This window comes from Lacticaseibacillus suibinensis (assembly GCF_003946175.1).
GTDB classification, from domain to species: domain Bacteria; phylum Bacillota; class Bacilli; order Lactobacillales; family Lactobacillaceae; genus Lacticaseibacillus; species Lacticaseibacillus suibinensis.
On sequence record NZ_RHOK01000006.1, the window covers coordinates 57,672 to 115,342 of the forward strand.

Sequence of the window (57,671 nt, forward strand, 5' to 3'; positions counted from 1 at the left end):
ACTGCAACTTCACGATGGCTTGTTCGTTTTGGACATCACTTTCCAGAATACCCAGCTTTTCAAATTCCTTGACGTTACGGTAAATCGTATCATGCGAGAGTCCTGGATACTGTTGGCGCATGTATTTATCCAGCGTGGTGACTGGCACAAACTGCTCAGAAGCCGCTAAATAAGCGACCAAATCCCGCCGCTGCTTAGTGACACGCATCCCGCTTTGTTTCATCTTATCAATAGCGATTGTTGTCTGTGACATCATAGCCCTCCACCGTTAATCAGAACAATTACGATTAGTCAATACAGTCTAGCATAGGCAAGAAAGAAGTTCAATGAGGCTGCGGAGCCGAGCGCAACTACAAAGGCTGCGAAGTGAGACCGGGCTTAGCCGGATGGGTAGCCTAGCTCAAGGCATTGCCGTCGGTTCTTGACGGCGAGGCCTTGAGCGTAGCTAGCCACTCCGGCGTTGGTCTCACGGAGCGCAACTACAAAGGCTGCGCAGTGAGACCGGGCTTAGCCGGATGCGTAGCCTAGCTGCTCGCGGGGCCCAGCGTAGCGCAACTAGGCTACGAGGTTGAGCCACCTATTGATATCCTTAGCGCCCCTGCTCAGCTTCCTGCTTCACCTGCAGCTGCTGAAAGAACTGATCAATCGCCCGCTTGGCGTCTGGCCACTTATCATTGGTGACCACGGTGGCCACGCCAGCCAGCGCCGGTGGCAAGGTCAAGTCGCGGCGATACTCATCGCTTTGCAGGCGCTGCGTAATCATGGCCGGTTCGTCCCCGCGGTTCAGCAACCGCTGCTTCAGCACATGCGGCTGCTCGAGGGTAAGAAACAGCACTGCGGGCTTGGGATCAAGTTGCTGCACGTAGCTGATGGCACCGGCGGTATCAAGCACGATGCTGGCGTAATCCGACTGCGCAAAAGCCCGGTCCAAGGCTTCATACGAACTGCCGTAACTGTAGCCCGCATAGGTGACATGCTCGATGTAATGATTTTGAGCAAAACTAGTGGGTGTTTCAAAATAATAGTCCACGCCATCCGCCTCGCCAGCGCGCATCGGCCTCGTCGTATGGGTAATGACCCGCGCCACCTGGTAATGCGTGTGTAAATACGTGCTGACGGTGGTTTTACCGGTCCCGCTGGCGCCGGTGATAACAATCAGTTGATGTGCCATGAGCGTCCTCCTAGTTCCTTCTATTGTAACAGAAACCTCACGGAAAAATTGGGCAACAAAAAACCCGCACACGGCGGGTTTTTTCATTGTGAGTGTTTAGTGGTGAAGCCTAGAAACGACGAGCGTAGTTAGGTGTCCAGCTAGAAATAGATTGCGTTGTCACGGGTTCGCCTTCGTAAGTCGCGTGAACGTACTGACCGCCGCCGATGTAGATCGCAACGTGGTGCGCTGGTGAACCCCAGAAAAGCAGGTCGCCAGGCTGCAGGCTGGACAGTGATACGGAGTGGCCGATGTTAGCCAACTGACTTGCCTGGTGAGGCAAGGAGCCGAGACCAGCCATCTTAGCAGCGTAAACAACTAAGCCAGAGCAGTCAAAGTGGTCAGGACCAGCAGCGGCGTAAACATAAGTCTTGCCCCGCTGAGCCAGCGCGATGGAAACAAAGGAGCTCTTGCTACCATTACCTGCGACGTAGCTACCAGAATTACTGATGGCATTGCCGGTTTGGTTATTCAGCTTGGTGGTCGTTGCTTGGGACTGCGCGGTCTGAGTAGCAGCCGCTTGGGTCTTAGCAACTAAAGCAGCAGCGGCAGCAGCCGTGGCCTTGTTAACGTCATTTTGCAAGCTGGTCAACTGAGCTTTGTTGTCGTTGATCTGCTTGGTTAAATCAGCAGCATCCTTGCTGGCCTGAGTCTTCAAGGTGTCAAGCTGGGCCTTGTCAGCAACCAACTTCGCCTTGGTGTTAACCAATTCGGTCTTCTTCGCTTCTTGGGCTTGCTTCAAGGTGACCTGCTTAGCTTGCGCTTCCTTAACCGCGGTCAAGGCTTCTTGGCTAGCTTGGTTCAACTTGTTAACGGTGAAGCTACGGGAAACCAGATCAGAGAAGCTCTTCGCATTCAACAGGAAGTCAAAGTAAACATTCCCAGTTGCGGATTCGCCAACCTGCTTTTGCAGGGAGATGAGTTGCTTCTTCAAAACAGCTTTACGGCTCTTCACTTCAGCAGCAGCCTTTTCAATTTGGGCTGTGTAGCTGGTGATGGTCGCTTGTGTTTCATCGATCTTGCTTTGCGTTGCATCGATGGCAACAGCCTTAGTCGAAATCTGGTCGCTGATCTTCATCACATTGGCTTGGGCAGCCTGTAACTTGGCCACCAAAGCATTCGTGCTACTTTGATTTTTGGTAACAGCGCTCTTAGCGTCGCTGACGTCATCAGCGGATACATTAGCTGCGGTACTAAATGCCCCCGACCCGATCAATGTCGCCGCGGCGACGATGGTTAATGTCTTTGCAAACTTCATTCAACACTCACTCCTCAATGAATTAACTGTAGATGAGTGTATCAGCTGAACATTACAGCACTGTTACAGTACCGTTAACAAACTAAGTCGCTCAGGACACGGAATGTTGCATTATGACAAATGAAACATCGCCCCATTATTCCGGCTGTGTACAAATACAGTTTTGCGAGTACAAACGTGTGGAGCGGTGGGATTCCCAGTCCGTTACTATTTCACAAAGATTGGCTAAAATAACAACCCGCAAAAACCGAACTTTACCAAAATATGATCAAAGAAATGCAAGAAAACGAAAACGAGCCGCCAATGCGACTCGTTTAAAGTAGAACTGTTATAATTAGCGCCCTGATTTGCCTTTTTTAACCGGGACGACTTCCAAATGCATCTGGAATTTCTCCGTCGCATCCATCACGGCAATGGCAAAATGATCATCAGCGAACCAGCTGACGGTTAACGTTTCACCGGTGGCATCATCCAAGCCATGCATGTCAACGGGCTGTTTGAGGGCAAAGGCCAAAACCTGCTCCGATAGTTCATGGAGGTCCGGCAACGTACTGGCAGCCAACTCCGCGTTCAACAGCTTCAGCGCCTCTTTACCTGCTTCTTCGTAACTTAATAACGGCTGTGTATCTAAGCCAGCGTAGAAAACCGCTAACGACTGCGCTTGATAAGTCGCTCCGACCACTGTGTAAGCCATAGGCATGCCCTCCTTAACGATTACATCAAGTATAGCATCCTGCCTGCACGCCGCGCCGCTGAATTCACCCGGTGTCGCCGAAAAAAGTTAGCCGGCAATCTTGACCAAGAAGTACTTCTTCTTCCCCCGCCGCACAATGACAAAGCGCCCGTCAAAATGGCTGCTGGGATCGATGACCGTATCCAAATCGCGCACCTTCGTCCCATTAATAGTAATGGCGCCATTTTGCACGTCTTCCCGGGCCTGGCGCCGCGAGGCTTCGATGCCAGTAGTATCCACCAACCAGGTCACGATGTTCTCGCTGGCGGCTGGCGCATTTTTGGTTGGGAACTGTTTGAAGCCTTGCGTGATTTCTTCAGCGGTCAGATCCTTCACATCGCCAGAGAACAGCGCGGCAGAAATGGCCTCGGCTTGCTCAACGGCTTTTTGACCGTGCACAAACTTCGTCACTTCTTGGGCAAGGCGGCGCTGCGCTTCCCGCTTTTCCGGATGGGTTTTGGTGGCCTCAACCAGGTCAGCAATTTCTTCCTTATCGAGGAAGGTGAAGAACTTCAGGAACTTCTCCACATCCGCATCATCTTGGTTGAACCAGAACTGGTAGAACTCGTAAGGGCTGGTCTTTTCCGGATCCAACCACACCGCGCCACCAGCGGATTTGCCAAACTTAGTGCCGTCAGACTTCAGCATCAGTGGGTTGGTTAAGCCGTAAACCTTAGCCTCGGCGCCTTCAGTTTTGTGAATCAAGTCGATACCAGCCGTAATGTTACCCCACTGATCGGCGCCGCCGAGCTGGACTTGGACATCTTCTGTCTTGTACAGTTCCAGGAAGTCGATGGATTGCAAAATCTGGTAGGTAAATTCGGTGTAGGAAATCCCGTTTTCCAGCCGGCTGGCCACGACCTCCTTATTCAGCATCTGGTTGACTGGGAATAGCTTGCCGTAGTCACGCAGAAAGTCGAGCATCGACAGCTTGGACAGCCAGGTGTAGTTATCCACAATGCGGAAGTTATCGGTGCCGAATAACCGCTCCATTTGAGCCGTGAGCTTCTTTTTGTTTTCATTAATGGTGGCCATGGTCTGCAACACCCGTTCGGAGTTGCGGCCAGAGGGATCGCCAATCGAACCGGTGCCGCCGCCAATCAGGATGACTGGCTTGTGCCCCATCAGCTGGAACCGCTTGAGCATCATGAATGGAATCAAGTGCCCAACATGCAGCGAATCCCCGGTTGGATCCGTGCCGACATAAATGCCGACATGTTTTTCCGCGGTCAGCTTCCGCAAGCCTTCCTCATCAGTTAATTGATTCAGCGCCCCGCGCCATGCTAATTCATCCAAGATATTTTCTGCCATGATATCCTCCTGTTTTATGACCAAAAAAAGTCCCTGCTTGCATTTGCAAACAGGGACGAAAAGTTTCCGCGGTACCACCCACATTATGGCCAAGGCCATCACTCTTGATGGATAACGGCCATCAGCCAAGACCACAAAGGTAGGTGTAATTCGCTAACCAGAGAAGATCGACTCGCACCGGCCGCCGACTCGCTGAGGCATCCCCTGATTTGCTACTGAAACTACTGGTCAAATATTGCAGTCAGTATCCCATAACCACGGGTAAAAGTCAATCACTGCCGCGGCTTTGCGAGGCGGCGTGACGGGGCTTTGCAAACTAAAGTGGCCTAATTGGCCGCCCGTTTCTCCAGCAGTGTCGTCAACCGTTCCAGCCGCGCGATGGTGTCATCAAGCGTCAGGTAATAATAGACAATGTTGCCGACTTGGCGACTATTGACCATGCCTAGCTCATGTAATTGCTTCAGGTGATGAGACGTTGCCGGCTGCGACAAGTCAATCATTCGGGCCAAATCATTGACCTTCATGCCATGAACCGTCGGATTTTGCCCGAGGATCATCAGCAATTTTTGCCGACTGGCATTAGCAAGGGCAGCGAGATGCCCACTATCTTGGTTCAATTCTTTCAAAGCGGCCGTTTGGACCGGGGACAAATCGTTCACGCTAATCCCCTCCTCGTTATGAATATAATCACTATAGCGTTTATAATAACTCAATTTAAAACCGGGCGAACATTAAATTAAGGATAATTTTCTTTGCCTTTGTTTATGAAAACGGTTACGCTTGAATTGATGACTTACCACGTACTGACGGGCAAATTCGTCCGAGGAGGAACGACAAATGACAACTTCAATTGAGTTCGACGGGCTGGGCGCTAAAAACACCCTCACCATCTATGAAGGCGGCGAAACCGGCACCTTTGATAAGAGCATCGCTTTAGTGTCTGCTTATGCCAAACTGCTTTCGTTTTACGATGAACACTCGCTGCTGACGCAAATCAACCAACAAGCCGGGATTGCCCCAGTGCACATTCCGGTGCGGCCAATTTTCAATCTTATTGCGCGGGCGGTGGCTTGGAGCAAACGCGGGCTGGGTTACAATGCTTTGATTGGGCCGTTAGTGGGGTTATGGCATATCGGCTTTGATGATGCCAGCGTGCCTAGCAGTGATCGCATCAAAGAGCGACTTGCTTTGACTGATCCAGATAAAGTGATTTTGGACTCGGAAGCCCAAACTGTTTTTCTCAGTGAACCTGGCATGTCCCTGGATCTCGGCGGGATTGCCAAAGGTTTCATCATTGATGAAATGGGCAAGCTCTGGCAGCAGCGCGGAGTCACCGGCGGCCTAATCGATTTGGCTGGCAACCAACTGCTGTTCGGCAACAGTGAGCAGGGCGTGCCGCTGTGGCAGGTGCCGATCACAGATCCCCGCGAACCTGGCAATCCGCCAATTGCCACCTTAACCACCGGTCCCAAAGCCGTCGTTACGACTGGCATTTACTTCCGCCACTTTGACCGGCGCGGCCATGTTTACCACCACCTGCTCGATCCACAAACCGGCAGTCCAGTTGATTCCGACATGGCCAGCATCACTGTCGTCGCCGACTCCGCCGAAAAAGCCGACGTGCTTTCTTCCGTGGGCTTTTACGCCGGCATTCCGGCTGGCTTTGACGTGATTGAGGATGAAGCCGCAGAAGCGATTTTCATCACGAAGGCCACTCAGATCACCCAAACCAGCGGCCTGCGGGAAACGTTGATGCCCACCATGGGGCACTAACACTCAGTTAAAACTAAGCGCGCTGCGTCAACTTTAAAGGTTGATGCAGCGCGCTTTTTGGCTGGCTGCCAAACTAGGACTGAGTGAAGGTTTGCAGCACTTGATCATGCGCCTGGACTAACACAGTGGGCAACAGTGCTTGTAGCGCCGGCGGCAGCCCTGCTGTCGGCGCAGGTGGGCTAAACAAAAGCGCCTCGGTGGTGGGATTAAAGTAGGCCACCACCACCTGGGCGGCGCTTTGCCGCACAATGACCAATCCCGTTCCCATGGCGAAGGTCCAAAATGCCGCGGCACCATGCAGCGCCGGCAATTGACGCCAGTGCGTTGCTTCGGCATACAGAGTCATGCTAGTGGCGTCTTCATGCCCCCAAGGATAGTACTTGCGATTTTGCGGATCGCGGCCCCCGGTCAGCCCGGCCTCATCCCCGTAGTAGATGACACGGTTGCCCGGCAGCACCGTCCACAGAAGCACCGCCTGCCGCAACTGGGCGGCCTCTGGTAGCAGCGTTTTGAGGCGCTGCGTATCATGCGTGCCCAAGCTGGTGAAATTATACGCGAACACTGCTGGTGGGTAATTCGCCTGCAGCGTCAACAGGCGCTGTGCCACTGCAGCGGCCGACATTTGGCCGGCCGCAAACTGCACCATCAGCTCCCGCTGTGGATAATTCATCACGGCCTGTAGTGACTCACCAAGGAGGTAAGGCTTGCGCTGGCCATAAGCCACCTTGTTGGAGGCATCCTCCCACACCTCACCAATCAGCACTCGGTCCGGATACTGATCCAGCAACTGACGAATTTGCGCCACAAAGGCGGTATCGAGCTCGTCCACCACATCCAGCCGCCAGCCATCCACCCCCAGGCCGGTCCAATAGCCGATGACCGAATCCGGTCCCCCAGCGATAAAGTCGTGGAACGACTGGCTGGTTTTATTGATAGCCGGCAAATCCGCCACGCCCCACCAACTGGCATAATCGTCGGGATAATGCTTGAACGTGAACCAATCATAGTATGGACTCGTTGGCGATTGGGCGGCCCCGACCGTGGGATAGTGACCTAGCGCATTAAAGTAGCGCGAATCGCGGCCCACATGATTGAACACCCCATCCAAAATCAGTCGCATCCCGCGCTGATGCAGGCCCGCCACTAACGCCTTGAACGCCGCCAGGTCGCCTAACATGGGGTCGATTTTAAAATAATCCGCCGTGTCATAGCGATGATTGCTGGCGGCTTCAAAAATCGGGCTTAAATATAGCGCCGTGTACCCCCGCTGCTGCAGCCAATCGAGCTTAGCGGTAATGCCGGCCAGATTGCCGCCATAAAAATCCCACCGCACCACTTCGCCAGCAGCATCTTTGACGTAATACGGATCATCAGTCAGTTGGCCGTACAAAAAACTATTGGCTTTCGGCGCCAGCACCCGGCCATCCGGGGTGCCGTTATTGAAGCGGTCGACGAAGATGTGGTAAATCTGCGCATCCTGATACCAGGTGGGCATAGCGTCAAAACTGGCAGCCACGGTCAGCTGATACGGCTGCACCTGCTTGAGTTCTGCCACAATCTGAGCAGGGCCACCGAACCCGGCCGTGCTGGCACTCAGAAAACGACCATCACCCAAAGCAAAGGCATAAAACCACAAACCCGGGGTCGGCGGCGTTATCTCCGCCGTGAAGCCTCCGGCGACGCGGGTCATGGCGATCGCATCATAATCCGCGCCATCTTTGGCCAGCAACAAACTCACCGTCGCTTGGTCATCGCCATGCAAGGTCAAGGTCACAGCGGTTTTCACCGTGACGGCGGTGCTGGGCTTGCGATCGCGAAAGGAATCATATTCCATGACCTTCACCTAGCTTTCAATTGGCTGGCTGGGCAGCACCTGCCAGATATCCCGACCATAGCGCTCAACGGTAAAATCAGCCGAGAATTGGCCACTGGCAGCAATGTTAGCCAGCGCCAACTTGGCCCAAGCCTTGGGGTCGGCCCACAGCTGATCCAGCTTGCGACTGGCAGCCACATAACTGGCAAAATCCGCCAACACAAAATAGCTATCATTATAATCCAGCAATTCAGTGCGAATCATCCGTCCCTCGGATTCAACTCCAGGAATCGAGCCGTCCGTCAGCATGTCCACAATGCGATGCAGTGTCGGATCCGCTTCATACTGGGCGGCCGCCCGGTACGATTGGTTTTGCTGGGCAAAGGCCACCTGCTCACTGGTTAAGCCAAAAGTGGCCATCGCCCGTTCGCCGGCCGCTTGGCGGATTTCGATATTGGCCCCATCCAGCGTCGCCAGCGTAATTGCGCCGGTGGCCATCAGCTTCATGTTCGAGGTGCCCGAAGCCTCGGTGCCGGCCAGCGAAATCTGCTCGGAAATGTCCGCTGCCGGCACAATTTGCTCGGCGAGGGTGACCCCGTAATTCGGTAAAAAGGCCACTTGCAAGCTTTGGTTGACGGCAGGATCATGATTCACCGTGTCCGCCACAGCGTTCATCAGCTTGATCACGGCTTTAGCATATTGATAACTTGGGGCGGCCTTGGCGCCGAAGACATGCACCCGCGGCGGCCGCTTTTCTCCTTTTTTCAGGGCTAAGTACGCTTCTAAAATGCCAAACACATGTAGCAGCTGCCGCTTGTACGCGTGCAGGCGTTTGATTTGAACGTCGAACATCGCCTCTGAATTGACTTTAAGGCCCAACTGGTGCTCAATCACTTGCGCCAACCGCTGCTTATTGGCCAACTTGGCGGCGTTCAGTGCCGTCAAAAACGCCTCGTTATTTTCATACTGGCTGAGCCGACGCAGCAACATGGGGTCGCGCCGCCACGGTTGGCCAATTTTGCGATCGATCAACTGCGCCAGTGGCTCATCTGCTAACTGCACCCACCGCCGGGGGGTGATGCCGTTGGTTTGGTTGCTGAAGCGCTCAGGGAAAATCGTATACAAGTCTTTGAGCACCCGGGTTTTGAGCAGCTGGCTGTGCAACTTCGCCACCCCATTGACGGCATGGCTGCCAATGACTGCCAGATAAGCCATCCGCAGCTGGCCATCCCCCAATGGTGCCACCCTGTTGACCAACAGTTCGCCATATTGCTGACGGTAGCGGGCGCGGAACCGGCGATCGATTTCACCAGCAATCTGATACAGGCGCGGCAGGAGCCCAGCAAACATCGATTCCGGCCAAGTTTCCAAGGCCTCAGCCATCAGGGTGTGGTTGGTGTAGCTTAGCGTGGCCACCGTCAGCCGCCACGCCTCGTCCCAATCGAGTTCCTCTTCATCGAGCAAAATGCGCATCAACTCCAGTACCGCCATCGCCGGATGGGTGTCGTTGATATGAATTGCCACGAATTTAGGCAACAGCTTCAGTTCCTGATGGAATCGTTTGAAGTGCGTCATAATGCTTTGAATGCCTGCCGACACGAAGAAGTACTCCTGCCGCAGCCGCAATTCGCGCCCGGCGCTGTCAGAGTCGTCGGGATACAGAATTTGGGTAATGGCATCCACCCGCGCTTTATCGGCCAAATTATGGGCCCGCCCAGGCACACTTTCAGCTTGCCACAACCGCATCGTGTTCACCACGCCGGTGCGATAGCCTACCATCGGCGTGTCATAAGGCACCGCCAGCACATCATCGGTGTTGTGATAAATGGCCTGCAAGCTGCCATTGGCCCGCGGTCTAAGCTCAACTTGGCCGCCATATTTGATGATCACCGCGCGATTTTCTTTGCGGGTTTCCCACATATTCGGCTCGCGCAACCAGTCATCTGGCAGCTCCACTTGATAGCCATCAACGAAGCGCTGCTGAAACAGGCCATATTGGTAACGAATCCCATTGCCGTTACCTGCCATCCCCACTGAGGCCATGCTGTCCAAAAACGCACTCGCCAGCCGGCCCAAGCCGCCATTACCGAGCCCGGGATCCACTTCTGCCGCATAAATGGCGGCCGGGTCTAACCCGAGCTCGCGCAGCCCGGCCTCCACCGTGTCCTTGATGCCAAGGTTCAGTAGATTGGAGGCCATCAGCCGTCCGGGCATGAATTCAATGGAAAAATAATACACTTGCTTGGTTTGCTTCGCGTCGGCTTGCGCCTTAGTGGCAGCCCATTGTTTGCCATAATAGCCTTTGATGGTGACGGCTACCGCTTGATATTGTTGTTGCGTGGACAGATGTGTGAGTTCATCCGCGAACAACCCTAGTGCATTGTCGTGAAGGGTCCGCATAAATGCCTTTGTTGTGAGCAAAAAAATCCCTCCTTACCTCGCCAGTCAGAATGAAGCGCCGCGGTGCTAGTCCTTGAGTCAAGGCGTGGCGCTTAGCCTTGCAGCCGTTCATACCCAGCCAAATATTGTTTGGCGGCTTTGGGCCAAGCAAAATCCGCCGCCATGGCTTGCTGCTGCAACTGCTGATACGCTGCCGGCTCATCCCGGTACACCTGGGCGGCGCGCACCAGCGTGTCAATCAAGACCTGCGGCGTGAAATCATAGTAAGAAAACCCAGTACCAGCGCCGGTCGTGGCGTCGTACGGTGTTACCGAATCACGCAGGCCACCGGTTTCATGCACAATGGGCAAGGTGCCATAACGCATGGCCATCATCTGGGCCAGCCCGCTGGGTTCAAAGGCACTTGGCATCACGAAGAAATCGGCCCCGGCATAAATTTGCTGGGCTAGGGCCTCATCAAACTTGACCAAGCTCGCCACCTTGCCGGCAAACCGATCGCGCAAGGTATTGAACCCGACTTCCAGCTCGGAATCGCCAGTGCCAAGCATCACCACTTGAATGTCCTCGCCTGGTAGCAGCACATTCAGCGCCGTCAACAATTGATCCATCCCTTTTTGCCGGGTCAGCCGCGACACAATGCCAAATAACGGCACTTTGCGTTGCGGCAAGCCCACACTGCGTTGCAAGGCGCGCTTATCCTTGGCTTTGCCGCTTAAATCACCGGCCGTGTAATGTGCAGGCAGATGTTTGTCCGTGGCTGGATCATAAAGCTGAGTATCAATGCCGTTCAAGATCCCAACCAATTTACCTGCCTGCTTGCGCAAAGTACCATCAAGATGCTCGCCAAACTGCGGAGTTTGAATTTCCCGGGCATAGCTGGGGCTCACCGTCGATACCAAATCAGCAAAGTTGATGCCGCCTTTAAGGAAATTCACTGCACCGTTTTGCGCATATCCATCATCGTGAAAGAACTGACGGCCAATGCCAAACACATCGGTGAGGACTGCCGGTGGAAACCAGCCTTGGAATTGCAGATTGTGAATGGTCAGCTGGGTTTTGATGCCTTGATAAGGCGTAATCCAACTGTATTTGTCCTTCAGCAGCACCGGAATGAACGCGGTGTGCCAGTCATTGAGATGCAAGACGTCGGGAATAAAGTCGATGACCTGTAGCATCTCGATAATCGCCATTTGGAAAAAGCCAAACCGCCCGCCGTCATCCCAGTACCCATACAGCCCTTCGCGCCCAAAGAATTCCTCGTTGTCGATGAAATAATACGGCACGGTCCCTAATTGTAATTGCTTGATGCCCACATACTTCTGCTCACCGCCAACCATGACGGTAAACTGGGCGACGTCTGACACCTGCGCGCGATATTGCGCGGGAAATAATTGTCCGTAGTACGGCAACACCACCCGAATATCGACCCCCGCCTGGCGCAAGGTCTTGGGCAACGCGTAGGCGACATCACCGAGCCCGCCGGTTTTATAAAACGGAACGCCTTCCGCTGCGGCAAATAATACTTTCATTGTTGCTGCCTCCTTACCGCTGCTCAATCAGCAGCGCGCCCATTGCTGGCAGAACCACTTCCACGCTATCAGGTTGATCACCCGCCGGCACCCCACGCGTGCGCAGCGTCCGCTGCAGCCGGCGCCAGGTGCCGCCAAAATGATAGCTTTCTGTATTCAGCACCACCGTATACGTCCCACTGCGCGGCACCGGCACGATGAAGTGCTGGCGTTCTTCAGGCATCAAATTCAGGGCTACCACAATGAAGTCTTGTCCCTTGTCCCACCGAATGTAGCTTAGGTACTGATTGCTGTCCCCGATGGTGATTTGAATGCCAGCTGGCGAATGATCGCGGGCCCACAGACTTGGCGTGCGCCGGTACAGTTTGTTGAGCGTCGCGGTAAACTGCTGCATCGCCGCGTTCAGCGGATCAGCCAGATCGCGCCATTCCAGCTGGCTCCAATCCCGCCATTCCAAGAATTGCCCCCATTCACTGCCCATGAACAGCAACTTCTTGCCGGGGAAAGTCATCTGCCACACCATCATCGTCCGCAGGTTTGCAAACTGGTTATACCGGTCGCCAGGCATTTTGTGCATCAGGGACTTTTTGCCGTGCACCACCTCATCATGGGAAAACGGCAGGATGAACTGTTCGTTGTGCATATACACCCAGGAAAACGTCAGCAGGTCCGGATGCGCCAGCCGCACGCTGGGATCGAGGCTGAAATACCGCAGCGTATCGTTCATCCACCCCATGTTCCATTTGTAGTTAAAGCCCAGCCCACCCGCATCAACCGGGGCAGAAACTTGGGGGAAATCAGAGCTTTCCTCGGCAATCATCAACACATCAGGATGGGCGGCAAACACTTCCGTATTGAGTCGCTGCAAAAACGCAATGCCTTCGAGGTTCTCGCGGCCGCCAGTTTGATTGCGATCGTGCTCCTTGCCAGCGTCATAATCCATGTACAACATGTTGGAGACCGCATCCACGCGCAACCCGTCGAGATGATAAACTTGCAGCCAAAACATCGCACTGGAAATCAAGAAACTCTGCACTTGGGTTTTGCCGAGGTCAAAATTCCAAGTGCCCCACCGCACGTTATCCGCACGATGCGGGTCTTGATACTCGAAGGTCGGCGTCCCATCAAACTGGGCCAAAGTATCGGTGTTGCGAATGAAATGACCTGGCACCCAGTCCATGATTACCCCCAGCCCGAGCCGGTGCGCCGCATCGACAAATGCCTGAAATTCGGCCGGGGCGCCAAACCGGCTGGTGGGGGCATAATAGCCCATTAATTGATAACCCCAGCTGGCATCAAGCAAATGTTCCATCAGCGGCATTAATTCGATGTGGGTGTACCCCATTTTTTTCACATAAGGCAAGACTTCATCAATCGCTTCTAAGTAAGTCAGGTAACTGCCGTCGTCATGGCGTTTGAACGAGCCTAAGTGCAGCTCGTAAATATTCAGCGGCTGGTCATAGGCCCGGCTTTGCTGGCGGTGCGCGAGCCACTTGCGGTCGCGCCACTGAAAGTCTAGTTCCGCCACCAATCGCGCCGCGGTGCCCGGCTTACGCTCAAACGCAAAGGCAAACGGATCGATTTTCTCTACCGTCTCGCCACTAGCAGTTGTGATTTGCACCTTGTAAAGCTGGCCCACTGCCGCTTCAAACGTCCCCTGCCACACCCCGGTTTCCTCAACCACGGTCAGCGGCAGCGGCTTCCACGCCGAAAAATCTCCGACAATCGCGACTGCCTGCGCATGGGGCGCCCACACCACAAACCGCCATTGCCCTGGCGCCACTTGATGGGCCCCAAACCGGTGATACGCCTGCGTATCCTCCCCGCGATTGAACAGATACAGCCACGGCAAAAGCTCCTCCGCCATTGCCATCCCCTCGCTTTCTGTTAGCGTTTCCACTGGGAGTATAGCACGCGTTGCCGTTTTCTCCTCGCGATAAGCCTTACCCTCGTGGCACACAAAAAGGCCTACCACTTTGGCTGTGGTAGGCCTGAACTGCCGCGGGAAAGGGTGGCGTGGCGCCGGGACGGGGTGGTCCTGCCGTGAAAAGAAAAATACGGCAAGGCTGCGTTTTAGCAGGCTTACCGTATTTTTCGGGGACAATCCGGAGACTCGGATGCGAGCGCAGCGAGCCGAGGTGCCGGATTGAGGGCCGAGACCTTGGCTCGACCCGGCTCCACAGCAGAACCGCTTTTGGCCCCGGCGCCTGCCGTACCTACCCCGCGGCCCAGTTAGTCGAGCTGAGCGCCGTTAGAGGCGATGACTTGTTTGAACCAGGCGTAGGACTTCTTTGGAATGCGCTTGAGGTCACGCAAGTCAGTGTTGGTGCGGTTGACGTAGACCATGCCATAGCGCTTGTCCATGTTGCCGCTAGAACTAGGAATATCAATCAAGCCCCAGCCGAGGTAGCCAATGACATCCACGCCGTCTTGATACACGGCATCCTTCAGCGCCTGAATGTGGACGCGGTGGTAGTCAATCCGGTAATCATCCTGAATTTCTTTGCCGGTATAGGTTTCGCGAATGCCAATCCCATTTTCGATGGGGAACATTGGCAAGTGGTACTGGTTGTAGACCTTGGTCAAAATATCGCGGAAGCCAAGGGGATCGATGTTCCAGCCCCATTCGTTCACGCGCAGGCCTGGCACTGGCTCGCCGCCGTAGTCCAGGTACTGGTTAGGAATGGTGTTGACTGGCACCTTGTCGGAGTTGATTTGGTCGCTGCGATAATAACTGAAAGCGAAGAAATCACTCTTTAGCGCCGCAAAGCTGGCCTTGTCTTCCTCGGTGAAGTCCATGTCGATGTCATGGGTTTTGACGAAATTCATCACTTCGGTGGAGTAGTGACCAGACGTGAAGACGTCAATCAAATTCTTGTTCAAAAATTCATCCAGCTGGCGGGCATACATGATGTCCAGCGGCTTGGAGCTGGCAGGATACACTTCGCTGTAGGCCAACATGCCGCCGATTTTGGCATCGGAATGAGCATGCAGGTAGTTAGCCACGCCGGCGTGGGCGGCCATCACATGGTGGCTGATAGTGTAAAGCGCATTGGTGCTGCGTTCACCGTTTAAATCACCGGCAATGCGATAAGCGTCAGACATGAAGTACAGATTTTGTTCGTTGAAGGTAATCCAATATGGCACCCGGTCAGCGAACTCATCGACCATTTTGGCCCCGAAGCGAATGAAGGCCTCGACCACATGGCGACTGGCGAAGCCGTTATACTTTTCAGCCAGCGCCAGCGGCATATCGAAGTGATAGAGGCAAATCATCGGCGTGATGCCAGCTTTGATCAACTTGTCGATCAAATCGGAATAGAACTTGATGCCTTCTTCGTTGAACTCGCCATCCCCGGTTGGGCACACGCGACTCCACGAAATCTGGAACCGATAGCAATTCATGCCTTGATTGGCCATCAGCGCAATATCTTCGTCGTAGCGGTGGTAGTCATCAACGGCGACGTGCCAGTCAGAAGCGTCCTTAGTGGCTGGCCGAACGTCATAAACTGATTTGCCTTTGCCGCCTTCATCCCAGGCGCCTTCGGTTTGCATACTGGAGGTCGAATTCCCCCACAAAAATCCTTTTGGCAATGCTTGACTCATGAGCTACATCCTCCTATCTTGTATTCGCTACCATTGTGCCATGTCTTTCTGGAAAATAAAAGCCTTTTCGTTTAAAAAGTATATACATATTTTTCTCGTGGATTGTTTTGCCGGTTAAGTACGGTACAATAGAAACGACAAGTCGGCTCAGGCTCAAGGAGGGGTTCCGATGTACAAATATCAACAAATTGCTAATCAACTACGCCAAGCCTTCACCACTGGGGCTTACGCGCCTGGCGCAATGCTCCCCGATCAAGAGGCGCTGGCCAAAACGTATAACACCACGCGCATCACCATTCGCAAAGCCTTGCAGCTGCTGATTGTGGAAGGCGTCGTTTATTCCAAGCGCGGTTCGGGCACTTTTTTGCGGAAAGACTTCAAGCCTGATGACGGCGCGGCCCGCACCACCATTGATGATCCGCTGGGCACCACCGCCACGCAACGCGGCCACCAGGTCACAAGCAAGGTGCTGGAATTTGCCGCCCGCATGCCAGCTCCGGATGAACAAGAAGCCCTGCTCATTGGCGCCAGCGACCCAGTGTATGTTATTCGCCGCGTGCGCTATGTCGATGGCAAGATTTTTTCCTATGAGCACACCATCATGCCCACAAAAGTCATCGTGCTGACTGAGGCCATGCTGGAAGGTTCGATTTACCGCCAGCTCCACGAAGCTGGCATCCGCGTCGCCGGCTCCCACCGCCGGGTCTATGCGATCAAAGCGACCGCCGATGACGTTGAAGCCCTTGGTGCCACGCTAAACGACCCAGTGCTCGTCATCAAGCAAACGAGCTACACCGACGAAGGCGAGCCCTTCGAATACTCCGAAAGCCACTTCCCGTACGCAACCAGTAGCGTCATCGCCGATGTCGAAATCGACCCTTTGAACCAGGGCTAACACTCACGCGGTCGCGGCTACGGCCGGACAAGGCGCCGGGGCCAAAAGTGCTGTTGCAGTGGGGCCGGGCCGAGCCAAGGTCTCGGCCCTCAATCCGGAGCCTCCCCTCGCGATGCTCGGCTTCGAGTCTCCGGATTGTCCCCGAAAAAAACGGTAAGTCTGCCAAAAGCGCAGTCTTACCGTTTTTTTCGTTTCACCGCAACAACACTTTTACCCCTCTACCTTGTCCGACCGCAACCGCTGAATAACGGTATTCCTGGTCCGCGAATAAACTGACCTCAACTAGGGCGCATTCAAGCGACACATTGCAAAAACTGGACAGCACGTTTAATCCCAGTCACCCGCTATCTAGCGGGGTGCGGTGGCAGTGGGCGGAGCTTGGCTGGGGTCTGGCAGTGAATCGATTAGCGACAGGCAGACCAGCGCGGGTTTTGCGCAGGGATGCCCAGAGCTAATCGCGGCAAAGTTGGAGACAGCATCGAGCGAAGCGAGGCTGGCTTCAACTTTAGGTTCGAGACCGGTTTTCGGCTCGGACCGGCCGCACTGCCAGCGCCCCCGCCAAGCGGAGCCCACCGCCGCCGCACCCCGCGGCCCGAATCAAAACAGCCCCGGTCAAATGGCCGAGGCTGTTTGAATCCACTAGGCTTTGGTCGCCGCTGCTTGCGGAATGTCAGCAGCAGAAAGAATGGTTTGGTTCTTGCCGATGACTAGCGGCTGGTCAGGCGTGCCGGCTAAGGTTAGGTTCGGCCCGATGACGACGCCTTTGTCCAAAATCACATTGCTCAGCTTGGAACCGTTGGCGATTTTACCGCCTTGCATGATCACGCTATTGTCCACGGTGACGCCTTGGTGCACCACCACGCTGCGGAAAATGACGCTGTGGTTGATCTGTCCTTCGATGTACGACCCCGTGCCAAGCAAGCTGTTTTCGACTTTAGCGGTGCGCGCGAAGAAAGTTGGCACCTCGTTTTTGCTCTTGGTCAGCACTGGCACCGCCGAGAACAACAACGCCTGATAATTGGCTTCATCCAGCATCCCCAGCGAATAGTCGAAATACCGCTGCAAGGTGGTGATGCGAGCTAAGTACCCCGTGTACTCAAAGGCGTTGGCGTTGTTGGCCACCACGTAATCCCGCAGCAATGCTGGCAGCGGCCGGAAGGTTTCATTTTCCGCGGCGGCATCCAAAATATCAATCAAATCCGGCGTCGCCAGCAAATAGGTATCCATAAAACTCGGGACCTTGCCATCGGCGTCAGCTGGTTCGCGTCGGGCTTCCGTCGGCACTACCGCGCTGGCGGTGCCTTGCTCCGATAAAGTCAGCGTCCAATCGCTCGGCGCCATTTCCGCTTCGGCCAGCTTCTTATACACGACGGTCACTGGGGCATCGCCGGCTTGGTGATAAGCCAGCACCGCGGCCAAATCGACGGATGCCACATTGCGACTGCCAATGATCACGGTGTAAGGCGCCCCGCTGCGGCGCAAGAAGGTCGTGTAGTCGTCAAAATAGCGATGCCGCAGCTGTGAATCGGAGTAATCGCGGGTGGCCATGTACGGAAACATGAACACGCCGCCTTGAATCAGGTCCAAATTCCAAGATGAACCGTCCCAGACATGATCTTGTACCGAGCGAGCAGAACGCGGCATAAACAACGCCACGCTGTGCACCCCGGCATGCGCCACCGCACTCAACGGAAAATCGAGCAACCGGTAACGCCCAGCAAACGGTAAGGTGCCGACTGGCCGGTAAGCAGTCAGTGGGCGCAAGGCATCATCTTCCTCATTCAGGTCGATGATGGCTGCCATTTCTCCTTGAGTCATGCTTTCTCCTTTCTGCCGACAACTTCGCCGTAGCCAACCACGGCGATGTTTTCGGCATCGCCCAGCACATCACCGTTATCGCCCACCACGGCATTTTCGCCGATGATGGCATGGTCGATGTGCACATTTTTGCCAATCACGGCATTCGGCATAATCATCGAGTCCACGATTTGAGCGCCTTCACCGACTTTAACGTTTTGGCTCAGCACACTGTGGGTCACGGTGCCGGCGATGTAGGAGCCATCTGTCACCATCGATTGTGTGACGTGGGCCGCTTTGGTTAAAAACATCGGCGGCAGCGCCTCAGCCTGGGAGAAAATCCGCCAGTTGCGGTCGGCAATGTGCAGGCTGTTGTTCGGCGACAGAAATTCCATGTTCGCTTGCCACAGTGACGCAATCGTGCCGACGTCTTTCCAATAGCCATGGAAGGCATAGGCGTAGGTCGGTTCGTTATGCGCCAGGTAAGCCGGGATTACATCATGACCAAAGTCTTCCAAGGTGCCATCAGTGGCGTAGCTTTCCGATAAGTACCGACGCAAAGTGGGCCAGTCAAAAATATAAATGCCCATCGAAGCCAGATTCGACTTAGGCGCCTCAGGTTTTTCCTCAAAGGCGATGATGCGGTCAGTGTCGTCAGTGTTCATGATGCCAAACCGCGGTGCCTCAGCCATGGGCACTGGCATTACCGCCACGGTCAAGGCGGCATGTTTGGCCTTATGAGCGCGCAGCATTTTGGCGTAATCCATTTTGTAGATATGATCACCAGACAACACTAATAGGTACTGCGGATCATAAGCATCGATGTAAGCAATGTTTTGGTAGATCGCATGGGCGGTGCCTTCAAAAAACTTCGCCCCTTCGCTGGAAGCGTAGGGCTGCAAAATGGTGACACCGGCGCCGGTTTCGTTCAAGCCCCAAGCCCCGCCGTTTTGAATGTGGCGGTTGAGTTCCAGTGGCTCGTACTGGGTGATGACGCCCACCGTATTAATGCCGGAATTGCTCAAGTTGCTCAACGTAAAATCAATAATGCGATAACGCCCGCCGAAAGGTACCGAGGGCTTGGCCGTCGTTTTGGTTAGCTTGCCTAAGCGCGTTCCCTGCCCCCCGGCAAGAATCATCCCCAACATTTCCGTGCTCATTTTGCTCCTCCTCGGCCGCAGTAGCGGCTCCCTCCTAACTTGCCCGTCAATAAAGCGCTCTCAATTTTCTTCGTCAAGCCACCACCCCGTTTTCTCACCGAGAGCGTAGCACGGAATAAGGCAAAAACCTATCAATAAGCCTTGGCGCACACCAAAAAAGCCGTCCCATAATTGGACGACTTCAACAGGTTTAATTGAGTGAGCCGCCATGCACCTCGGTGGCTTCAACCGCCAAGATAAACGCAGCGGCATCGAGCTGGTGAATCTGGTCGATCAAAGCGCGGAAGTTGGTTTGCTCCACCACCACCATCAGCATTTCCTGGGGCTGGCCGGAAAAACCGCCTAGCACTTGATGAATGGTCAGACCGTAATCGCCAGTTGCGGTCAGCGCCTGCTTCAGGGCTGGTAGCTGACTGCTCATGACATACACGGCCTTCTTGCGATCAAGCCCGGTTTCGACGTAATTCATCACGAGACTGCTGAGGCCCACCGCGAACACCGCCAAGATAAAGGCTTCCAGCCCGGCCACCGGAATGTTGAGCAAGCAAATCACAAAATCAATGGCGAACAGCCCGACTGCCGGTTTGACGTTGAAATATTTTTTGAAAATCAACGGTGGCACCGTGGTCCCGCCGCTGGAAGCGTCGATGCGGTAATTTAGCGCCACCCCGACGGCAAAAATCACACTCCCGACCATCACCGCCAGCAGCCGATCTTCAACAATCATGCGCTGCGGCGTCAGGGCGAGCAACACTGGTAGCAAGATACTGCCCGCCAGAATACGGCGGAACGTCCCGCGGCCCAGCAGCCACCAGGCCAGCGCCAGCATCACCGCGTTGACCGCTAAAGTCGTGGCACTCAACGGGATGCCAACCAGTTCTTGCACAATGATGGCCAAACCAGTCGCGCCGCCAGCGGCCACGCCATGCGGGGCATAGAACAGATTGATACTGATGGCGATCAGTTCCAGCGCCACCAGCATGATCAGGCCGCGCTTAAGGGTTGGGTTAAGTTTGGGCATGGCGTTCCTCCTTTGGTCAGGTCGTTAACTGTTAGCTTATATAACTACTCTACCAAAGATTATCATTACCCGCTAGTTAACCGTTGCAGGCGCGCTTTGAGCAGGCAGATTTGCACTTGCAACTGATGGCCAATATCGGTTTCCGCTACAGTTCGCCGCCGCGCTTCGGTTTCCACCACCCGCCTGGTCGACACAATGTCGGTCAGATGCGCAATCGCATCTTGGCGCGACACAAACGGCTGATGTGCCACCAGTTGCATGCCGTAGGAATTATCTAGCAAGGTGTAGCCGCCAATGCCGGTGGTTTTCTGATAAGGCCGTGAAAAGCCGCCATCGATCACGAGCATTTGGCGATTGGCCATGATCGGCGAATTGCCTTTTTTCACTGGGGTGTGGCCGTTAATGATATGCCCGCGCTCACCATCCAGACCAAACGCCCTCAGCAATTTTTGGACAAATGCCTGCTCATGACGCAATCGATAGTAAGGATTGGGCTGTTCATCATGCGCCGCTTTATCTGCGATGAAATAGCGTTCAAAGGTGGTCATTTTTTGTTTGCCAAACAGCGGTGAATACGGGCCGGTCCACAGATACCACAGTAGGTCGTTGGCCAAACTGCCAGGCTCCGGATTTTGGTAGGCCTTAACCAGATTAGTGCCGAGCAGATCAAACAACGCCGCCCCACGATAAGTCTTGCCGGCCAGCGTTAACCCGACCAACTCACCGGCCTCATCGACTGGCACACAGCCATGAATGAGCAGGTTGCCATTGGTTTTGCGGTACATGCTACCATTTTCGACCAAGAAGTCCATGTGCCGATGCAATTTTTCCGAATGAATGAAGGCCTGTACTAGTTGATCAATGACCGACTGTTCCATTGCGGTCAGCCGGTAAGGATCCGCCGGGTCGACCAGGTCAAAGCAACCATTAGTGAGTGCATAGGTCTGGCCGTCAATCGTGATGCTCTGACGGTCCGGGCTGAGCTGGTCCAAAAGCAAGCGATTCGCCATGCCAAATTCTGGCCGCCGCCTGATGACCGGGCCTTCCAGTTTCAGTTGAATAATCAAAATGGCCTGGTGAATCTGGGTAATGGCGCGCCGCTCACCATCGCTGAGCGTGGTGCCAGCGGGGACTTTCGGTTGAAACGCAGAATTGTCCCCATCATAGCGCTCCCCCAGCTGGGCGAGGTGGCGCAGGTTGATGCCATAAGTGTCTTCCAAAATATCCAAGTTCGCATAGCGGGCGCAGATCCGCACCAAATTCGCGATATTCAGCGCCGAACCAGCGGCCCCACCAAGCCATAAAATATCATGATTGCCCCACTGGAAATCGACATGACCCAGGCGCATCAACGCCTCGACCACCCGGTGCGGCGCCGGCCCTCGATCGTAAATATCACCGATAATGTGAATTTGATCCACCGTTAGTTGCTGAATGGTGTGCGCGGTGGCCTCAATCCAAGCCGTCACCTGTCCCAGGCCAATCAGATTTTGAATGATGGCCCAGTAATACGCCCGCTTATCTGCCGCTTGCGGGTCGTTGAACAAAAGCTCTTCGGTAATATACACGAACTCTGGCGCCAAGGCTTTGCGCAACTTCGAGCGGGTGTATTTCGTCGCGGTGTACGCCAGCAGCTGTGCCAGCCGCAGCGCCTGGTCGCGGTACCACTGTTCAAGCTCAGCCGGCGCCAGCGCGGCCTGGGCACGGGCCACCATTTCGCTGGGATAATAGACCAAAAAGGCAAACTGCTGGCGGGTTTGCTCGGTCATTTGGCCGCCAAAACATTCACTAATTTTCGTTTTGACATTGCCACTGCCATTGCGCAAGACATGGGAAAACGCATCGTACTCCCCGTGAATGTCACTCATGAACGCTTCGGTTGGTTTCGGCAAATTCAAAATGGCACTTAAGTTGATCAACTCGGTGGTGATAGCTGGCACCGTCTGAAACGGCGCCGTGGGATCCTGGCTCATGCTCTGCCTCCTCTGTCATTTCGACTATGCGTTTGACTGTAGCACAGAACCAGCCGTAATTAAAACGTTGTCATTCGGCTTGAGCACTTCTTAATCGTTGTATTACTTTTTTGAATTATCTGTTGTAATCGGTTTCAATTCGTGATACATTGTGAACGTGATAGTTGTAGACAACTAAATAACACCACATACAAGGAAGTGCTCATCATGACAAACACCACGCCAGCCAGCGTCGCCATGCTTAAAGTGATTGAAGCTTGGGGCGTTAAACATATTTTCGGTTACCCCGGCGGTTCTTTTAATTCCACGATGTCTGCGTTGGAACAGGAAAAAGAACGCCTTCAATACATCCAGGTCCGCCATGAACAAGTGGGCGCGTTAGCCGCCGCGGCTGACGCCAAACTGACCGGCAAAATCGCCGTCACCTTTGGCTCCGCCGGCCCTGGCGCCACCAATTTGCTCACTGGGCTGTACGACGCCCGCGAAGACCACGCGCCGGTGCTGGCGCTGATTGGCCAAGTACCACATGACAAAATGAACTACAACTTCTTCCAAGAATTCGACGAAAACCCGATTTTTGCTGATGTTTCCTGCTACTGCCGCACTGTCATGACGCCAGAAAGCCTGCCATATGTCGTGGACAAAGCCATTCGTGAGGCCTACAAGCACCGCGGCGTGGCCGTGGTTATCATCCCTAACGACTTCGGCTACGTGCAAATCCCGGATGTACCATACAAGAGCACTTCCCCGACTGATCACAAGCCGCAGCCGGAACCAGCTGCCACTGACGAGGAAGTTGATCAGGTGCTGGCCATGATCAAGGCCGCCAAGCGCCCGGTGATTCACGTCGGCCGTGGCATTAAAAACGGCGGGGACCAGCTGATTGAATTATCCAAAAAATTGCAAATTCCGCTGATTATGACCGGTTTGACCAAAGGCCTACTCTCAGAAGATTACGAAGGCAACCTCGGTCCGGTTAACCGCGCTGGTTCTAAAGCCGCCAACGAAATCATGGACATTGCCGATTTAGTGATTGCCTTGGGCACGGACTTCCCGTTTGCTAATAATGTCTATACCCGCCATGACTTCAAGTTCATTCAGGTCGATCATGACGAGGCGCAATTTGGCCGCCATCACTACCTCGACCTGGGTGTTTGGGCCGACGCCACTCAGTTTGTGAACAAGATGCTCGAACGCAGTCAGGCGCAGCCAGCTTCCGCCTTTTTCCAAGCCGCCGTGGCTGACCAAAAGAATTGGCAGGCTTACCTCAAGAAGCTCGCCACGCGCCACACGGACCCGCTTGAATTCGAGCCGGTTTACAACGAACTCAATCGCATCGCCAACGACCGCACCGTGGTGTCCTTAGATGTCGGCGACAACACCATCAACTTGCTGCGGTACATGAACGTGAAGCCAACCAACAAGTGGGTTGTTTCTGCTTTATTCGCCTCGATGGGCGCTGGCATCCCTGGCGCTATTGCTGGGGCGCTGAGCTTCCCCGACCGGCAAGTGGTGTCCATTTCTGGGGACGGGGCGTTCTCCATGGTCATGCAAGATCTGATTACCGAAAAGAAGTACCACCTGCCGATTTTGAACATCGTCACCTCCAACACCACTTTAGGCTTTATCCGCGACGAACAAGCTGACATTCCGGGCATGCACGATTACAGCGGCATTGACCTAGAAGACCAAGACTTTGTCAAAATTGCTGAAGGCATGGGCGTCGAAGGCGTGACCGTGACCAAGAACGACGATTTGAAAGCCGCCTTTGATCAGGCGGCAACCGTGCTCGCTGCTGGCCGGCCATTTGTTATCAACGCCAAAATCACCTTGAAGCGCGGATTCCCAGTTGAAGCGCTGAAAGTTGCAATCAAAGATGGCCGCGTGGTGGAAACCGTCGATCCGGCGTTCAACGCCAATGACGTTGAGCACCATGTCGACGACCTCCAAGGCCTGTTCGATTACTACGACGGTGAAGAACTCAAGCCGCTGCAGCATTTCCTCGATGAGGCGCAAGTCACCCTCTAGCCGCATTCCTTATCACAGTTACCTTCTACTTTTGCCGAAGCAGAAATCGCGCCGCCTGGCCAATTGCCAGACGGCGTTTTTGAATCCAGGCTGCGAACAAAGGCGGGCTAGCCATATGGCCAGGATAGTCGCGCTGCGCGAGGCCAACGCCGGAGTGGATTGATCAGTCTGTCGCGCAATGCGCGTACAGACTGACATGCGGCATCAGCTACGCCTGAGGCCTCACCGCCTAAAAGCGGCGGCAAGGCTTCAGGCTAGGCTACCCATCCGGCTAAAACCGGCCTCACTCCGCAGCCTGAATCGCAGCCTGCCTTACAACATTGTTATTTGCCGCCGCCTAATTCTTCCACTAGACTGGAAGTAATTTCAGAAAAGAGGCGCAGGTCAATGACAAAAGGATGGTGGGTCATTTTACTCGCGCTCATCAGCTTCACGCTGGCGCCGCAAACGGTGCACGCCAGCGTTCAGCGGCAGGTGCCGACGCTATATTTGCATGGGCATCATGGTGGCCCCAATTCAATGGTGCCGCTGATGACCGCCGCACAGCGCACGGATCATGCCACCGCGGTCGTGACCGCGACGGTTGACGGTGATGGCCACGTCCATCTCGAAGGCGACTGGCCAGTCGCCACCCATCGGCCGCTGATCAAAATCGTCTTCAAAAATAATCGCACGTTGAATTACCATCGCATTGCCGACTGGCTCCGCAACGTGATTGAAACGCTGCAAAGCCGTTACCAAATCACCAAGTTTAATATCGTGGCTCACAGCTTGGGCAACGCCGCCGTCCTGTTTTATGAGCTTCGGTATGGCGACGTCCCCGGGCTGCCGAAGCTGCAGCGCTATGTGGCCATCGCTGCTAACTTCAATGGCGTGCCAGGGGTGCACCACTTGCGCCGGCAACATCACCTTGGCCCTGACGGTCGGCCGCCGTGGTTTGCCCCGGATTTTCGCCGGGCGCTACGGATGCGGCGGCATTTTCCGGTAAATCAGGTCGATGTGTTGAACATCTATGGCAACATCGGCGACGGCACCTACTGGGATGGCAAAGTGCTCAATGTCTCCTCCCGTTCGCTGAAGTACCTGCTCGGCCGGCGCTTGCGCACCTATCGCACGTTGCCGATCTATGGTCCCCAAGCCCAACACAGCCTGCTGCGGTATAACCTGGAAGTCGCAGGCGCGACGAATCATTTTCTGTGGCCATAACAAAAACGGCATCTCTCATTTTTTTGAGAGATGCCGCTTTGTTTTACGCTGCTTGAATAACAATCTTGTCGTCGACCAGCGTGGCCTTTAGGGCCTTGTCATCTGGATGGTCCAGGTAATGGTCGGTGACTTGGTCGCGGATGTTTTGCTCAATCACCCGCCGCAATGGCCGCGCGCCCATCGCTTCATCATAACCTTGGTTGATCAGCCAGTCCTTGGCTTCAGGGGTCACGGTCAAAGTGAGCCCTTTCTTCGCCAGCGTGCTGTCAACATCGCTGAGCATCAGATCCACGATTTTACCCAAGTCATCCTTGGACAGGTGGCTGAACTCGACAATGCCATTGAACCGGTTGAGAAATTCTGGCCGGAAGTAAGGTGCCAGCCGCTTCATCAAATCCTGATCTGCATCCTTTTGGCCAGTTAAAGCTTCATTACCAAAACCAGCGTTCGAGGTCGCGATAATCACAGTATTCTTGAAATCGACCACGTTACCTTGGCCATCGGTCAGGCGGCCGTCATCCATCACCTGCAGCAGCAGGGTCAGCACTTGCGGATCCGCCTTTTCGATTTCATCCAGCAGCACAATCGCATACGGGTTGCGCCGTACTTGTTCGGTCAAGGTATTGCCGTTATCTTCGTAGCCGACATACCCGGCAGAAGTCCCAATCAGCTTGGAAACCGCCGTCCGGTCGCTGTATTCGGACATATCAAGGCGAATAATCGCCTCTTTGCTGCCAAACAGATCCAGCGCCAACTGCTTGGCCAGCTCCGTCTTGCCGACCCCGGTCGGTCCGACAAACAAGAAACTGCCAATTGGCCGGTTGCCTTCGTCAAAGCCAGCGCGGTTGCGGCGAATGGCCCGGGCCACCATATCCACGGCTTCGTCTTGGCCAATGACTTTACCCTTCAGGCGCTTGCCGATGTTCTTCAAGCGTTCAATGTCACTGGCGCCCATTTGCGCCACGGGAATGCCAGTTAGGCGTTCGACTGCCTGCGCCACATCATCTGGCGTGGCAACGACGGGCTTTTCTTCGCTGGTGTCATTCTTTTTAGCTTCCAAATCAGCAATTTGCTGCTTCAACTTAGCGGCCTGTTCGAAGTCCTCGGCTTTAGCCGCTGCGTCTTTCTGAGTGTTCAAGTCCTTGAGCTGCTTGTCCAAGCTGACTTTATCCACCACTGGGTGCTTGGCGGCCAAATGCGCCGCGGTCATATCAATGAGGTCAATGGCCTTATCTGGCAACGACCGCTGCGGAATATACTGCATGGAATAATCCACCGCCGCCTTCAACACATTATCTGGCAGTTCAACATTGTGGTGCTTTTCGTACAGGCCCTTGACGCCTTGCAAAATCTGCAGCGTCGTTTCAGGGCTCGGTTCATTGATGGTGACATCATTGAACCGGCGTGCCAACGCCGCATCCTTCATGATGGTGTTGCGATATTCATCTTGCGTGGTCGCTCCGATCACGGTAATCTCACCGCGGGAAAGCGCCGGCTTGATGATATCGGCCAAGCCTTTGCTGCCATCTTCGCCGCCAGTAGTGCCGGCGCCGAGAATCTGATGAATTTCATCAAAGAACAAGATGACATTGCCTTGCTTCTTAACCGCCTTGATCAAATCCTGAATATTCTGTTCAAAAGAACCGCGATACTGGGTCCCAGCTTCCAGGCTCGACAAGTCGATGGAAACAATCCGCTTGTCGCGAATGGCTTCGGGCACATTGCCTTTCACAATGGCCTGCGCCAAACCTTCAACGACGGCTGTTTTACCAACACCGGCGTCCCCGACCAAAATCGGGTTGTTCTTGGTCCGCCGACTCAGAATTTCAGCGGTTTCCTGAATTTCTTTGTCGCGACCAATCACTGGATCCAAGGTGCCAGCCTTAGCTTCCGCCGTTAAGTCACGGCCCAATTTGCCTAAAATATCTTGCTTTTGCGGTTTTTGCGCTTGCTGAGTGACCGGAATATCCTGCCCCTGCCCTGCTTGCGCTTGATACTGCGCGACTTCTTCCGGGGTCAATTCATGGCCATTAACGACATAGCGTGCCCGCCCATCGCCCATCTGGCGCATGACTTGGTTGAAAAAGTCATCCATATCATGATCAAAAAACGAATCTGAAAAATTAGCCATTATTATCCTTCCTCTCTGACGCATCGCCTGAGCCATGCGGACACGTTACTTCATCTCAGTAAACAAGGCGCAAAAACACCGCCAACGCGGCGGTGTTTGCTTCTCTATTCGACCGCACCGTTCGTCCGGCTCTTGTTTACATAATATATAATACCACCGTTTTAGCACTCGTGCAAGTAGAGTGCTAATTTTTTTACTTTGGCGATCGTAGTTTTCAAAGGCCGCGGGTTGCGGCGGAGGAGGCTACGCTTGGGGCGCGAGGCTTGCTGTGCGGCCGGTTGGAGCCACAGTACGGTCTCCAACCTAGTTTTGAAGCCGCAGTCGCTCACGCTCCAATGCGTCTTCAAAACTGCCGCGATAACGACTGGTCAACCTGCAAAGCCCGCAGTTTGACTAGTCGTTATCGATTCACGGCTAGCCTCACGCCCCAAGCTCCACCCCCGCCACCGCAACCCGCTCGATCACAGTCAAGGCGACAAGGTCGTCCCCTGACCACTTTCACCCTATCATCTTGAAGAATTCCCAGTCTATCAAAAGGGTTTATCGCACATCCATTAGCGTCCTTAAAGGAGCAAATGTTGACTCGGTATGGCCTGTTATCTAGCGGGTCCGGCAGAGGTGGCAGAGGGGCGTGGTGGTCCAGCCGCGAAACAAGCAGCACACGAGGAGACTGCGCCCTTTGCAGGCTGCTCCTGTGCTGCTTGGGGGCAACGGCGAGACAGCGTTGAGCGGCAGCGATGCTGGCTCGCCGTTGAGGCTGGAGACCGCTTTTCGGCTCCGGCCGTCCCCCGCAGCTGGACTGCCACGCCCCGGCGCCGCCTCAGCCGGACCCGCGGCCGCCAACCAAAAAATCCCCACTCAATTGAGTAGGGATTGGTGGCACTAACCAAGCAAAACGGCGTCATCGCTGAGTTCGTTGCCGCTTTGGGCTTTGAACAAGTCAAGCAGGTCGGGAATGGTCAAACCGTGCTTCTTTTCAGCCGGCAAATCGACGACGATGCGGCCATGGTCGAGCATGATCAATCGAGTGCCGTACTTCAAGGCATCCTGCATGTTGTGCGTAATCATCAAGGTGGTGATGTGTTGCGCGGAGACGATTTGCTGGGTCAGCGCCATGACCGTCGCCGATGTCTGCGGATCCAGCGCCGCGGTGTGCTCATCGAGCAGCAGCAGCTCCGGCAAATTCAGCGTCGCCATTAGCAAGGTAATCGCTTGGCGCTGGCCGCCTGAGAGCAAGCCAATTTCGGCATCGAGGCGATCTTCCAAACCTAAGTTCAGGCTGGCAAGTTTTTCCTTCATCAAAGCTAAATCGTCGTGCTTCACGCCGCGGCGCCAGAAGTTGCGCCAGGTGCCGCGCTTGAGCGCCAGCGCCATGTTTTCCTTCACGGTGAGCAGCGGTGCGGTGCCGGAGCGCGGATCTTGGAAGACCCGTGAAATCAGCTGGGCACGCTTAGCCACGCTTTGATACGTGACGTCTTGCCCGGCAATTTTCACTTGGCCCTGGCTGATGGGCAAGGAGCCAGCCACGCTGTTGAGCAAGGTCGACTTGCCGGCCCCGTTCCCACCGATAATGGTGACGAATTCGCCTGGTTGCAAGGTCAACTCGATGTTCTTCAAAGCGTGATTCTCGTTGGGCGTGCCTTGTTCAAAATACTGATTCAAACGATGGATTTCTAAAGCTGGCTCTGTCATCAGTTATTCATCTCCCGTTTATTGGCGCGCCGTGCGCGACTTTGCTTGATTTCCTTTTGCGCCAGCGGTAAGGCCAAGAATACCACTAGCATCAGTGCATAGAAGAGGCGTAAGTAATTCGGATCCACGCCGAGCTGCAAGACGCCGGCGATAATCAGGCGGTAGATAATCGCGCCGACAATGATCATCACCAGGCGTTTGCCAAAGCTGACATTGCGAATCAGGATTTCGGCGATGATAATCGCTGACAAGGCAATGACCAAGGTGCCAATGCCCATTGAGACATCCGCGAAGCCGTTAGTTTGAGCCATTAAACTCCCAGACAAGGCAATCAAGCCGTTGGATAGCATGTAGACAATGATCTTCATGTTGTCATTGTTGACCCCGTTAGCGGCGGCCATCGCTTGGTTGTCCCCCACGGCGCGTGCCGCCAAACCCATTTCGGTGTTGAAGAAGAACACCAGCAGGCCGATGACAATGGCTAAAATCACCACCCCGATGACAATCGTGGTGACGGTGCTATCGCCGATGGTGGCCATCGTGAACACCGTTTTGATATCGGAAAGCAGAGACACATTCGCGGCCTTCATGATGAACAAGTTCACCGAGTACAAACCGGTCATGGTCAAAATCCCGGTTAAAAGATCCGGAATTTTCAGCTTGGTGTGCAGCACGCCGGAAACAAAGCCCGCCGCTGCGCCGCCGCAAAACCCGAGCAAGGTGGCTAAAATCGGGCCGGTGCCTGAAACCAGCTGATGCGCGGTGATGGCAGCGCCTAAGGGAAAGCTGCCTTCAGCGGTCATATCAGCAATGTCGAGAATCCGGAACGTTAGATAAACCCCGATTGCCATGATGGCCCATAAAAAGCCGACTGAGATATTCGATACCAGGATGTCCATGTTAACCTCCATTAACTAAGTGCTAAGAATGAGAACTATTTCACGTCTGCGTCGGTCAGGTTGAAGGCCTTCATCATTTTTTCGTTCTTGATGACCATGGTCTTGGCTGGGGCTTCAACTGGCAGATTTTTGACTTTTTTGCCTTTCAAAATCTTGATGGCGAGTTTGGCCGTTTGACGGCCCAGTTCTTTGTAGCTGATGCCACGGGTGGCGACCCCGCCGTCCTCCACCATTGTCGAAGCGGCGCAAACGGCCGGGACATGCTTCTTCAGTGACAACTTGGCGACGGTTGGCATCGCTGCGGCCACGGTATTGTCGGTGACCAAGTACATCGCGTCACATTTGCCAGCCAACGTTTCGGTGGCAGCCTGCACATCATTGGTCGAAGCAACCGTGGTGGTGGCGACTTTCAGGCCCAATTGCTTGGCGACCTTGGTGGCGGACTTAATTTGCACCACCGAGTTTTGTTCGGCGGCGTTATAGAGCAGGCCCACGGTTTTGGTCTTAGGGAAGAGCTTGAGTAAGTATTTCATTTGGGCCTTAATGTCCACCATATCGGTAACACCGGTGGCATTTTGGTCCGGCTGGCTGGCGTTAGTGACCAGGCCTGCCGCTTTGGGATCGGTGACGGCGGTGAAGACCATTGGCGTTTCCTTATCCGCCTTAGCTAAGGCCTGCGCAGCAGGGGTGGCGATGGCTAAATTAACATCGTTTTTGTCCTGCTTCAGGCGCTGGCTCATGCTTTGCAAATTGGATTGATCGCCTTGGGCATTGACGTAATCGATTTTGATTTTATCGCCAGTATAGCCTTCCTTGGCGAGCTCTTGTTCAAAGCCTTTCCGCGCATCATCCAGCGCGGTTTGGTTGATCAGCTGCAAGATGCCGACCTTGACGGTTTTGGTCTCCTGCGCATTGGTTTTACTTGAGCAGCCCGCTAAGGCCAGTGCGAGAACGGCGGCAAGGCCGATCAATGTGTGTTTCATTTTCATGTTGTTTTCCCCCTGGACGTCGACCTTCGGCTGGGACCGCGGCCAGCCCAGAATAGAAAAGGGCCAGCCATTTGGAAATCATCCAAGTGACTGGCCCTTTTTTCCCGGGAAAAAGAAAAAGCCACATGGATGATTGCTACGATCCATGTGGCGGTTAATTGCACGTTAAGATGTGCCGGCCATCATGGATACAAACCCTGCGGTTTGCATCCATGATGCAAACCGCTATCCGAAAAAGCCGGCGAAAAATGTGTGATTAAGCTGTGTTGTCATTACTCGGTTCATGTTCAACACGTCCTTTACCCCAAAGATTAACCTTTGGTATGTAAATGAGAATACCGCTCATTCAACTAGGCGTCAAGGACAATTCGCTTATTTCACTGCTTGCCGGCGGGAAAACCTGGTGCCAAGCCTTATTCGACGGCTTTGGCGGCCTTTTCGACTTGCGCTTGGGTCAGGCCGAACAGCTTCATGCGCTTGGCATCGGTAACCAAAGTGGACTTGGCCGGCGCTTCAATCGCCAGATCAGACACTTTTTTGCCTTTCAAAATCTTCACGGCCAGTTTGGCCGTTTGCTTGCCCAAATCTTCGTAGTTGATGCCGACTGTGGCGACGGCTGCGGGTTTCACCATAGTGGCGTCGGCGGTGATCACAGGCACCTTTTTCGCTTCAGAAACTTTGCCGATGGTTGGCATCGCGGCCGCGGCCGTGTTGTCGGTTGGGATGTAAATCACATCCGCCTGGCTAGCCAAGGTTTCGGCCGCTTGCTGGACATCGTTGGTGGTGGCAGCGGTTTTAACCACGGCTTTTAGCCCCAACTTCGCGATTTCTTGCTTGGCGATTTTGATCTGGATCACCGAATTTTCTTCAGCGGCGTTGTACAACAGGCCAATGGTTTTCGCTTTCGGGAAGAGTTGGTGGGCGAAGTCGATTTGGCCTTTGACATCCACCATGTCGGTCACCCCGGTGGCGTTCTTATCAGGCGCCTTGGTGGATGAGGTCAAGCCGGCGGATTTTGGATCAGTGATGGCGGTGAACACCATCGGGGTCTGGTTATCCGCTTTGGCCAAGGCCTGAGCGGCTGGCGTCGCAATGGCCAGGTTCAGGTCGTTTTTATCGCTTTTCAGCCGCGCCGACATGGAGCTCAGATTACCCTGGTCACCTTGGGCATTCAGACTATCAAATTTGATCTTATCGCCTTTGTAGCCTTCCTTGGCCAACTCCTCTTTAAACCCTTTGTTGGCGGCATTCAAGGCGCTTTGATCGATCAACTGCAAGATCCCGACCTTGACGGTTTGCTTGTTACTACTTTTGCTGCCACAAGCGGCTAAGCTCAACGTCAGACTCAATGCGGCAACACCCATTAACATATGCTTGATTTTCATTTTGATTTCCTCCCAGAAATTATTCGTGTAGCGAAGGCAAAAACAGCCGGCCGCGAGGAATCTCCCACACGGCCGGCCATCTTCTTTCCGGAAAGAAAAAGCCACATGGAAGAGTCTTCTCATCCATGTGGCGGTTAATGTCATCAAAATACGACGCCTATCATGGATGCAAACCTGCTGCGCGGTTTGCACCCTAGAAGCGCAAGCCGCTATCCGTAATAGCCGTAATAATACGAGCGATTAAGTTGTGTTGGATTAAGTTCTGTCATGATCAACACTCCTTCGCGCCAGTTCAACTGGCATGTGTAGACCTTACGATAATTAGAAAATGGTGTCAAGGCTTATCGTAAAATTATTTTTCAATCAGTGGCGGGCGGTCGCGATAAATCAGCTCAAAATGCTTGCCGTCGCTAGTGTTGAGCTTGGTCACTGTCGTGTTTTGTAAGATGGGCAACGACCGTAGCAATGCCAGCGGGCGCCCCAGCAGCGCATTGACCAACACTTGAAAAACCAGGCCATGGGCCACCACCAGAATTTTGCCGCTGGGGTGCGCGGCCGCCGCGGTGGTGATGACGGGCACGACCCGCCGTTCCACTTCAGCATAGCGCTCGGCGCCAATCACTGGCGCATAATCGGCGTCAAACTCCAGCGGGCGATGAAAGTAGATCTCCCGGCCTAAGCCATCCTCAATTTGGTCTGGCCGTTTGCCATCCCAAGCTCCGAGGCGCATTTCCCACAAGCCATTGGCCGCCTGCAGCGGCGTATACGGGTCAGCATTAGCTGCTACTATCATTTGCGCCGTGGTCATCGCCCGCGGCAGCGGCGAACTTAACACTTGGACAAAACGCTGCTGCGCCAAAGCGCGCCCCACTGTTTTAGCCCCAGCACGGCCTTTCGCGGTTAATGGCGAGTCCAGTAACCCGCCATTGATTTCGCCGCGCTGGTTGATTTCAGTTTCGCCGTGCCGCACCAGATAAAATTCAGTCATTGTCTTGCCTCCGTGACGATTATACCAAACCTACTGCGGCAAACGAGCCGCAAAAAAACGACCACGTCGCTCGCCGTGATCGCCTTTGAGTAGATTGCTGCCGAGATTACCGTATCAAGCCCCCGGTGGCGCCGCTGCTGGCAATAAAGGCATTGACTTGCGCCAAGGTGGCCAAGGGGCTGTCGCCAATTTGAGCATGCGCCAAGGCCGTGTTGGCCACGGCAAAGGTCAAACTGCGCTCCACGCTCCAGTGTTGCGTCAGGCCATAAATGATCCCCGCGGCATAGGCATCCCCGCCGCCAATCCGATCCAAAATCATCAGCTCCTGCGGCTCAGACCAATGCAAGCCCGCTTCATCGCAGACGAAGCCTTGGATGAAGTCGCGGCCGTCTTTTTGCAACCGCTTGGTGCCAGCAAATATGCACAGATCATAATCAGCCAAGAACTGCTTAAATAACGGTTCATCCGTCGTATCCCGCGGATAACCCATGAGGTCGGTTAAATCACGCCGACTGCCAAACACCACCTGACTGGAGTTCAGCATCCGCTGATAATACTGGCGCATTTGGTCATGTGTATTGTGCTGATTCAGCACCACCCGGTAGTTGAAGTCGAAGCATACCGTCGTCTTTTGCTTGGCCGCAGCTTCAGCAAAAGCAAACGCCGCCTCGCGGGTGCCTTCAGTCAGGCTCAAGGAAATGCCGCAAATATGCAGCACATCGACGTCCTTTAGCGCCGCCGTCACGGGATAATCTGCCACGGTGCTGGTGCCAAAAGCGCTCGCCAGCCGATTTTGATAGGTGACACTTTCCGGCCGGTTGCCATAGCCGAGCTCAACAAAGAAACTGCCGAGATGATCGCCACGTTGCTGGACAAACCGGTCACCGACCCCGATGCGGCGCAGCGCGCCTTGCGCTGTGTCGCCCAACCGGTTCGCTGGCACTGCCGAAATCAGCCGCGTGTCCTGCCCAAAATGCGCCAAACTGGCGAGAATATTCACACCGGTGCCGGTAAAACTCATTTGCAGCTGATCGGTTTGTTCCAAAAGCAAGTGGTCAGGCACCGTCAGCCGCAGCATCACTTCACCAAACGCTGCGATGGTCATGATCAGGCCTCCTAGTCGACGAGCCGCTTGACGATAGCCAGCAGTGCTGCCACGTCTTCAGGCTTGGTGTCGCCGGTGGCCTTGTCAATGATGGAGGAGTAAACATGCGGAATCACGCGCTTCACGCCGGCGTCCAAAGCAATCTGCAGAATTTCCTCAAAGTTGGCCAAGTCGATGCCGCCAGTCGGTTCCAAGTCGAAGTCGTGCTCTGCGCAAGCCTTCGCCACCGCACGGAATTCTGCTTCGTGGGCCAGACCCTTCATCGGGAAGTACTTAATTGAGGTGCCGCCCATGTCTTTCAGCAAGGCAATGGCGGTTTCAATCGGCACTTCTGCCGCTGGGGCCTGACTGCTTAACGGCCCAGTGGCGATGTTGACGGTGCCGACATGGCCTGTTGGTGACACGAGGCCATTGATCACTGTGTCATGCTGACCCAGTAGCGCCCGGCTAGTCCCCACCCCAGTGAAGACCTGATTGACATGCTGCGGCGCAATCGCGGCGCTGACGCGGCTGACCATTTGGCTTTGGTTGGGATCCCCGGCCCCAAGCCCGACCGAAACCGCATTGTTAATCGCTGCTTGATACAACTTCATGTCGGCGATGGCGGCTTCATCGGTCGGGTAATTCTTGGTCAAAACGCCTAGCACCACATGCCCTTCGGCGGCGTCATAGCACGCTTTCGCATTATCAACCGAGTTGGCCAAGACGTTTAACGCCACGCGGCCTTGGTAGTAGTTTGGTTTCAAGTCAGTCATTATTTTGCCTCCATGATGGTCTTCAACCGGGCCACAATTTGGTCCATTTCATCCTGATCAACTGCGCGAATATCGAATTCGATAATCCCCTCATTGGCCCGATATTCACGGGTGTAAATCGCCGGATTACCGGCTTTCAACGCTGCCGTGACTTGCTTGGCGGTCAGCGGGGCGTCAGACTTGACAGTGACGCTGGCGCGATAGATTTCGCGGCCAGCACCGTCTTGCTGCTGCTTTGCCGCCAGCCCTGGTACTTCATTCAACGCGGTCAAAAATGGGACCAGCCGCGCTTTCATGTGGTCGCCAGCTTCAGGGCCATTCGTCAGATACTGTTCGATGGCGGCGGTTAACCCTAAAATGTTATCCTTGCCGATTTTCATCGCCCGGCCAATCCCGGTGCTTTGCAGTTCAATCCAGTCGATGTATTGTTTCTTACCAAAGACCAGGCCAGACGCTGGGCCTTCCAGGGCTTTGGCGCCACTGAAGACCACCAAATCAACGCCCATTTTGACGTATTTGATCAAGTCTTCTTCCGCCGCCGCATCCAAAATCAGCGGCAAATTGTGAGCGTGGGCTACCTTAAGGGCTTCTTCCACGGTCAGCATGCTCTTTTGCACGGTGTGATGGGACTTCACATACAGCACTGCCACGGTTTGGTCGGTGATCATCATTTCAATGTGTTCCGGCGTGCACATGTTGGCGTAACCGGCTTCGACCAACTGCCCGCCGCCCAGGCCAATCATGACTTCTTCTGGGGCACCATAGTCGACATTGTGACCCTTCGGCATGATCACTTCCCGCTTGGTAAAGCGGGGGTCGTTGTAGTGATAGGCGTGATACTGACTGCCGCGGCCAATCAAGGCGGCCACGGCCAAGGCTAACCCGGCCGAGGCGGAATTGACGATGATCGCCCCTTCTGCGCCTAGCAACTTCGCAATATGAGCACCAGTTTTCTCGGTGAGGTCCTTCATTTCGAAGAAGTGCGTGCCGCCAAATTGCTGGGCAGCCAGCACCTGCTGAGACACTTTCGAAACGCCGAGGATGGTCATTTTCCCACTGGCGTTGATCACTTGTTTCAACCCATATTGGGCATAAACATCTTCACTCATGATTAGTCCTCCAATTCGTAAACCTGGCCGGCGACAATCGTAGTGGTTGGTACCACCAGCGTATCCGTGTCGCGGGTGTTGTGATTTGAATCCGTCAAAGTCTTGTGCCCTTTGCGGACTTGGAAAATCGTGACGTCGGCATCTTTACCCACTGCCAGTGCCCCTTTTTGCTCGAGATGGAAGTTCTTGGCCGGCGCTTTGGTCACCATGTCAATCAGACTCGGCAAATCATAGCCAAGCAGCAGCATTTTCTCGATGCAGGTGGCTAAATCAATGACGGGGCCATTTTCGCGGTTGGTGTGGTAAATATCACTGCTCAGGGAATACGGATCCAGCCCCGCCGCATGCGCCAGTTCCATGGTGTGGAAGTTAAAACTATCAGTACCATGACCCACATCAAAAATCACGCCGCGGTGGTAGGCATCCCACACGAAGTCTTCAATCTTGCCATCTTGGTCGATGATGCCGTTGGGTTTGCCGTTGTAGGCATGGGTCAAAATATCGCCTTTTTGCAGCAAGGCCAGCACATCTTTGAGTTCAGGCGGATTGGCGCCCACATGCACCATCAGCGGCATGTCGCCCATTTCGTGCTGAATGCGTTTGCCGGCAATCAACGGTTTAACATCATTATCAATGACCACCGAGTGGCTCTCCCGAACCTTCAGCCCGACGATGAAGTCTGGGTATTTCTTCAAAGCCTCCAGCACCAAGTCGTCCTGAATGCGGCTCATATCGCCCAGTTCATCCTGAGCCAAGATCCCCGTTTTGGACACGTTGATCATCGCGTAGACGTTGGTTTTCTTGTTGCGGGTGATGTCATAAAAGTCGCCAATGTTGTCGGCGCCAGTTGAACCCGCGTCGATCACGGTCGTCACCCCAGTCGGCACGCCGTCCAAATCTGGATCATCGTAGTACAGCGTCAACTTTTGATAGCAGTGGGTGTGATCATCGATCCAGCCTGCTGACACATAGCTCTCGCCATGCAAGTCAATCGTTTTAGCGGCTTCTAGGTTTAACTGAGGGCCAACCGCGGAAATCTTCCCTGCGGTAATCCCGACTTCGATTGGTTCACCGGCCGCAGTGCGACCATTTTTGATGTAGATGTCTGTCATGCTACTTACGCTCCTCAAACTTGAATTTTGTCCACGGCCCCACGAAGTCTAACAAAGGCAGCTCAGCTTGACTGATATGACCAATCAGATTTTTGCGGGAATCTGTGTGTGGTTCAAGCACCACTTGCAATTCATTTTTATATTTACCAAAATCATCGTTGCCAACCACCACATCACCACGCTCAAACCGCTGCGTATTGTCATGCGGGGCATTGGCCTTAGCCGCAAACTGCTTGCGCACCTCAGTTGAGCGCACCACCCTCTCAGTAATATCACCACGGCGAACGTGCTGACAACCAAAAGCAATTGTGCGTTCAACGGGATTGCTCGTTGGCAACAACTCCAGGTTAAAGGTGAGCTGATAGCGATCCAAGGCGCCTAATGCCGCGAGTTCTTCATCGCTGGCATAGGCGTTACCGATAATCACATCATCGATCACACCGGTGGCAAACAGGTGCTTCGCCTGGACCGTAATCGGCAAGTGGCGATGCGCCTCCAAGGTCGGCAGGCCGTCGTTCACTGACCATGGTCCAATGGTGGCAACTTGCGAGCTGATAAAGGCGGCGGTGCGCAGGTTGTTGCGCTTAAACCGGTTGGTGCATGACATGAAGAAATCCTCTGGCAAGCCGGTGCCTTCTTGCGGGTAAAAGTTGTGGCAGCCATACAGGAAAGGCTTATTCGCCTGGTAACTCAAGATATTGTCCAGGTAGGCGACGTCATTGCTCATGTTGAGTTCAATGATCAGGTGCTGGGGGTTATAGGTCATTAAGGCTTCTTTTTGACCATCGAAGCCCTGATCGAGACGAATGCCGTCTGCGCCGAGATCCGCGAAGAAACTGAGATCATCGTAAGAAATACTTAACTGCGCGAAGATATTCGGCGCCACATCTAAGATGACCTCGTAATCTAAGCTTTTCGCGAGTTGAATCAGCCGGCGATATTTCGCCACCACCCGGTCTTTGTCCTCAGTAATCTCCAGCATGCTCATAAAAAGTCGAGAAAAGCCATTGGCTGCGGCCTGGTGGAGGTAACGCTCGTTTTGAGCCTCATCACTGTGATCGGGATAAATGGAAATGCCTAAGCGTCTTGGAATCAACGTTTCTTGCTCCCTTCCGGATGAAGACTCTTGATGCGGCTGAACTTGTGTAGCATCACCAGCGACATAAAGACCGTCACCGCTGGTACCACGAAGTACTTGATGGCCCAGGGCCAGGTCACCAGAATGCTCAGCGCGATGACGCCGACACTAAGCAAAATCGTTTTGAACCCTGACAGGTTGATGACAAAAGCAGGCAACCATTCTCGTTCCACCACGACCGCGCTAATCATAAACACAATGACCAATGCAATTATCATGTCTTCATCCCTTTCATTGCGGTGCAATCATAACATTATAATCTTTCAATGTAAACCCTTTAGCGATTTGTTTTCGGGCGGGCTTTCATTAGACCTCATAATCGATTTGATACGGCCGTACGCTGGTGTTATACGTTGCTAACGAGTACTCCACCACTTCATCAAATTGATCATATCCCAGCCGCAAGCGGCGCATCGCGTATGGGAACGGTAGCTTAAGCATCTTGGTGACGTTATCATCAATCTTGCGGGTGGCAAAGGTATCCTCGAACCGCTTAACAGTGATATTCGCCAGCTTGAGCGCTTGATAAAGCGAATGTTCCTCCAAAGACCCCGCCGAAATCTGCTCAATCGGAATGCGCAAGTAGTGAACGAAGAAGATAAACGGTTCGCCGTCTAATAAGTAAAGGCGCTCAATTTTCGTGATGTCTTGATGCGTGTCACCGCCAAACACTTCAGGTACCTCAGTGTAGCGGCAGGAGGCAATACTGAGCACTTTTTTCTCCATCTGCCGCCCTTCAGCTTCCAAAATCGTGGAGAAAGAATCCGCCTTGGAGAGGCGGTTAAACGGGCGATTGCTAATGACAAACGTCCCCTTACCGCTTTGCTTTTTGAGGTAGCCTTCCTTCGACAGGATTTCCACCGCATTGCGGACGGTGATCTTGCTGACGTTGTATTCGGCCATTAATTCGTTTTCGGTAGGAATCGCGTGATTAAGGGCATACTGATCCTTAAAGATCTTTTTCTTGATGTCCTCAGCAATGTCCTTATATAAGATACCGGTTCTTTTCATCCGCTCAAACCTAGCTTTCTCAGATAATATACCGCCAGTGTACCATACGATTTTTGGAAAGTATACGTTTACACTATAACGTTATAATGTTACACTCCCCTTGTGCACAGAACTCATTCAACTATTTTTGCAAAGGAGCAATGATCATGAAGAAACTGATGGACTTCCTTGAGAAGTATTTCATGCCGGTCGCCGACAAAATCGGTAACCAGCGTCATTTGCTCGCGATTCGTAACGGCTTGATTTCAATCATGCCACTGACCATCGTGGGCTCCATTTTTGTCATTTTTCTGAATCTGCCAATCGACGGTTACGACCAGATGATTGCCGGCTTCCGCCCAATTCTTGATATTCCGTTCCGGTTTACCGTTGGGATTATGGGCCTATATGCGGCCTTTTCCGTGGCGCATTACTTAGGTAGCTCATACAAACTCGACCCCCTGAGCTCAGGGCTGCTTGCCGTGGTGGGTTACCTCATTTCAGTGGTGACCCCAGTGCGGGTCACCGAAGACGTGAAGAACGTCATCTCCGCTGGTAATTACCTGTCCATCGCTGACATCAGTTCCACTAGTTTATTCGGCGCAATCGTCGCCGCCGTGGTGTCAGTGGAAATTTATCACTTCTTCGTTGAGCACAAGATTACCATTAAGCTACCAGCCACGGTCCCACCGGCTGTACTGAAGTCCTTTGAAGCGTTAATTCCAGCGTTTGTGATCATGATGCTGTTCTGGGGCCTGCGTTACGGCTTGAAGTTTGATATGAACAGTTTCATCACCTTGCTGGTATCACCACTGAAGCACTTCATGGTGGGGAACAGCCTGTTCGGCGGTTTGCTGACCGTCTTCCTGATTCAATTGTTCTGGAGTTTCGGGATCCACGGCGAAAACGTCTTGGGTCCAATTATCCGACCAATGTGGGACGCCGCGATTTTGGAAAACATGGATGTTTTTGCCAAGACTGGTAACGCCCACGCTTTGCCAAATATCTTTACCGAACAGTTTCTGCAGTGGTTTGTTCAAATCGGGGGCTCTGGGACCACGATTGCCCTGGCCATTCTTTTCCTCACTTCGCGCTCGAAGTTTGCCAAGCAAATGGGTAAAATGACCATTGTGCCTGGGCTGTTCAACATCTCTGAACCACTGGTCTTTGGGACTCCAATCGTGATGAACCTAATCTTGGTCATTCCGTTCATTCTCTCACCAATCGTTTTGACGATTGTTTCTTACATTGCCACGATTACCGGCTTAGTTCCGATGATGATGGCGAAGCTACCATTTACCATGATCGGCCCGATTGGCGCCTTGATGAGTACCAATTGGAGTATCCCGGCCGCCATCTTGAACGTGGTCAACATCTTGATCGCCATTGCAATCTACTATCCATTCTTCAAGATTTTCGAACGCGAACAACTCACCATTGAAGCCAAGGCTGACGCCGAAGCATAACCGGCAAATAGAAAGGACCTGATTTTTTGGGTGTTGACGTTAAACTGGACCCAATCAAGGACGAAGCTCGTTTTTACCATCTGACGCTATATGCGTTTAACCGCCAAGATACGCCGCAGCGACAGGCCTTTTTCGGCCAGCTTTACCGTCATAGCCTCGCTTACGGGGCCATTGAGGATGGCGAATTGAGTTCAGGCTTTCTCGCCATTCCCTTTGAGACACAGTTCCATCATGACCGCATCCCGATGCGCGGTATCAGCTATGTCTCCAGTTATCCCGAAGATTCTGGTCATGGCAATATCACCAAACTGATGCACCGGTTCTTCGAAGATTGTCAAACCGATCAGGTCCCGCTGGCTTACCTCGCCCCCTTCTCATTCCCTTTTTACCGCCGGTTTGGATTCGAGCAGGTTTTTGACCGCGTCCACTACCACGTTCAAACTCGTGATGTGGGCAAACTGCCCATCCCCGCTTTCGCTAAAACCGCCGACGTCAGCATCAAACGGCATTCCTTTGCCCAAGCTGGCGCCGAAATCGCCGCCTTCCACGAGGCCCATCTCTTTAACCGAGGCGGCGGCACAATTCGCAGCGCCTGGTGGCAAGGCTATCTGACCTTAAAACACGCCACTTGGGAAGTGGCGACCTGTCTGGTGGCAGGCAAGCTGGAGGGCTACGTAATCTACAGTCGCGATGGCAACCAGCAACTCAGCATCCAAGAATTCTTCTGGGCCAGCAAAACCGCGTACTGGCAGTTGCTCAATTTCATCGCTCGCCATAAAGGTACCTATGCTGCCTTCGATTACATCTCTGGTGACCCACGGCCGCGCATTGATGCTTTCTCAGATCCGCATGTGAAGAAATCCATGACGGCCACCAACGAAGCCTACATGATGGCGCGCATTGTCGATTTACCAATGTTCTTCAAGTTCTACCATGTGCCAACCGATCGGCACATTAGCCTGACAGTGACGGTCACTGACGACTTCTTGCCAGCTAATAACCGCACTTGGCGGTTAACAGCGCAAAATGGGACCATCGCCTGCCAGCCTACTGATGACGCTGCAGAACTCATCATCGATATCCGCGAGCTGACTCAAATTTTACTGGGTTACCGGCGAGCGGAAGACCTGATGCAACTAGACTTAAGCGCTAAACAGGCCAACGCGCTGAACCAGCTCACCCAACCTGACTTGGTGCCTATGCTGTGGGATTACTTCTAACCTAGATCATTCTGACCTGTGCCGCTTGCGGTGCAGGTTTTTTGTTGCACTCTAGCACCATTTCGCTATGCTTTGATGCCGCTTGCCTGCCGGTACGCACTGTCAGGCAAGCGGCTTCCTTTAGAAGACCGACCGCTGTCCTTTGGCTCGCCCACTTGCACCCACGCAGCATCATCCAGCCTCGGTGTGCGGGTAAACCATTCCCGCTTACGACGGTTATATCGTCTCGGTTTGTCCTAACCATGCCCGTGGCGTAAAAAAGAAGACACCCGGAGGCATCTTCTCAGGCTGGTGCTAGGTCAGGCTATGAGGCAGACTGCTCTGATTTGATCAGATCCGATACTGACTCCCCTTTTTCTTGAGCGATTTGTGTCTTTTCAAAGGCCTTAAAGAACGGGTAGTAGATAATCAGGGAAACGAAGAAGCAGACAAATACCATCAGGCAGGCAAACCAGTTCCAGTTGGTAGTAATCAAAGCCCCTAGTGGTGCCGGAATGGAAAATGGCGGTTTCACCATCATGCGTGGCATAAAGCCTAAAATCGTGACAACGTAAATGATGATGGTATTTACAATAGGCACAATGATAAATGGAATTGCCAGTAATGGGTTCATGACGATTGGTGCCCCAAAAATCACCGGTTCGTTGATGTTAAAGATCCCTGGCAAAATGGACAGCCGACCGAGTTGTTTTAGATACTTGGACTTCGAGAACAGGAACAAGACCACCAATGCGAGCGTAGCGCCGGTCCCACCCATTTGGGCGTACCACTGGAAGAACTGTTCTGTGAAGATGTTAGGCAACTTGAACGCGCTCATCCCGTTTTGGAACAATTCGGCGTTTTCGATAATGGCTTGGTCCCAGAACGGACGAATAATTGGGCCCATAACTGCGTGGCCGTGAATCCCCATGGTCCAGAACAAGCAAATGAAGAATTGGGTCACAATTCCGCCGAGCAGGTTATTCCCAGTCAAGAAGCCCTTTAGTGGTGAAATCAAAATCGACAACAGTTCGTTGATATTGATCCCCAGGAAATGCCGCGGAATCCAGAAGATAAGAACGACCAGCAATGTCGGCAGCAATGCAGCAAAGGATTCACCAACAACCGGCGGCACGCCATCTGGCATCTTGATCTCAAGCTTATGAACCTTACAGAAGCGATAGATTTCTACCGCAATCAAAGCGGCCAGAATAGCACCGAACAGCCCTTGGGAGCCTAGTGGGGTCAACGGAATGTAACGATCGGCCGCCACCGCTTTGCCGGCGGTGGTCACACCTTTGGCAATTTGAACCGGCATCACCATCAGCAAAGTGCCCAACATTGATAAGATCCCGCCAGTGGTTTTATCGAGCTTATAGGAATCTGACAGGTACGAACCAATAGTGAAGCTAGCATAAAGTGCCATCAAACCGACTGTGAAGCGGAATGGCACATCTAGGATGGCCACGTAAGGTGCTATAAAATCCGAGTAGCCGTTGATGGGCAAATTCAGCAAAATCGTAAAGAACGAGCCGACAATCGTCAGCGGTAAAATCGAGATTAACCCGTTACGAATGGCTTGCAGGTGGCGCTGATCCCCAATCTTATTCGCAATGGGGAGTAAGCGGACCGACAGCGCGTCAAAATAATGTGACACAATGACTCCTCCTATTCTTTGACATCGTAGTCGATTGCATTTGTCGCCACAACCTGTTTAAACCACAGGCCCGACTTCTTAACCGTCTTCTCACCAGTTGCTAGATCCAGCCGGTAAAACCCATAACGATTCTTATATGCATTCATCCACGACCAGCAATCCACGAAGGTCCACATGTGATAGCCTAAGCAGTGGCTGCCTTCTTGAATCGCTTTGTGTAAGTAATAAAGATGTTCCTTCAAAAACTCAATCCGATAGTCATCTTGAACCATACCGTCCTTGATGAACTGTTCCTCATCCTGAATACCAATCCCGTTTTCCGAGACGAACCATGGCACATCAGGGTAATCACGGTCCAGCTTTTTGGCGATGTCATACAGCGCTTCCGGGTAGATTTCAATCCCGCGCGAAGTATTCATCCGCCGTCCTGGCATGTCGTACGGATCAAAGAACCATTCTGGGGAAAAGACACCCTCGCGGTTCGGCTCAGATTCACGGGCTTTCACGCGCCGCGGCCGGTAGTAATTAATCCCAAGCAGATCAATCTTCGTATCGGCAATCAGAGCCAATTCGTCAGCTGTGACCTCCCCAGGCATCTGGTCGTACTTTTGCAACACTGCGACCAACGCTTCAGGATAATGGCCCTTCAAAATCGCGTCATTCAAGCTCCGCGTGTAAAACAGATCTGCCATCTCGGCAGCTTTCAGATCTGCTGGATTTTGACTGCGCGGATAAACCGGAATGACATCCATGATAATGCCGATCGTTGACGTTAATCGCGTCCGCCGGAAAGCGGCAACGCCTTGGCAATGGGCCACGATAATATTATGCAAGACTTGGGCTGCCCGCTTGAAGTCGACAACAAAAGGATAATGTCGGTCATGCAGATAACCGGCTTCTGCAGGGATCATCGGTTCATTAAAGGTGAACCAATGATCGACCAAGTCTCCGAACTGTTCGAAACACACCGCCGCGTAATGAGCGTAGGCAGTGATAGTGGCTTTGTTTTCCCACCCTCCTTCATTTTGCAGATACATCGGCAGATCAAAGTGGAAGAGGTTGACGAAGGGGCTGATGCCAACTGCTTTCATCTGGCTGAAGACCGCCCGGTAAAACCGCACCGCTTCCGGATTGACCTGACCGCTGGCATCGGGGATTAAGCGCGACCAGGAAATCGAGGTGCGCAGCGAGTTCATCCCGATGGCAGCCATCCGCTCAACATCAGCCTCGTGGTCAACGTAAAACCGCGATGTTTGCGCTGTGGTTACCCCATTAAAGAAGCGATTACGATAATGCGTCGAGGCGTAATCCCAAATGTTCTCTCCTTTGCCATCACCTGGCACTGTCCCCTCTGATTGCGTCGCACTGGTTGCGGCGCCCCACCAGAAGTCTTTTGGAAACTGTAATTTAGTCAAAACAGCCATGTCCTCCTTCAATTGACCTTAGAACACTATAACCTTATAATAATTTCATATGAGGTGAAAGCGTTTCACCGGGTTCCGTTACTTGTTACGGTGAGTCGTTTTTTGTCACCAACTGGACACATAGCGTTACATTGTGGAGGCAACGATGCTATTTTTGACCCATACACCCAAGCTCAACGACTTGGACTTACAGATTTTCAACTATATCAATGAGAACATGGCCTTGGTCCCCTACTTGCCCATCCGCACTTTGGCCAAAAAAACGCATTCCAGTACCGCTTCCATTTTGCGCTTTTGCCATAAGTTCGAATGCGAAGGCTACGGCGAATTCAAGGTGCGGCTCAAGTTGTACCTGGCCAATACTTCGCATTACGCCCCCAAAGAATCGCATGTTCAAGAATACATCGCGTTTTTGAAGTCAACCCAAAACGAGGCCTTCAAGGACCGGCTCGCCTCGGCGGTTGAACTGCTGAAAGGCAAGGACCTGGTGCTCTTTCTAGGCGCAGGCACCTCGGAAGCAATCGGCGGGTATGGCGCCTTGTACTTCTCCAATTTATCCATCCCAGCACTCAAAATTTCCGATCCGTCGAATTACCCCTCTTCAATGTTCTCAAGTATTTTTTTGAAACAAACGGTCTTCATCGTTACCTCAGTCAGCGGTGAAACCAAAGAGGTCATCGAATACATGGAACATCTTAAAGCGGCACACGCCACTATCATCTCGATCTGCAGCGCAGACCGTTCCACCATTGCCCAGCTGGCCAATGTGAACATTCCGTATCAGATTACACGGGAAACGGTGCAGAAAAACTTCCGCGATCCCGAAAAGGAAACCGAAATTACAACCCAGCTACCAGCCTTATACATTCTCGAAAAGCTCGCCCAAAGCGTACACAGTCTCGCCGATATACCGACCTGAAAGTAAACGCGGCCTGCCGGAAACCTCCGACAGGCCGCGTTTTGATGTCATTAAATCAGGCGTTGATCGCCCAGACTGAAGTACTGATGGCTCGGCAAAAGCTGCTGTCCAAGCAGCTCGCTCACCGTTTTGAACTGGTAACCTTGCTGCTTCAGATCGCTAATCACCGTTGGCAACGCCGCCACAGTGGCAGGCTGAATGTCATGCATCAAAATAATGCTACCGGAGCGCGCCGCCGCTTTGATGCGGGCAATAATCATCTCTCGGTTGCGCGACTTCCAGTCTTGCGAGTCAATGTTCCACTGAATGGCTGGCAGCTCGATTTGCGCCGCATTGGCCTTGGAAATTGCCCCGTATGGCGGCCGCAAAAACGGCGGCAGGCGATCAAAGGCGGCATAGTAGGTCGCAATATTTTTGCCATAAGTTTCATCCAGCGCCGCGGCTGGCGAAAGGCCTGGCAAATAAGGATGGTTGTAAGTATGGGTGCCGACCTCGTTGCCCTCATCCGCCACTTGCCGGGCCAGCTGCGGATCATGGGCGATACCAGTGCCGACCATGAAAAAGGTCGCTTTCGCTTGGTGCTGTCGCAAAATCTGCAGGACTTGTGGCGTGGTGCGCGGATCTGGCCCATCATCAAAGGTCAACGCAATCACCTTGCCAGCGGCGGGCTGGGCTTGACTGTCTTTGAGATAAGGCTTGACTGCAGTCAGCGGCAAGGTCACTTCGGTCTTGCCAGCGGCATCTTGAATTGTCAGGTCATGATCACTGATCACGAAATTCGTGGCAGTCAGCTTGCTTAACAGTGGTCGGCTCAACACGGCGGCTAATGCCGGCGCCGAGAGCTTCTTTCCGCTTGCTAAGGCCTGCTTGGCAGCGTAGTTGATGGCCCGGCGTGCTTCATCGGTCGTCACCAAAGCCGCCACTGTTGCCCGCTTGCCGGCGGCGTCGAGCGTGTGTGGGGCCTCTTGCGTGACCGTGCGGTGCATTTTGGTGCCCTGGGTGTACAGCTGTTCCAGACTTGTGTCCATTGTGGTGAGACCTAAAGGTGCGGCAGTCAATGCCACCGTCGCCACCACTGCCTTATCGCTGGCGTGCTTCGGCATCGCCGCCAATTTGCTTTTGACGGTTGCCCGCAGTGATGCTGGCACCTGATGCCCTTTAGGTAGCACAAAAATAGCCTGACCACAGGCAACTTTTTCCTTGGTTTGGGTGCCATGGGCATGGGCCAGCACCTGCGTGAGGTGCGCCTTAGTTTCCGCCTGCGCGTGCTTAACCGGCGCTTCTTTGGTTTGATACCGCCAACCAACAATGGCGGCGATGACCAGCAGGGCCAGCACAGCGCCCCAAAGCCATCCTCGCGCCTGCCGATGCTGATAACGTTGCTGTCTCATCCCCGAACTCCTCACTTTCGCAATCTGTCTTTAGTATACGGGGTATTCACGGCTAAGTCATAATAGTTCTATTAGAGTTTTTTGAAAGAATCTCATAAACCAGCGAACCCACTTTTTCCGCGCTTAGCGAAAATAAAAAACGCCAGGCGCTGACTCGCCTGACGTCCTCTCATTACGCCCGCTTGACGTAAGTGCCCATTTGGGTGTTGATGACTAGCTTTTCGCCGGCCTGAATGAAGTCTGGCACGTTAACGACTACGCCAGTTTCCATGGTGGCTGGCTTGCCGCCGTTAGTCACCGAACCGCCTTTGATTGAAGGCTGGGTTTCAGTCACGGTCAGCTCAACGGTGGTCGGCAGGGTCACCCCAATCACTTCACTGCCGTAGAATTCGATGCTGACTTCCATGTTCTCCAGCAAATATTTCATTTCGCTTTCGATGCTGGCCACTGGCAATTCGTATTGTTCATAGGTGGCCATGTCCATGAAGTAAGCCATGTCATCTTGGGTGTAGAGATATTGGGCCGGCTTATCTTCCATCACCGCCAGCTCAATTTTTTCGCTTGGCCGGTAGGTCGTTTGAACCGTGGACCCGCTGCGAATATCGTAAAGTTTCAGTTGCATCAAGGTATTGCCCTTGCCTGGCTTGTGGTGATTACTTTCAATCACCTTGATCAGCTTGCCGTCCTTAACAAAAGTCATCCCTGCACGTAAATCAACTGCTTGTACCATGAATTAATCTCCTTTATTTGCGAATGCGACGCCTTCAAATGCGCTGCCACGGGGGCGGTAATGCCCGCCGCACTAAAAATAAATTAATCATAGAAACTCCTTATCGATCAGATGAATTGATCGTCTCGCTTCCTAGTATAGCATAGGTTTTACCCGCGAAAATCAGGAATGTTCTTCGCATTTATTTGGCTGATATGGTTTAATAAAGGCAATAATAGGGCAAGGAGTTGGGCAACATGGCATTAAAATCACAAGCAGATGAACAAGAAGCAACCGACAACCGCTATTACCGGGCCACCGGCTTCACAGCACTCAAGGCGTTTTTCGGAAATTTTGCGCATTTTCGCGGCCGCTCATCGCGCAGTGAGTATTGGTGGATTCAATTGTTCGGAGTGTTAGCTGGTGTCGTTGCGTTCTTCGCGATTTTTGCGGCCTTACTCGGCACCATGGCCACAGCGGCATCCTACACCCAAAAAGACATGCTGGCTGCCCTCGGGCACGCCGGTCCTGCCTTTATCCTTGGCGGGCTCCTGATGATTGTGATTTTACTCATCCTAGTGCTTCCGGCCTTGGCGCTGGTCATTCGTCGCTATCGGGATGCCGGTTTGCCTTGGTGGGTCTACCTCATTCAAGTGCTGGTGTTCTGGGTGCTACTGATCATTTTCCCAGCGCAGACTAAAATTGGCGGGTATGTCGAATGGGGCTTCAACATCTCGGTGATGCTGCTGTGCCTGCTACCTTCCAAACCACTGCCGCATCATGCCAACAACGGCTTAGACGACCGGATTCAGCCTGATGCCATGTTCGAGTCCAAACATGACGATAACGATAGGCCTTATACTGAAGGCTAGCGATTAGAAAGAGGGCCCTCGCAAATGCGAGGACCCTCTTTGCTTTTTCACTCAGTTGAGGCTTCATGCCATGTCATCGGCGGCGTAGAATCAAAAACCCAACTGCATTTGCAGTTGGGCATGAGCTTACTTGCTCAGCTTGGTCTTGTCTTGCACTTCCAACTTGTCGTTGAAGGTGTAAACCACTGGTTCGCCAGTAGCCATTTCCAAGTTGATGATGTCTTCATCAGAAATGTTTTCGATGTACTTGGTCAAAGCGCGCAAGGAGTTACCATGGGCAGCCACGATAACGTTCTTGCCAGCCAACAGATCTGGCGCAATGTGATCTTCCCAGAAAGGAATAACCCGTTCCAAGGTGACCTTCAAGTTTTCACCACCAGGAACAATGCGAGGGTCGAGGTTAGCGTAACGACGATCCTGAGCAGCTGAACCTTCGTCGTCAGCACTCAACAGTGGTGGCAACACGTCGTAGGAACGACGCCAGATGTGAACCTGTTCATCGCCCCACTTTTTGGCTGCTTCAGCCTTGTTTTGGCCCTGCAGAGCGCCATAGTGACGTTCGTTCAAGCGCCAAGTCTTGGTTTCTGGAATCCAGAGTTGGTCGGATTCTTCCAATGCGTAGTGCAAAGTCTTGATCGCACGGGTCAAAACAGAGGTGTAAGCCTGGTCGAATTCAAGCCCAGCAGCCTTGATGCGGCGGCCCGCTTCCTTCGCTTCTTCAGTCCCCTTTTCGGAAAGGTCAACATCGACCCAACCGGTGAACTGGTTAGACAGGTTCCATTCACTTTGGCCGTGACGGATAAGCACTAATTTTGCCATCTAGAGATTACCTCGCTTTTTATTTTTGCCAGCAAGCTGACTTTACAACGGTAAATTATAGCATAGTTTTCAGAAACTTTCGCGCAAAAACACGCTGTGAAGGGCGGCCGCTTGTTAACTGCGAGGCGCTCCACGAAGCATGCCAGTCCCGTGATGGCCGACTCGTTCCCAATTCGCCGAACGAGTTCGCTTTTCTTCGCCGCCACTGGGTAACTTCTGGTATAGTTTGAGCAGGAGGAATGCTCATGCGTAAATTTTGGCTCGCGGTAGTCGTCTTTTGGCTGCTTAGCATTGTGTATTTTATCGTGTACGTCAACGACCCGGCCTTGAGATTGGCAGTCGATCAAAGCAGCGCGCTTTCGATTATTCATGGCGTCATGGATATTCTGCTCATTGGCGGCGGTTTTGCCTTGATTGCGGGACTGTTGCATAAAATTTTTCATCGCCAGTAAAAATGGACGCTCTGCATCAAGCAGCGTCCATTTTATTTTGCTCATTCGACCTTACGCTTTAGGCTTGGATTGCGTTTGTTTTGGTAGTGACAATTTTTCTTGTGGCAGTTTCTTAACCCCGAGAATGTCCAAGATAAAGGTGAAGATGGGAATGCCGACAATCAGCCCCCAGGTGCCAAATAAGCGATCGCCCACCATCAGCACCACAAAGGTGAAAAACACGGGCAATTTGGTGCGACTGCTCATGAACTTAGGATTAAGCACATAGGTTTCCAGCAGGTGAATCACCACAATCATCACGACAATGGATAAGACGCCTTGCAGGCCGTTGACCGTGTAAGCAATGATCGACAGCGGCACCACCGAGATCATTGCCCCGGCGACAGGCACCAGCGACAGCAAGAACACCATGATGGCCAAACTAGGAATGTTAGGCATTTTCAAGAAAATCAGCGTGATTGTCGTGATCAGGGTGTTGACCAAAGCGATGAACAACTGGGCTTCAATCACCACCCCGAAGGAATTGATGAACTTATCGGCAAAATACATCACATCACTGAAATACCAGCCGAAGGTCGAGTGGGTGAACTTGGTGCCAAACCGCTGCAATTCATCGATTTCCATGGAGAAAAAGAAACTCAAGATGAGCGACAACACCAAGGTGACGCCCATCGCGCCGATGCTGCCAGCATAGGCCAACAGCGTAGCAAGCCAGTTTTTGAGCTGTTCATTCAAGTTCATCTGATTGAGCGCGTTCAGCAGCCATTGCATCGCTTGATTATCGGCGAAGGCCTTGCTGTTGTAAAAATCCGTCACCGAATTGACCAAGGTCACGGTTTGCTCCACGACCGCCGGCACATAGTGGATCACCGCATAGCCCATCGCCGCGAGAATGAGAATATAAAGCGGCGCCACCACTAAGACTGCTGGTACATGAATATGTTTGCGCAACGCCTTGATCAACCGCGTGACCAAAAAGGCAAAAATGAAGGTTAACAGCACGGTGCTCATCACACTGCGAGCCAGCCATAAAATCAGCACCAGGCTCAGCAGCACCGTGCCGCGGCGCACCTTTTCGTTCGCTAAGAATTGTTGATATCGAGTCATGTTCTCCTCCTCAGTGCGCGCTTATTATACCGCAAGCCTTACCCAAAGAAAAAAGCCGGACGCCGCCGGCTGAATGCCTAATTCGCTTTAAACACTTTGAGCTTGGCCTTGGTGGCTTTGTGGACGCTAACGAGTTCGCCACGCACCATAATTCGATCGGCCCGGGTTTTGGTCATCACTTCACAGGTAATCAGCGTAATGAGCTTTTGGCCTTTAACCGGATCGACCCACTGCACCTCATACTGGTCAATGTTGCGTTTATCCGTGACTTTATAACGGTAAACCTTGGTCATATCGGTCAGATAGACACTGTCGCCTTTTTTGACGTAACCCAGCGGGGAAAAGAGCACGCCTTTACTCGAAGTGTCATGCCCAGCCAAGGCGTAATTGCCTTCGCCCATTTTCTGATCCGCCGTCATGGTCGCAGCACCCACCGACAGGTTATTGTTGGAGAGGCCCTTCATAATTGGCAAATACAGCGACACCTTAGGAATCGCGATCATCCCAATGGCATCTTTGGTATTCATCGCGGCATTGCCCACGGCGCCGAGATCAAGGTCATCCACGGCGCCAAAATCGTAGTTGGCCTTCTTATTGTTGTTTTTGGCCACTGACTTTTTGTTGACGCCGTTGAGCGTGGAGCGACTCATGTAATCGACAATAAACAACTTGATTTGTTCATTGAAGACCATCGCCAACCCCAAAAGTAGCCCTAGCGTGAGGAGCACGCGCCAAGCCCATTTTTTTGCGCGTGATGGTTGTTTTTTTGCCAAATCCAACACCCTTTCCGTACATACTCATTAGTCCAATTATACCGTGCTAATGAATTGAGTACAACCGAATGGCCCAGGCTGTGGCACCGGCCACGCAACCGTTTGGGGTTAGTTCTGAATGGAAAAGATTGACCGACCAAACCGCAGGCCTAGCGCATCCCCTTGCATCTCAGTTTAGTATGATTATAATTGAACCGTTGTTAGGGTACCCTAACTCCCTGACTGAAAGGAAGTCACTCATGGCTCAATCGGTTCAATCTACTCCCCAACATTCGCACGCCGCTTTTATTGCAACGTTACTCACCGGCACCTTTGCCATGTCGATTTCCCAATCTTCGTTAAGTACCGCTTATCCAGCGTTTATGCGCAGCTTTAACTTAAGCGCTAGCACGGTGGCTTGGCTCACCACCGGGTTCATGCTGATGATGAGCTTGATGATTCCCGTTTCGCCTTGGCTTTTGAACAACGTGCCGTTCAACCGGCTCTTTCAGGCGGTCATTGTGATTTTCGCACTGGGCACGGCGTTATGTATTTGGGCGCCTAGTTTTGCCCTGCTCATGGTGGGCCGGCTCTTGGAGGCCGTCGCCGTTGGCATTATTTTTCCCAGTTATCAAACCGTCCTCCTGACGATCACACCGCGCGCCAGTCGCGGGCACACAATGGGCATCGCCGGGCTGGTGATGGGCTCGGCGCTGGCAGTCGGACCCATCATTTCTGGCGTGCTGTTGACCTGGTTCCCGTGGCGGGCGCTCTTTACTTTATTTTTGATTGTCTCGCTGTTGGTACTAGCCGCCGCCAGTTTCACCGTCCATGATGTCATGCCGCAACGGTTAACGCCACTGGATTGGCTTTCAGTCGGGCTAGCCGCAAGTTTCCCAGCTTTGCTCTATGTGCTCACTGAGGCGACGCACAGCGGAATGAGCGCACTGCTCTGGCTGATTTTGGTCCTGGCGGCAGCAGCCGCGGTTTGGTTCATTCACCGGCAGCTGCACGCCGCCAAACCACTGCTGCAGCTGCGCGTGTTTGCCACGCCGCTGTTTACAAAAGCCGTGTTAATGACCGGTATTTCCTACATTGCCTTGATTGTCACGACCATTGTGATGCCCCTATATTTCCAGCAAGTGCTGAAAGTGTCGCCATTAATCTCTGGCCTCGCTTTGGTCCCGGCGGCGCTACTACTCAGTGTGCTTAATCCACGGGCAGGGCAGCTACTGGATCAAATTGGCCCGCGGCGGACGATTGTAATTGGCATGAGTCTCATTATCGTTGGCTTTTTGCTGCTAGGCTTGCTGGTTGGGCAGATGCCACTGCCTGTCGCAATCTTCGGTGCGATGTTAACCGAAGCTGGGAATGCCTTTGTGATGATGCCGGCGACCACGGCTGGGGCCAATGCTTTGCCAAATGCGTTGATTTCAGACGGCACGGCTGCGGTCACAACTGTGCGCCAGCTGCTTGGCTCCAGCGGCGTGGCGATTGCGACCTTAATCCTCACCCAAGTTCAGCTGGCGACTGGGAGCGCGCTCACAGCCTTCACCACCACTTTCCTGACCTTTGCCGGGGTGGGCGCAATTGGCCTGCTGCTCGGGCTAACCCTACCTGATCATCGGTAAGCGAAGGGGCTAAGACAGTTTAGAAATGGTAACGCGCGCACAACTATTCCAGAACAGTACGAGCCAAAACGCAACGCCCTAGCCGTCTAAGCCAAGCGGCCTGCAAAGCCTAAGTTCGGGATTTACAGGCCGTTTGGCTTATACTCTGGGCTAAACGCATTTTGTCTCAGCCTCTTGGCATCAGTTGCGGACTTCTTGAAACGGCAGGTTTTCATCAAAATGAATCCGCGCCCCAAGGTTGATTTGGCCAGGCCCAGTGACACAGCGGTAAGCCAGCACTTTGACCCCGGCTGCTTTGGCTGCCGTGACGGCAGGCGCTAGCTCTGGAAACCGCTCGCGATAAATCGTCATGCGGTTGATCCCAGGCATTTGCACGACGAACACTAAGTACGCGCGGTAACCGGCTTGGGCCGCATGGGTCAACGTATGGACATGTTTCAAGCCGCGGGCAGTCGGCGCATCCGGAAAGGCGGCCAGGGTGCCATTGGCCAAAGTGACCCCTTTGACTTCGACAAACCAAGGTTGGCCGTTTTGCGCCTGGCCGGCAAAATCTAGGCGGGAATCGCGATATTTGGTTTCAGGATGCACGGCGTAAGGCAGCGGACACCCTGGCAGCTTTAACTGACCGGCCATTAAGGCACGCCGCACCACCCGGTTAGGCGCCAAGCTATCAATATTGATCCAGCGGCCATCGCGGCGCACCGCCAAGATATCATACGGGGTTTTTCGTGCCGGGTTGGCCGCGCGGCGAATACTGATTGGGGTCCCGACGCGCAGCAGCTCCTTATTGCGGCCAGTATTGCTGAGATGAGCGTTCACCACCTGCTGGCCCAGTTGCACCGTCACGGTGAAGCGACTGATGCGCGCAATCACATGCCCGATTTGAATCAAGTTTGCCATCATTTCTCCTCACGCAAAAACGAGGCAGCAAGCGCCGCCTCGTTTTTGCATCCAGCATCTTTACCGAACAATAATCACTGACGCGTCGGCTTCCCGCGCAATTTCACCAGCGACATGGCCGAGCCGTGAACGCCCGCGCCGTTCATGCGAACCCAAAATAATCAGATCTGGCTTGAACGCCGGTACAATTTCATCCAAAATCACGCCGGCGGGCTTGCCTTCCCCAATCAACGGTTGCACGTTTTGCGCGCCAAAAGCCTTGGCCTTCTCCACGTACGTATTGAGATGAGCGGCCATTTGACCGCGCCGTTCGCTCAGTAAATCAGGTGACAGCGATTGATAGATATTTAAGTCCCCGGTTTCAAGCACCGAAACGATGCCAAGCGGGATGTTGTAGATCTTGGCTAAGGTTGACGCGTAGTTGAACGCTTTGCGTGATGATTCATCATCATCATCATCAACCGCGAGCAACAAGCGGTTGTAATGCATCGACTCTACTTCAAAATCGTCTTCTGTTGCCATTGGAATGCCTCCTGTTTTTAGGCTTACCTAACAATGCTTATTATACACGCTTTGCTGCCCAAAACCAGGGCGCGCGAAATCATTAGGGTTATTATACCATGAAGTGCGCTGATCCCGTCTCTTGACCCCTAGAAGACACACAAATAGGCTTCAAATCGGATCTTGCACTAATCACGATTCGAAGCCCTTAGGAGTTGAGGCTGTTCTCGGTGTCTTGGTTTCGTTCATCTTGCTTAACTCTGATACTGCGACACCTCTATATCTATATTCACTTGTACGATCTGACGGCGAGAGGAACTTTGGTGCGGCCAGATAACTTGGCGTTGTTCGTTGTTATTCAATCAACCGATATGCACCCTAATCACGCTGTCATGCCGCTTGGATTACTGAGTCTTGTTATTAGACTCACACCTCCATTGTGCTGCTGATTTTGTTGGTAAGGTTCGGGTAATTCTTAAAACACTGGGTGGCACAGTACATACTGTACCTGGACTCTTCACTGCTCGGTGTTGGACAACCTCTCAGTTAATGAGCCGGTCTCTTGTGGATGGATCTTCCGAGAACCTCCCTTAACTCCACCTATAATATAGCACGGGTCGCTATTTTGTGCAAGCGCTTACTCGTTATTTATTTAATTGAGTTGTTCAACTGAATGACTAATATTCAAATTGGCGCAGCGGGCTGGCGGCCCCGTAACCAAAGAGTTTCAGGCGCCGACTTTGCGGCTCCACTGCCACCACATACCCACTGTATTCACTCGGTGTGTTGATCAGTCGGTTCCATTTGCGGTTATAATTCGTCGTCAATCCGTGCAGGCGGCCCATCAAGGCACTGCAGTTGAGCAGACTGTAATGGATACCGTTGATACGAAAGTCCTCTTCCGTGTGCCAATGCCCGGCCACGGCAGCAATGATCGTGCCATTTGTCTGCGTAAAATCAAACGTCGCCTGCCCGCCGAAATCGCCGTGCTCGCCAAATTGCACCTGTCCAGCCAACTTGGCATTAAAGGCCCGCAGCACTTCATGCACTTGCTTGCCGTTGTAACGCAAGCCTGGTTTGCCGCTGCGCGTCATCACTGGGGCGTGGCTCATGATCAAGACATCGCGACTGCCAGCGGTTTGCAAGGCATCAATCAGTTCTTGAATCTGGCCAGCAGTCATTGCCAGCGTTTTTTTCAAATCGTAGTTCTTACGGCCACTGATCCAGCGCACCGGCACATCAGAGGTATTCATGACAATGACACGGACATTGGCCCAGTCAAAATACGACAAGCCGTGGCGGCTAATGGTCGGGCCGCCCACTTGCAAACCCATCGGCCGCAGCACAGTTTCGTTGAAGACCCAGGGGTGGAAGCTGCCGGCAAAGCGCCGGTTACGTTCGGCGTATTTGTCATTGTCGTCGTGGTTCCCTTTGGCAATCACATAAGGCAGGCTGTCGGCTTCGTAGTCCGCCACGATATTGCGCAGCCGCCATAAGGTCAGAAACGACGGCTCCGAGCCATCCACCAAATCGCCCAAGTGAATCCGCCAGTCAATCGGCAGCTCCCCGGCCAGCCAGTGCTGCTCTTGCACATGCCAGTATCCATTCGGGCCGTAAAAGGTGCGCGAAAAAGCCGTGCGATCATGGGTGTCGGTGATGACCGCCATGTTCAACCCGGACTTGCTCAGCTGCGGCCGCACCCAGTCGGCAAAGGCCGTCAGATCTTTTTTAGCAAAATGGCGAATCGAGATATTTTGGTGACGCAACATGGCAATTCCTCCTCAGGGGCTACCGCCCGTTTAAATATGGGTCCACACGCCTAGGCCTACCGCCACGACCAGTGCCAGGGTGGTCAGCAGCAAGTTT

At 53.3% G+C, this 57,671-nt stretch carries 49 protein-coding genes (2 of these 49 cut by a window edge); 10 read left to right on the forward strand and 39 right to left on the reverse strand.

What is annotated here, in order from left to right; translation table 11 throughout:
• The 6 genes from EKM90_RS04350 to EKM90_RS04375 all read right to left on the reverse strand — a co-directional run.
• A protein-coding gene (locus tag EKM90_RS04350; protein WP_125580046.1) for a Fur family transcriptional regulator crosses the window boundary here: on the reverse strand, positions 1–253 show its 5' portion. It extends 185 nt beyond the left edge of the window; 253 of the gene's 438 nt are visible here — the first part of the coding sequence; the start codon lies at positions 251–253; its stop codon lies off the left edge, out of view.
• A 336-nt stretch (positions 254–589) separates the two neighbouring features.
• Positions 590–1,171, reverse strand: coding sequence for a nucleoside/nucleotide kinase family protein (locus EKM90_RS04355; RefSeq protein WP_125580048.1), 582 nt, complete (start codon positions 1,169–1,171; stop codon positions 590–592).
• A gap of 109 nt (positions 1,172–1,280) precedes the next feature.
• Positions 1,281–2,468 carry a C40 family peptidase gene (locus tag EKM90_RS04360; protein ID WP_125580050.1) on the reverse strand — a complete coding sequence of 396 codons (1,188 nt, stop codon included), beginning with the start codon at positions 2,466–2,468 and terminating at the stop codon, positions 1,281–1,283.
• Positions 2,469–2,802: 334 nt separating this feature from the next.
• A complete protein-coding gene (locus EKM90_RS04365; RefSeq protein WP_125580052.1) occupies positions 2,803–3,162 on the reverse strand; it encodes a hypothetical protein in 360 nt (119 codons plus the stop codon).
• An 87-nt stretch (positions 3,163–3,249) separates the two neighbouring features.
• Positions 3,250–4,512, reverse strand: coding sequence for a tyrosine--tRNA ligase (gene tyrS / locus EKM90_RS04370; RefSeq protein ID WP_125580054.1), 1,263 nt, complete (start codon positions 4,510–4,512; stop codon positions 3,250–3,252).
• 326 nt (positions 4,513–4,838) lie between these two features.
• Positions 4,839–5,171: an ArsR/SmtB family transcription factor gene (locus tag EKM90_RS04375; RefSeq protein ID WP_225422720.1), complete on the reverse strand. Its 333-nt coding sequence runs from the start codon at positions 5,169–5,171 to the stop codon at positions 4,839–4,841.
• A gap of 178 nt (positions 5,172–5,349) precedes the next feature.
• On the opposite strand from EKM90_RS04375, the gene EKM90_RS04380 reads away from it, so the two are divergent.
• Complete coding sequence (locus tag EKM90_RS04380) at positions 5,350–6,285, forward strand: FAD:protein FMN transferase (RefSeq protein ID WP_125580056.1); 936 nt, start codon at positions 5,350–5,352, stop codon at positions 6,283–6,285.
• 73 nt (positions 6,286–6,358) lie between these two features.
• On the opposite strand, the gene EKM90_RS04385 is transcribed toward EKM90_RS04380, so the two are convergent.
• The 5 genes from EKM90_RS04385 to EKM90_RS04405 form a co-directional block, all read right to left on the reverse strand.
• A complete protein-coding gene (locus EKM90_RS04385) occupies positions 6,359–8,119 on the reverse strand; it encodes a glycoside hydrolase family 13 protein (protein WP_125580058.1) in 1,761 nt (586 codons plus the stop codon).
• Between the two features lie 9 nt (positions 8,120–8,128).
• Complete coding sequence (locus EKM90_RS04390; protein ID WP_125580185.1) at positions 8,129–10,498, reverse strand: glycogen/starch/alpha-glucan phosphorylase; 2,370 nt, start codon at positions 10,496–10,498, stop codon at positions 8,129–8,131.
• 92 nt (positions 10,499–10,590) lie between these two features.
• Positions 10,591–12,027 carry a glycogen synthase GlgA gene (gene glgA, locus EKM90_RS04395; RefSeq protein WP_125580060.1) on the reverse strand — a complete coding sequence of 479 codons (1,437 nt, stop codon included), beginning with the start codon at positions 12,025–12,027 and terminating at the stop codon, positions 10,591–10,593.
• A gap of 13 nt (positions 12,028–12,040) precedes the next feature.
• Positions 12,041–13,894, reverse strand: coding sequence for a 1,4-alpha-glucan branching protein GlgB (gene glgB / locus EKM90_RS04400; protein WP_125580187.1), 1,854 nt, complete (start codon positions 13,892–13,894; stop codon positions 12,041–12,043).
• Positions 13,895–14,259: 365 nt separating this feature from the next.
• Positions 14,260–15,633, reverse strand: a complete 1,374-nt coding sequence (locus tag EKM90_RS04405) for a glycoside hydrolase family 1 protein (RefSeq protein WP_125580062.1) — start codon at positions 15,631–15,633, stop codon at positions 14,260–14,262.
• A 169-nt stretch (positions 15,634–15,802) separates the two neighbouring features.
• On the opposite strand from EKM90_RS04405, the gene EKM90_RS04410 reads away from it, so the two are divergent.
• Positions 15,803–16,528, forward strand: coding sequence for a GntR family transcriptional regulator (locus EKM90_RS04410; protein WP_125580064.1), 726 nt, complete (start codon positions 15,803–15,805; stop codon positions 16,526–16,528).
• Between the two features lie 639 nt (positions 16,529–17,167).
• Here EKM90_RS04410 and glgD read toward each other — a convergent pair.
• The 4 genes from glgD to EKM90_RS04430 all read right to left on the reverse strand — a co-directional run bounded on the left by glgD (position 17,168) and on the right by EKM90_RS04430 (position 22,479).
• Positions 17,168–18,346 carry a glucose-1-phosphate adenylyltransferase subunit GlgD gene (glgD, locus tag EKM90_RS04415; RefSeq protein WP_125580066.1) on the reverse strand — a complete coding sequence of 393 codons (1,179 nt, stop codon included), beginning with the start codon at positions 18,344–18,346 and terminating at the stop codon, positions 17,168–17,170.
• Entirely contained in the window at positions 18,343–19,485 is a 1,143-nt protein-coding gene (locus tag EKM90_RS04420; protein ID WP_125580068.1) for a glucose-1-phosphate adenylyltransferase, read from the reverse strand. The genes glgD and EKM90_RS04420 overlap by 4 nt, the downstream gene beginning before the upstream one ends.
• 190 nt (positions 19,486–19,675) lie before the next feature.
• Positions 19,676–20,506, reverse strand: a complete 831-nt coding sequence (locus EKM90_RS04425; RefSeq protein ID WP_125580070.1) for a YitT family protein — start codon at positions 20,504–20,506, stop codon at positions 19,676–19,678.
• A gap of 65 nt (positions 20,507–20,571) precedes the next feature.
• Complete coding sequence (locus EKM90_RS04430; RefSeq protein WP_125580072.1) at positions 20,572–22,479, reverse strand: fructose-1,6-bisphosphatase; 1,908 nt, start codon at positions 22,477–22,479, stop codon at positions 20,572–20,574.
• A 207-nt stretch (positions 22,480–22,686) separates the two neighbouring features.
• Here EKM90_RS04430 and spxB point away from each other — a divergent pair, with 207 nt between their 5' ends.
• Positions 22,687–24,507 (forward strand): pyruvate oxidase, encoded by a 1,821-nt coding sequence (spxB, locus tag EKM90_RS04435; RefSeq protein WP_125580075.1) that lies wholly within the window; start codon positions 22,687–22,689, stop codon positions 24,505–24,507.
• A gap of 387 nt (positions 24,508–24,894) precedes the next feature.
• The gene (locus EKM90_RS04440; protein WP_125580077.1) at positions 24,895–25,713 is read left to right on the forward strand and encodes an alpha/beta hydrolase; all 819 of its coding nucleotides are present in this window, start codon (positions 24,895–24,897) and stop codon (positions 25,711–25,713) included.
• A 43-nt stretch (positions 25,714–25,756) separates the two neighbouring features.
• Here the strand turns inward: EKM90_RS04440 and EKM90_RS04445 are convergent, their stop codons facing one another.
• From EKM90_RS04445 to EKM90_RS04505, 13 genes are all read right to left on the reverse strand, one after another.
• Positions 25,757–27,844: an ATP-dependent Clp protease ATP-binding subunit gene (locus EKM90_RS04445; RefSeq protein WP_125580078.1), complete on the reverse strand. Its 2,088-nt coding sequence runs from the start codon at positions 27,842–27,844 to the stop codon at positions 25,757–25,759.
• A gap of 882 nt (positions 27,845–28,726) precedes the next feature.
• Positions 28,727–29,536 (reverse strand): ABC transporter ATP-binding protein, encoded by an 810-nt coding sequence (locus tag EKM90_RS04450; protein WP_125580080.1) that lies wholly within the window; start codon positions 29,534–29,536, stop codon positions 28,727–28,729.
• On the reverse strand, positions 29,536–30,435 hold the full coding sequence (locus EKM90_RS04455; RefSeq protein WP_125580082.1) for an ABC transporter permease: 900 nt from the start codon (positions 30,433–30,435) through the stop codon (positions 29,536–29,538). Before EKM90_RS04455 ends, EKM90_RS04450 begins: the two co-directional genes overlap by 1 nt.
• A gap of 35 nt (positions 30,436–30,470) precedes the next feature.
• Positions 30,471–31,424, reverse strand: coding sequence for an ABC transporter substrate-binding protein (locus EKM90_RS04460; RefSeq protein WP_125580084.1), 954 nt, complete (start codon positions 31,422–31,424; stop codon positions 30,471–30,473).
• Between the two features lie 413 nt (positions 31,425–31,837).
• Entirely contained in the window at positions 31,838–32,809 is a 972-nt protein-coding gene (locus tag EKM90_RS04465) for an ABC transporter substrate-binding protein (RefSeq protein WP_125580086.1), read from the reverse strand.
• A 352-nt stretch (positions 32,810–33,161) separates the two neighbouring features.
• On the reverse strand, positions 33,162–33,797 hold the full coding sequence (locus EKM90_RS04470) for a histidine phosphatase family protein (protein ID WP_125580088.1): 636 nt from the start codon (positions 33,795–33,797) through the stop codon (positions 33,162–33,164).
• Between the two features lie 106 nt (positions 33,798–33,903).
• Positions 33,904–34,902, reverse strand: coding sequence for a sugar kinase (locus EKM90_RS04475; RefSeq protein WP_125580090.1), 999 nt, complete (start codon positions 34,900–34,902; stop codon positions 33,904–33,906).
• 11 nt (positions 34,903–34,913) lie between these two features.
• The gene (gene dagF, locus EKM90_RS04480; RefSeq protein WP_125580092.1) at positions 34,914–35,657 is read right to left on the reverse strand and encodes a 2-dehydro-3-deoxy-phosphogluconate aldolase; all 744 of its coding nucleotides are present in this window, start codon (positions 35,655–35,657) and stop codon (positions 34,914–34,916) included.
• On the reverse strand, positions 35,657–36,766 hold the full coding sequence (locus EKM90_RS04485; protein ID WP_125580094.1) for a DgaE family pyridoxal phosphate-dependent ammonia lyase: 1,110 nt from the start codon (positions 36,764–36,766) through the stop codon (positions 35,657–35,659). The genes dagF and EKM90_RS04485 overlap by 1 nt, the downstream gene beginning before the upstream one ends.
• Before the next feature lie 2 nt (positions 36,767–36,768).
• Positions 36,769–37,878 (reverse strand): amidohydrolase/deacetylase family metallohydrolase, encoded by a 1,110-nt coding sequence (locus EKM90_RS04490; RefSeq protein ID WP_125580096.1) that lies wholly within the window; start codon positions 37,876–37,878, stop codon positions 36,769–36,771.
• 1 nt (position 37,879) lies between these two features.
• The gene (locus EKM90_RS04495) at positions 37,880–38,971 is read right to left on the reverse strand and encodes a DUF871 domain-containing protein (RefSeq protein WP_125580189.1); all 1,092 of its coding nucleotides are present in this window, start codon (positions 38,969–38,971) and stop codon (positions 37,880–37,882) included.
• Positions 38,971–39,234: a hypothetical protein gene (locus tag EKM90_RS04500; RefSeq protein ID WP_125580098.1), complete on the reverse strand. Its 264-nt coding sequence runs from the start codon at positions 39,232–39,234 to the stop codon at positions 38,971–38,973. The genes EKM90_RS04495 and EKM90_RS04500 overlap by 1 nt, the downstream gene beginning before the upstream one ends.
• Positions 39,235–39,322: 88 nt before the next feature.
• Entirely contained in the window at positions 39,323–40,027 is a 705-nt protein-coding gene (locus tag EKM90_RS04505; protein WP_125580100.1) for a GntR family transcriptional regulator, read from the reverse strand.
• A gap of 146 nt (positions 40,028–40,173) precedes the next feature.
• Here EKM90_RS04505 and EKM90_RS04510 point away from each other — a divergent pair, with 146 nt between their 5' ends.
• Positions 40,174–41,472 carry a PTS sugar transporter subunit IIC gene (locus EKM90_RS04510; RefSeq protein ID WP_125580102.1) on the forward strand — a complete coding sequence of 433 codons (1,299 nt, stop codon included), beginning with the start codon at positions 40,174–40,176 and terminating at the stop codon, positions 41,470–41,472.
• 26 nt (positions 41,473–41,498) lie between these two features.
• The gene (locus tag EKM90_RS04515; RefSeq protein ID WP_125580104.1) at positions 41,499–42,692 is read left to right on the forward strand and encodes a GNAT family N-acetyltransferase; all 1,194 of its coding nucleotides are present in this window, start codon (positions 41,499–41,501) and stop codon (positions 42,690–42,692) included.
• A gap of 304 nt (positions 42,693–42,996) precedes the next feature.
• Here EKM90_RS04515 and EKM90_RS04520 read toward each other — a convergent pair whose 3' ends face one another.
• Both EKM90_RS04520 and EKM90_RS04525 read right to left on the reverse strand, forming a co-directional pair.
• Positions 42,997–44,328, reverse strand: a complete 1,332-nt coding sequence (locus EKM90_RS04520; protein WP_125580106.1) for a PTS sugar transporter subunit IIC — start codon at positions 44,326–44,328, stop codon at positions 42,997–42,999.
• A gap of 11 nt (positions 44,329–44,339) precedes the next feature.
• The gene (locus tag EKM90_RS04525; RefSeq protein WP_164507850.1) at positions 44,340–45,752 is read right to left on the reverse strand and encodes a glycoside hydrolase family 1 protein; all 1,413 of its coding nucleotides are present in this window, start codon (positions 45,750–45,752) and stop codon (positions 44,340–44,342) included.
• A 145-nt stretch (positions 45,753–45,897) separates the two neighbouring features.
• On the opposite strand from EKM90_RS04525, the gene EKM90_RS04530 reads away from it, so the two are divergent.
• The gene (locus tag EKM90_RS04530; RefSeq protein ID WP_125580110.1) at positions 45,898–46,671 is read left to right on the forward strand and encodes a MurR/RpiR family transcriptional regulator; all 774 of its coding nucleotides are present in this window, start codon (positions 45,898–45,900) and stop codon (positions 46,669–46,671) included.
• A gap of 50 nt (positions 46,672–46,721) precedes the next feature.
• Here EKM90_RS04530 and EKM90_RS04535 read toward each other — a convergent pair whose 3' ends face one another.
• Together EKM90_RS04535 and efp are read right to left on the reverse strand one after the other, a co-directional pair.
• Positions 46,722–48,062: a polysaccharide deacetylase family protein gene (locus EKM90_RS04535; RefSeq protein WP_225422721.1), complete on the reverse strand. Its 1,341-nt coding sequence runs from the start codon at positions 48,060–48,062 to the stop codon at positions 46,722–46,724.
• 172 nt (positions 48,063–48,234) lie between these two features.
• Positions 48,235–48,792, reverse strand: coding sequence for an elongation factor P (gene efp / locus EKM90_RS04540; protein WP_125580112.1), 558 nt, complete (start codon positions 48,790–48,792; stop codon positions 48,235–48,237).
• A 236-nt stretch (positions 48,793–49,028) separates the two neighbouring features.
• On the opposite strand from efp, the gene EKM90_RS04545 reads away from it, so the two are divergent.
• The gene (locus EKM90_RS04545) at positions 49,029–49,643 is read left to right on the forward strand and encodes a DUF805 domain-containing protein (protein WP_125580114.1); all 615 of its coding nucleotides are present in this window, start codon (positions 49,029–49,031) and stop codon (positions 49,641–49,643) included.
• 126 nt (positions 49,644–49,769) lie between these two features.
• Here the strand turns inward: EKM90_RS04545 and EKM90_RS04550 are convergent, their stop codons facing one another.
• Entirely contained in the window at positions 49,770–50,462 is a 693-nt protein-coding gene (locus EKM90_RS04550) for a 2,3-diphosphoglycerate-dependent phosphoglycerate mutase (RefSeq protein ID WP_125580116.1), read from the reverse strand.
• 245 nt (positions 50,463–50,707) lie between these two features.
• Here EKM90_RS04550 and EKM90_RS04555 point away from each other — a divergent pair, with 245 nt between their 5' ends.
• Positions 50,708–50,914, forward strand: coding sequence for a hypothetical protein (locus EKM90_RS04555; RefSeq protein ID WP_125580118.1), 207 nt, complete (start codon positions 50,708–50,710; stop codon positions 50,912–50,914).
• A 51-nt stretch (positions 50,915–50,965) separates the two neighbouring features.
• Here EKM90_RS04555 and EKM90_RS04560 read toward each other — a convergent pair whose 3' ends face one another.
• Both EKM90_RS04560 and EKM90_RS04565 read right to left on the reverse strand, forming a co-directional pair.
• Positions 50,966–52,021 (reverse strand): AI-2E family transporter, encoded by a 1,056-nt coding sequence (locus EKM90_RS04560; protein WP_125580120.1) that lies wholly within the window; start codon positions 52,019–52,021, stop codon positions 50,966–50,968.
• Positions 52,022–52,098: 77 nt separating this feature from the next.
• Positions 52,099–52,794 carry a class A sortase gene (locus tag EKM90_RS04565; RefSeq protein WP_225422722.1) on the reverse strand — a complete coding sequence of 232 codons (696 nt, stop codon included), beginning with the start codon at positions 52,792–52,794 and terminating at the stop codon, positions 52,099–52,101.
• 239 nt (positions 52,795–53,033) lie between these two features.
• Here EKM90_RS04565 and EKM90_RS04570 point away from each other — a divergent pair, with 239 nt between their 5' ends.
• The gene (locus EKM90_RS04570; RefSeq protein WP_125580122.1) at positions 53,034–54,404 is read left to right on the forward strand and encodes an MFS transporter; all 1,371 of its coding nucleotides are present in this window, start codon (positions 53,034–53,036) and stop codon (positions 54,402–54,404) included.
• Positions 54,405–54,584: 180 nt separating this feature from the next.
• Here the strand turns inward: EKM90_RS04570 and sfsA are convergent, their stop codons facing one another.
• The 4 genes from sfsA to EKM90_RS04590 all read right to left on the reverse strand — a co-directional run.
• Positions 54,585–55,307 carry a DNA/RNA nuclease SfsA gene (sfsA, locus tag EKM90_RS04575; protein ID WP_125580125.1) on the reverse strand — a complete coding sequence of 241 codons (723 nt, stop codon included), beginning with the start codon at positions 55,305–55,307 and terminating at the stop codon, positions 54,585–54,587.
• Between the two features lie 57 nt (positions 55,308–55,364).
• A complete protein-coding gene (locus EKM90_RS04580; protein ID WP_125580127.1) occupies positions 55,365–55,826 on the reverse strand; it encodes a universal stress protein in 462 nt (153 codons plus the stop codon).
• Between the two features lie 656 nt (positions 55,827–56,482).
• Positions 56,483–57,574, reverse strand: coding sequence for a metallophosphoesterase family protein (locus EKM90_RS04585; RefSeq protein WP_164507851.1), 1,092 nt, complete (start codon positions 57,572–57,574; stop codon positions 56,483–56,485).
• 30 nt (positions 57,575–57,604) lie between these two features.
• Positions 57,605–57,671 carry the end of a 1,4-dihydroxy-2-naphthoate polyprenyltransferase gene (locus tag EKM90_RS04590; RefSeq protein ID WP_125580129.1) on the reverse strand. The gene runs 845 nt beyond the window's last position, so 67 of the gene's 912 nt are visible here — the last part of the coding sequence; its start codon lies off the right edge, out of view; the stop codon is at positions 57,605–57,607.

Excerpts from the sequence above, each read along its gene's own strand:
- EKM90_RS04355 (WP_125580048.1), bottom strand. The coding sequence starts at position 1,171 with ATGGCACATCAACTGATTGTTATCACCGGCGCCAGCGGGACCGGTAAA.
- EKM90_RS04360 (WP_125580050.1), bottom strand. The coding sequence starts at position 2,468 with ATGAAGTTTGCAAAGACATTAACCATCGTCGCCGCGGCGACATTGATC.
- EKM90_RS04365 (WP_125580052.1), bottom strand. The coding sequence starts at position 3,162 with ATGGCTTACACAGTGGTCGGAGCGACTTATCAAGCGCAGTCGTTAGCG.
- tyrS (WP_125580054.1), bottom strand. The coding sequence starts at position 4,512 with ATGGCAGAAAATATCTTGGATGAATTAGCATGGCGCGGGGCGCTGAAT.
- EKM90_RS04380 (WP_125580056.1), top strand. The coding sequence starts at position 5,350 with ATGACAACTTCAATTGAGTTCGACGGGCTGGGCGCTAAAAACACCCTC.
- EKM90_RS04385 (WP_125580058.1), bottom strand. The coding sequence starts at position 8,119 with ATGGAATATGATTCCTTTCGCGATCGCAAGCCCAGCACCGCCGTCACG.
- EKM90_RS04390 (WP_125580185.1), bottom strand. The coding sequence starts at position 10,498 with ATGCGGACCCTTCACGACAATGCACTAGGGTTGTTCGCGGATGAACTC.
- glgA (WP_125580060.1), bottom strand. The coding sequence starts at position 12,027 with ATGAAAGTATTATTTGCCGCAGCGGAAGGCGTTCCGTTTTATAAAACC.
- glgB (WP_125580187.1), bottom strand. The coding sequence starts at position 13,894 with ATGGCGGAGGAGCTTTTGCCGTGGCTGTATCTGTTCAATCGCGGGGAG.
- EKM90_RS04405 (WP_125580062.1), bottom strand. The coding sequence starts at position 15,633 with ATGAGTCAAGCATTGCCAAAAGGATTTTTGTGGGGGAATTCGACCTCC.
- EKM90_RS04410 (WP_125580064.1), top strand. The coding sequence starts at position 15,803 with ATGTACAAATATCAACAAATTGCTAATCAACTACGCCAAGCCTTCACC.
- glgD (WP_125580066.1), bottom strand. The coding sequence starts at position 18,346 with ATGACTCAAGGAGAAATGGCAGCCATCATCGACCTGAATGAGGAAGAT.
- EKM90_RS04420 (WP_125580068.1), bottom strand. The coding sequence starts at position 19,485 with ATGAGCACGGAAATGTTGGGGATGATTCTTGCCGGGGGGCAGGGAACG.
- EKM90_RS04425 (WP_125580070.1), bottom strand. The coding sequence starts at position 20,506 with ATGCCCAAACTTAACCCAACCCTTAAGCGCGGCCTGATCATGCTGGTG.
- EKM90_RS04430 (WP_125580072.1), bottom strand. The coding sequence starts at position 22,479 with ATGAGCCAGGATCCCACGGCGCCGTTTCAGACGGTGCCAGCTATCACC.
- spxB (WP_125580075.1), top strand. The coding sequence starts at position 22,687 with ATGACAAACACCACGCCAGCCAGCGTCGCCATGCTTAAAGTGATTGAA.
- EKM90_RS04440 (WP_125580077.1), top strand. The coding sequence starts at position 24,895 with ATGACAAAAGGATGGTGGGTCATTTTACTCGCGCTCATCAGCTTCACG.
- EKM90_RS04445 (WP_125580078.1), bottom strand. The coding sequence starts at position 27,844 with ATGGCTAATTTTTCAGATTCGTTTTTTGATCATGATATGGATGACTTT.
- EKM90_RS04450 (WP_125580080.1), bottom strand. The coding sequence starts at position 29,536 with ATGACAGAGCCAGCTTTAGAAATCCATCGTTTGAATCAGTATTTTGAA.
- EKM90_RS04455 (WP_125580082.1), bottom strand. The coding sequence starts at position 30,435 with ATGGACATCCTGGTATCGAATATCTCAGTCGGCTTTTTATGGGCCATC.
- EKM90_RS04460 (WP_125580084.1), bottom strand. The coding sequence starts at position 31,424 with ATGAAAATGAAACACACATTGATCGGCCTTGCCGCCGTTCTCGCACTG.
- EKM90_RS04465 (WP_125580086.1), bottom strand. The coding sequence starts at position 32,809 with ATGAAAATCAAGCATATGTTAATGGGTGTTGCCGCATTGAGTCTGACG.
- EKM90_RS04470 (WP_125580088.1), bottom strand. The coding sequence starts at position 33,797 with ATGACTGAATTTTATCTGGTGCGGCACGGCGAAACTGAAATCAACCAG.
- EKM90_RS04475 (WP_125580090.1), bottom strand. The coding sequence starts at position 34,902 with ATGACCATCGCAGCGTTTGGTGAAGTGATGCTGCGGCTGACGGTGCCT.
- dagF (WP_125580092.1), bottom strand. The coding sequence starts at position 35,657 with ATGACTGACTTGAAACCAAACTACTACCAAGGCCGCGTGGCGTTAAAC.
- EKM90_RS04485 (WP_125580094.1), bottom strand. The coding sequence starts at position 36,766 with ATGAGTGAAGATGTTTATGCCCAATATGGGTTGAAACAAGTGATCAAC.
- EKM90_RS04490 (WP_125580096.1), bottom strand. The coding sequence starts at position 37,878 with ATGACAGACATCTACATCAAAAATGGTCGCACTGCGGCCGGTGAACCA.
- EKM90_RS04500 (WP_125580098.1), bottom strand. The coding sequence starts at position 39,234 with ATGATAATTGCATTGGTCATTGTGTTTATGATTAGCGCGGTCGTGGTG.
- EKM90_RS04505 (WP_125580100.1), bottom strand. The coding sequence starts at position 40,027 with ATGAAAAGAACCGGTATCTTATATAAGGACATTGCTGAGGACATCAAG.
- EKM90_RS04510 (WP_125580102.1), top strand. The coding sequence starts at position 40,174 with ATGAAGAAACTGATGGACTTCCTTGAGAAGTATTTCATGCCGGTCGCC.
- EKM90_RS04525 (WP_164507850.1), bottom strand. The coding sequence starts at position 45,752 with ATGGCTGTTTTGACTAAATTACAGTTTCCAAAAGACTTCTGGTGGGGC.
- EKM90_RS04530 (WP_125580110.1), top strand. The coding sequence starts at position 45,898 with ATGCTATTTTTGACCCATACACCCAAGCTCAACGACTTGGACTTACAG.
- EKM90_RS04535 (WP_225422721.1), bottom strand. The coding sequence starts at position 48,062 with ATGAGACAGCAACGTTATCAGCATCGGCAGGCGCGAGGATGGCTTTGG.
- efp (WP_125580112.1), bottom strand. The coding sequence starts at position 48,792 with ATGGTACAAGCAGTTGATTTACGTGCAGGGATGACTTTTGTTAAGGAC.
- EKM90_RS04545 (WP_125580114.1), top strand. The coding sequence starts at position 49,029 with ATGGCATTAAAATCACAAGCAGATGAACAAGAAGCAACCGACAACCGC.
- EKM90_RS04550 (WP_125580116.1), bottom strand. The coding sequence starts at position 50,462 with ATGGCAAAATTAGTGCTTATCCGTCACGGCCAAAGTGAATGGAACCTG.
- EKM90_RS04555 (WP_125580118.1), top strand. The coding sequence starts at position 50,708 with ATGCGTAAATTTTGGCTCGCGGTAGTCGTCTTTTGGCTGCTTAGCATT.
- EKM90_RS04560 (WP_125580120.1), bottom strand. The coding sequence starts at position 52,021 with ATGACTCGATATCAACAATTCTTAGCGAACGAAAAGGTGCGCCGCGGC.
- EKM90_RS04570 (WP_125580122.1), top strand. The coding sequence starts at position 53,034 with ATGGCTCAATCGGTTCAATCTACTCCCCAACATTCGCACGCCGCTTTT.
- sfsA (WP_125580125.1), bottom strand. The coding sequence starts at position 55,307 with ATGATGGCAAACTTGATTCAAATCGGGCATGTGATTGCGCGCATCAGT.
- EKM90_RS04580 (WP_125580127.1), bottom strand. The coding sequence starts at position 55,826 with ATGGCAACAGAAGACGATTTTGAAGTAGAGTCGATGCATTACAACCGC.
- EKM90_RS04585 (WP_164507851.1), bottom strand. The coding sequence starts at position 57,574 with ATGTTGCGTCACCAAAATATCTCGATTCGCCATTTTGCTAAAAAAGAT.